At 63.5% G+C, this 57,671-nt stretch carries 44 protein-coding genes and 1 pseudogene (1 of these 45 running past the window's edge); 19 read left to right on the top strand and 26 right to left on the bottom strand.

Annotated features, from left to right (window positions below; all coding sequences use genetic code 11):
* On the top strand, positions 1–1,304 hold the 3' portion of the coding sequence (locus HMPREF3166_RS06890; protein WP_070488382.1) for a VWA domain-containing protein. It extends 637 nt beyond the left edge of the window; 1,304 of the gene's 1,941 nt are visible here — the last part of the coding sequence; the start codon falls outside the window, past its left edge; its stop codon occupies positions 1,302–1,304.
* Positions 1,305–1,478: 174 nt separating this feature from the next.
* On the opposite strand, the gene HMPREF3166_RS06885 is transcribed toward HMPREF3166_RS06890, so the two are convergent.
* The 3 genes from HMPREF3166_RS06885 to HMPREF3166_RS06875 all read right to left on the bottom strand — a co-directional run bounded on the left by HMPREF3166_RS06885 (position 1,479) and on the right by HMPREF3166_RS06875 (position 6,187).
* Entirely contained in the window at positions 1,479–3,806 is a 2,328-nt protein-coding gene (locus tag HMPREF3166_RS06885; protein WP_070488380.1) for a 3-hydroxyacyl-CoA dehydrogenase NAD-binding domain-containing protein, read from the bottom strand.
* Positions 3,807–3,913: 107 nt separating this feature from the next.
* Positions 3,914–5,143, bottom strand: a complete 1,230-nt coding sequence (locus tag HMPREF3166_RS06880; protein ID WP_070488378.1) for an acetyl-CoA C-acetyltransferase — start codon at positions 5,141–5,143, stop codon at positions 3,914–3,916.
* A gap of 219 nt (positions 5,144–5,362) precedes the next feature.
* Positions 5,363–6,187 (bottom strand): class I SAM-dependent methyltransferase, encoded by an 825-nt coding sequence (locus HMPREF3166_RS06875; protein ID WP_070488376.1) that lies wholly within the window; start codon positions 6,185–6,187, stop codon positions 5,363–5,365.
* Between the two features lie 103 nt (positions 6,188–6,290).
* Here HMPREF3166_RS06875 and HMPREF3166_RS06870 point away from each other — a divergent pair, with 103 nt between their 5' ends.
* A complete protein-coding gene (locus tag HMPREF3166_RS06870) occupies positions 6,291–7,451 on the top strand; it encodes a glycosyltransferase family 4 protein (RefSeq protein ID WP_049050207.1) in 1,161 nt (386 codons plus the stop codon).
* On the opposite strand, the gene HMPREF3166_RS06865 is transcribed toward HMPREF3166_RS06870, so the two are convergent.
* Together HMPREF3166_RS06865 and HMPREF3166_RS06860 are read right to left on the bottom strand one after the other, a co-directional pair.
* Positions 7,448–9,268, bottom strand: coding sequence for an MmpA family trehalose lipid delivery protein (locus tag HMPREF3166_RS06865; protein ID WP_239316216.1), 1,821 nt, complete (start codon positions 9,266–9,268; stop codon positions 7,448–7,450). The genes HMPREF3166_RS06870 and HMPREF3166_RS06865 overlap by 4 nt on opposite strands.
* A 40-nt stretch (positions 9,269–9,308) precedes the next feature.
* Positions 9,309–10,580, bottom strand: coding sequence for a PorA family protein (locus HMPREF3166_RS06860; RefSeq protein ID WP_070488373.1), 1,272 nt, complete (start codon positions 10,578–10,580; stop codon positions 9,309–9,311).
* 171 nt (positions 10,581–10,751) lie between these two features.
* On the opposite strand from HMPREF3166_RS06860, the gene HMPREF3166_RS10000 reads away from it, so the two are divergent.
* Entirely contained in the window at positions 10,752–12,011 is a 1,260-nt protein-coding gene (locus HMPREF3166_RS10000) for an acyltransferase family protein (protein WP_083293840.1), read from the top strand.
* Between the two features lie 1,373 nt (positions 12,012–13,384).
* On the opposite strand, the pseudogene HMPREF3166_RS10325 reads toward HMPREF3166_RS10000, so the two are convergent.
* The 3 genes and pseudogenes from HMPREF3166_RS10325 to HMPREF3166_RS06840 all read right to left on the bottom strand — a co-directional run.
* Positions 13,385–15,406: pseudogene (locus tag HMPREF3166_RS10325) on the bottom strand (DUF3367 domain-containing protein); the annotation flags it as partial.
* A 56-nt stretch (positions 15,407–15,462) separates the two neighbouring features.
* Complete coding sequence (locus tag HMPREF3166_RS06845; protein WP_005297166.1) at positions 15,463–15,669, bottom strand: DUF2613 domain-containing protein; 207 nt, start codon at positions 15,667–15,669, stop codon at positions 15,463–15,465.
* Positions 15,670–15,767: 98 nt separating this feature from the next.
* Positions 15,768–16,307, bottom strand: a complete 540-nt coding sequence (locus HMPREF3166_RS06840) for a universal stress protein (protein ID WP_049050193.1) — start codon at positions 16,305–16,307, stop codon at positions 15,768–15,770.
* A 70-nt stretch (positions 16,308–16,377) separates the two neighbouring features.
* Here HMPREF3166_RS06840 and HMPREF3166_RS06835 point away from each other — a divergent pair, with 70 nt between their 5' ends.
* Both HMPREF3166_RS06835 and HMPREF3166_RS06830 read left to right on the top strand, forming a co-directional pair.
* Complete coding sequence (locus HMPREF3166_RS06835; RefSeq protein ID WP_070488369.1) at positions 16,378–17,583, top strand: glycoside hydrolase family 3 N-terminal domain-containing protein; 1,206 nt, start codon at positions 16,378–16,380, stop codon at positions 17,581–17,583.
* Positions 17,584–17,624: 41 nt separating this feature from the next.
* Complete coding sequence (locus HMPREF3166_RS06830; protein ID WP_070488367.1) at positions 17,625–19,346, top strand: VanW family protein; 1,722 nt, start codon at positions 17,625–17,627, stop codon at positions 19,344–19,346.
* A gap of 370 nt (positions 19,347–19,716) precedes the next feature.
* Here HMPREF3166_RS06830 and HMPREF3166_RS06825 read toward each other — a convergent pair whose 3' ends face one another.
* Positions 19,717–20,034, bottom strand: a complete 318-nt coding sequence (locus HMPREF3166_RS06825) for a hypothetical protein (RefSeq protein WP_070488365.1) — start codon at positions 20,032–20,034, stop codon at positions 19,717–19,719.
* Positions 20,035–20,079: 45 nt separating this feature from the next.
* Positions 20,080–20,430, bottom strand: coding sequence for a hypothetical protein (locus HMPREF3166_RS06820; protein WP_070488363.1), 351 nt, complete (start codon positions 20,428–20,430; stop codon positions 20,080–20,082).
* 505 nt (positions 20,431–20,935) lie between these two features.
* On the opposite strand from HMPREF3166_RS06820, the gene HMPREF3166_RS06815 reads away from it, so the two are divergent.
* Entirely contained in the window at positions 20,936–22,297 is a 1,362-nt protein-coding gene (locus HMPREF3166_RS06815; protein WP_070488361.1) for a UDP-glucose dehydrogenase family protein, read from the top strand.
* Positions 22,298–22,347: 50 nt separating this feature from the next.
* Entirely contained in the window at positions 22,348–22,914 is a 567-nt protein-coding gene (gene dcd / locus HMPREF3166_RS06810; RefSeq protein ID WP_070488359.1) for a dCTP deaminase, read from the top strand.
* Between the two features lie 34 nt (positions 22,915–22,948).
* Here dcd and HMPREF3166_RS06805 read toward each other — a convergent pair whose 3' ends face one another.
* From HMPREF3166_RS06805 to HMPREF3166_RS06790, 4 genes are all read right to left on the bottom strand, one after another.
* The gene (locus HMPREF3166_RS06805; protein WP_193393354.1) at positions 22,949–24,193 is read right to left on the bottom strand and encodes a pyridoxal phosphate-dependent aminotransferase; all 1,245 of its coding nucleotides are present in this window, start codon (positions 24,191–24,193) and stop codon (positions 22,949–22,951) included.
* Between the two features lie 95 nt (positions 24,194–24,288).
* The gene (locus tag HMPREF3166_RS06800) at positions 24,289–25,122 is read right to left on the bottom strand and encodes a hypothetical protein (protein ID WP_070488357.1); all 834 of its coding nucleotides are present in this window, start codon (positions 25,120–25,122) and stop codon (positions 24,289–24,291) included.
* Positions 25,123–25,442: 320 nt separating this feature from the next.
* Complete coding sequence (locus HMPREF3166_RS06795; RefSeq protein ID WP_070488355.1) at positions 25,443–28,991, bottom strand: (Fe-S)-binding protein; 3,549 nt, start codon at positions 28,989–28,991, stop codon at positions 25,443–25,445.
* A gap of 163 nt (positions 28,992–29,154) precedes the next feature.
* Positions 29,155–30,108, bottom strand: coding sequence for an alpha/beta hydrolase fold domain-containing protein (locus tag HMPREF3166_RS06790; RefSeq protein ID WP_070488353.1), 954 nt, complete (start codon positions 30,106–30,108; stop codon positions 29,155–29,157).
* A 223-nt stretch (positions 30,109–30,331) separates the two neighbouring features.
* Here HMPREF3166_RS06790 and dnaK point away from each other — a divergent pair, with 223 nt between their 5' ends.
* From dnaK to HMPREF3166_RS06770, 4 genes are all read left to right on the top strand, one after another.
* Entirely contained in the window at positions 30,332–32,191 is a 1,860-nt protein-coding gene (dnaK, locus tag HMPREF3166_RS06785; RefSeq protein WP_035012251.1) for a molecular chaperone DnaK, read from the top strand.
* The gene (grpE, locus tag HMPREF3166_RS06780; protein WP_070488351.1) at positions 32,191–32,787 is read left to right on the top strand and encodes a nucleotide exchange factor GrpE; all 597 of its coding nucleotides are present in this window, start codon (positions 32,191–32,193) and stop codon (positions 32,785–32,787) included. Before dnaK ends, grpE begins: the two co-directional genes overlap by 1 nt.
* A 129-nt stretch (positions 32,788–32,916) precedes the next feature.
* Positions 32,917–33,354, top strand: a complete 438-nt coding sequence (locus HMPREF3166_RS06775) for a DUF2871 domain-containing protein (protein ID WP_371327265.1) — start codon at positions 32,917–32,919, stop codon at positions 33,352–33,354.
* A 322-nt stretch (positions 33,355–33,676) separates the two neighbouring features.
* Complete coding sequence (locus HMPREF3166_RS06770) at positions 33,677–34,954, top strand: HNH endonuclease signature motif containing protein (protein WP_083293838.1); 1,278 nt, start codon at positions 33,677–33,679, stop codon at positions 34,952–34,954.
* 24 nt (positions 34,955–34,978) lie between these two features.
* Here the strand turns inward: HMPREF3166_RS06770 and HMPREF3166_RS06765 are convergent, their stop codons facing one another.
* Complete coding sequence (locus tag HMPREF3166_RS06765) at positions 34,979–36,160, bottom strand: hypothetical protein (RefSeq protein ID WP_049050177.1); 1,182 nt, start codon at positions 36,158–36,160, stop codon at positions 34,979–34,981.
* A 220-nt stretch (positions 36,161–36,380) separates the two neighbouring features.
* Between HMPREF3166_RS06765 and dnaJ the strand changes: the two genes are divergently transcribed.
* Both dnaJ and HMPREF3166_RS06755 read left to right on the top strand, forming a co-directional pair.
* Entirely contained in the window at positions 36,381–37,580 is a 1,200-nt protein-coding gene (gene dnaJ / locus HMPREF3166_RS06760) for a molecular chaperone DnaJ (RefSeq protein ID WP_070488350.1), read from the top strand.
* Positions 37,580–37,996, top strand: coding sequence for a heat shock protein transcriptional repressor HspR (locus tag HMPREF3166_RS06755; RefSeq protein WP_070488348.1), 417 nt, complete (start codon positions 37,580–37,582; stop codon positions 37,994–37,996). The genes dnaJ and HMPREF3166_RS06755 overlap by 1 nt, the downstream gene beginning before the upstream one ends.
* A 25-nt stretch (positions 37,997–38,021) precedes the next feature.
* On the opposite strand, the gene HMPREF3166_RS06750 is transcribed toward HMPREF3166_RS06755, so the two are convergent.
* Both HMPREF3166_RS06750 and HMPREF3166_RS06745 read right to left on the bottom strand, forming a co-directional pair.
* Positions 38,022–39,518, bottom strand: a complete 1,497-nt coding sequence (locus HMPREF3166_RS06750) for an amino acid permease (RefSeq protein ID WP_035004901.1) — start codon at positions 39,516–39,518, stop codon at positions 38,022–38,024.
* Positions 39,519–39,666: 148 nt separating this feature from the next.
* Entirely contained in the window at positions 39,667–40,728 is a 1,062-nt protein-coding gene (locus tag HMPREF3166_RS06745; RefSeq protein ID WP_070488347.1) for an LLM class flavin-dependent oxidoreductase, read from the bottom strand.
* A 239-nt stretch (positions 40,729–40,967) separates the two neighbouring features.
* On the opposite strand from HMPREF3166_RS06745, the gene HMPREF3166_RS06740 reads away from it, so the two are divergent.
* Together HMPREF3166_RS06740 and HMPREF3166_RS06735 are read left to right on the top strand one after the other, a co-directional pair.
* Positions 40,968–42,386 carry a SulP family inorganic anion transporter gene (locus tag HMPREF3166_RS06740; RefSeq protein WP_371327267.1) on the top strand — a complete coding sequence of 473 codons (1,419 nt, stop codon included), beginning with the start codon at positions 40,968–40,970 and terminating at the stop codon, positions 42,384–42,386.
* Positions 42,387–42,409: 23 nt separating this feature from the next.
* Positions 42,410–42,937: a methylated-DNA--[protein]-cysteine S-methyltransferase gene (locus HMPREF3166_RS06735; RefSeq protein ID WP_246816957.1), complete on the top strand. Its 528-nt coding sequence runs from the start codon at positions 42,410–42,412 to the stop codon at positions 42,935–42,937.
* Here the strand turns inward: HMPREF3166_RS06735 and HMPREF3166_RS06730 are convergent.
* Both HMPREF3166_RS06730 and HMPREF3166_RS06725 read right to left on the bottom strand, forming a co-directional pair.
* Positions 42,934–44,250: an alpha/beta hydrolase gene (locus tag HMPREF3166_RS06730; RefSeq protein WP_070488341.1), complete on the bottom strand. Its 1,317-nt coding sequence runs from the start codon at positions 44,248–44,250 to the stop codon at positions 42,934–42,936. The two genes, HMPREF3166_RS06735 and HMPREF3166_RS06730, sit on opposite strands and share 4 nt — an antisense overlap.
* Positions 44,247–44,558, bottom strand: a complete 312-nt coding sequence (locus HMPREF3166_RS06725) for a hypothetical protein (protein ID WP_070488449.1) — start codon at positions 44,556–44,558, stop codon at positions 44,247–44,249. Before HMPREF3166_RS06725 ends, HMPREF3166_RS06730 begins: the two co-directional genes overlap by 4 nt.
* A 192-nt stretch (positions 44,559–44,750) precedes the next feature.
* Here HMPREF3166_RS06725 and HMPREF3166_RS06720 point away from each other — a divergent pair, with 192 nt between their 5' ends.
* Entirely contained in the window at positions 44,751–45,677 is a 927-nt protein-coding gene (locus HMPREF3166_RS06720) for a carbon-nitrogen hydrolase family protein (protein WP_035004896.1), read from the top strand.
* Between the two features lie 5 nt (positions 45,678–45,682).
* Here HMPREF3166_RS06720 and HMPREF3166_RS06715 read toward each other — a convergent pair whose 3' ends face one another.
* From HMPREF3166_RS06715 to HMPREF3166_RS06705, 3 genes are all read right to left on the bottom strand, one after another.
* Positions 45,683–46,858 carry an FAD-binding oxidoreductase gene (locus tag HMPREF3166_RS06715; protein ID WP_246816956.1) on the bottom strand — a complete coding sequence of 392 codons (1,176 nt, stop codon included), beginning with the start codon at positions 46,856–46,858 and terminating at the stop codon, positions 45,683–45,685.
* Between the two features lie 117 nt (positions 46,859–46,975).
* Entirely contained in the window at positions 46,976–48,079 is a 1,104-nt protein-coding gene (locus HMPREF3166_RS06710; protein ID WP_035004894.1) for a CaiB/BaiF CoA transferase family protein, read from the bottom strand.
* A 62-nt stretch (positions 48,080–48,141) separates the two neighbouring features.
* Positions 48,142–49,308: an acyl-CoA dehydrogenase family protein gene (locus tag HMPREF3166_RS06705; RefSeq protein WP_034986721.1), complete on the bottom strand. Its 1,167-nt coding sequence runs from the start codon at positions 49,306–49,308 to the stop codon at positions 48,142–48,144.
* 323 nt (positions 49,309–49,631) lie between these two features.
* On the opposite strand from HMPREF3166_RS06705, the gene HMPREF3166_RS06700 reads away from it, so the two are divergent.
* Together HMPREF3166_RS06700 and HMPREF3166_RS06695 are read left to right on the top strand one after the other, a co-directional pair.
* Positions 49,632–50,024, top strand: a complete 393-nt coding sequence (locus tag HMPREF3166_RS06700; RefSeq protein ID WP_210383930.1) for an NYN domain-containing protein — start codon at positions 49,632–49,634, stop codon at positions 50,022–50,024.
* 76 nt (positions 50,025–50,100) lie between these two features.
* The gene (locus HMPREF3166_RS06695) at positions 50,101–50,874 is read left to right on the top strand and encodes an IclR family transcriptional regulator (protein ID WP_070488337.1); all 774 of its coding nucleotides are present in this window, start codon (positions 50,101–50,103) and stop codon (positions 50,872–50,874) included.
* A 4-nt stretch (positions 50,875–50,878) separates the two neighbouring features.
* On the opposite strand, the gene HMPREF3166_RS06690 is transcribed toward HMPREF3166_RS06695, so the two are convergent.
* The 4 genes from HMPREF3166_RS06690 to dctP form a co-directional block, all read right to left on the bottom strand.
* Positions 50,879–51,529 carry a hypothetical protein gene (locus HMPREF3166_RS06690; RefSeq protein WP_070488335.1) on the bottom strand — a complete coding sequence of 217 codons (651 nt, stop codon included), beginning with the start codon at positions 51,527–51,529 and terminating at the stop codon, positions 50,879–50,881.
* 104 nt (positions 51,530–51,633) lie between these two features.
* On the bottom strand, positions 51,634–52,920 hold the full coding sequence (locus HMPREF3166_RS06685) for a TRAP transporter large permease (RefSeq protein WP_070488333.1): 1,287 nt from the start codon (positions 52,918–52,920) through the stop codon (positions 51,634–51,636).
* 3 nt (positions 52,921–52,923) lie between these two features.
* Positions 52,924–53,541, bottom strand: a complete 618-nt coding sequence (locus tag HMPREF3166_RS06680; RefSeq protein WP_070488331.1) for a TRAP transporter small permease — start codon at positions 53,539–53,541, stop codon at positions 52,924–52,926.
* Positions 53,538–54,686: a TRAP transporter substrate-binding protein gene (gene dctP, locus HMPREF3166_RS06675; protein ID WP_070488329.1), complete on the bottom strand. Its 1,149-nt coding sequence runs from the start codon at positions 54,684–54,686 to the stop codon at positions 53,538–53,540. The genes HMPREF3166_RS06680 and dctP overlap by 4 nt, the downstream gene beginning before the upstream one ends.
* A gap of 275 nt (positions 54,687–54,961) precedes the next feature.
* Between dctP and clpB the strand changes: the two genes are divergently transcribed.
* Positions 54,962–57,583 carry an ATP-dependent chaperone ClpB gene (gene clpB / locus HMPREF3166_RS06670; RefSeq protein WP_049050157.1) on the top strand — a complete coding sequence of 874 codons (2,622 nt, stop codon included), beginning with the start codon at positions 54,962–54,964 and terminating at the stop codon, positions 57,581–57,583.
* Positions 57,584–57,671 lie beyond the last annotated feature (88 nt).

Below are 57,671 nucleotides of genomic sequence, written 5' to 3'. Positions count from 1 at the left end.
CCAAGGACACCGTGAGTTTGGCTGATTCCATGAAGCGGCTGACTACCCGCACGGCCCAGACCACTGAGACTGAAGCGGAGGAGATCAGCGGAGGCGATGATTACTCATCGGCGGCTAAGGTGCCGGCCGATGTGGAGACTTTCTCTACGAAGCTGCGTGAAAAGTCTGATGGCGACCGGGCGGACGAGGACGGCGCCGAGTACTTCAGTACCCCCATCGCCGAAGGCGAGCGCCTGGCGCTCAGCGTGGCCACGATGCCTCCGCCCTCCCAGGGCGATGGGCTGGGGAAGTCCAACTTCGCGCTCAAGTTGGACGCAGAGGATCTAGATTGCTACCTGGACAACAGTGGAGACACTGGGATTATCGACTCCAACGGGCCGTACTTTGCCTCCTACACAACGAAGCGAGCGGGCGAAGACTGCCCGGCAGGCGACTTCAAGTTCAAGGTAGTTCGAAAGAGTGGCCCGTACGAGGGGCAGGAGATTCCCGCGGAGGTCACCATCAAGCGCTTCGCGAACGAAGACCTCAATGGTGTTCCGGAGCCTTTCGAGGAAGAGAGCTACTCCCGTGAGGATGCCCCGCAAGCGGCCGAAGACGTAGAGACGGTGAAGCCAGGGGCGTGGTTCCACGACGCCACGGAGCTCAAGGCAGACGGAAAGTCTACGGTGAAGGCCGACATCGTGCCGGGCGAAACTCACGTGTACAAGATCAAGGCTGAGTATGGGCAGAAGCTGCGGGGTGGGATGAAGCTGGTCGCGGCTCCTGACAAGGAGCTGGCGCGCATCTCTCAATTGCAGGTACGGACCCTAAACTCTGTGCGACAAGCAGCTTCTTTGCAGGAAAGTCAATCCGTCAACCCGCACACTGAGGGCCAGTCCGTTGCCTTCGGCCACGCCGCCAGGCTGAACTATCGCAACATGGTGGGCGATGGTGAGGAACAACCGAGCGATGTTGCGGCGCGGAAATCTTGGCTGGATGGGGACCAGTACATCGTGGTCTTCTTCAACAACAGCTGGGGTGGCGGCGAACACCGGGACGTTTCAGAGGTGAAGAACGAGGCCGCCACCTATGAGCTCACCACAGAGCTCACGGGGGAGAAGATCCCCGGTCCGAAGTTCTCGGAGGCTTCGCATCCGCAGGACGAGGACAGTGAAGACAACTCCAAGCAGGCCGACGAATCCGAGGAAAAGGACAGCGAGGAGTCCGACTCGAGCAGTAACCTGATCTGGTACAGCCTTGTTGTGGGAATGCTGCTTGCACTGGGCGGTGGCGGTGTTGCCCTCGCCTACAGCCGCAAGCGCTAGACGCTAAGCGCTTGGCGCTAGGTGCTAAGCGCGAGGCGCCCTACCCGCGCATGAACTAAGCCCCCAACTCCAGCGGAGGTAATCCGCGAAGGGAGTTGGGGGCTTTAAGCGTTCTCGCCCTGGAGGCTCGCCCGGAGGCTCGCCCGGAGGCCTAGCTCTGGGGCGATAGAAGAACTACTTCTTCAGGGACTCCAGCGGGGTGAAGCGCTCGCCGTACTTAGCGGCCAGCTCCTCGGCGCGGGCAACGAAGCCTGCAACGCCGCGGGTCGGGTAGTCGCCACCGTCGCGGTCCGCGACCTTGCCCTCAGGCAGGGTAGCGGCGGCCGGGCGGTCGTAGTTCTTGATGTACTGGCGGGTACCGCCGGTCCAGGCCGGGAAGCCGATGCCCATGATGGAGCCGATGTTGGCATCCGCATCGGAGGTCAGCACGCCCTCGTCGATGCACTTCTGGGTCTCCAGAGCCTCGGCGAACAGCGGACGCTCCACCAGGTCGATGAAGGCTGGTGCGTCAGCCGGAACGTTGGAGCCAGCAGCCACGCCGCTCGGGTCAGCGTCAGCCTTCTGGGCTGCGCCGGCGGCAGCGGAATCCAGGCCGGTGCCTGCAACGGTGGACTCGCCGTCAGCGACCTTCACCTTGCCGGCGCCCAGCTCGTCCCACAGGCCGCGCCACAGGCCGGTGCGGCGGCCTTCCTCGTTGTACTCGTAGAAGCCCTTGCCCTCGAGCTTGCCCGGGCGGTCGTAGACGTCCAGCATCTTGTCCACGATCTCGGTCACGCCACCGTCGTCGACGGTCAGGCCAGCGGCCTCCTGAGCTGCCTTGGTCTCGGAGCCGATCTTGCGGGCCAGCTTCAGGTTCAGCTCGTCCTGCAGCTGCAGCGGCGGTGCCGGGTAGCCAGCCTGGCGGCCAGCGGCCTCGATGACGGCCGGGTCGATGCCCTCAGCCAGCATGCGCATAGCCTCGTTCAGGAAGAAGCCGATGACGCGGGAGGTGTAGAAGCCGCGGGAGTCGTTCACGACGATCGGGGTCTTGCGGATCTGGCCGGTGAAGTCCAGGGCCGCAGCCAGGGTCTCGTCGGAGGTCTCCTCGCCCTTGATGATCTCCACCAGCGGCATCTTGTCTACCGGGGAGAAGAAGTGGATACCGATGAAGTCCTTCGGGCGCTTCACGCCGGTAGCCAGCTCGGTGATCGGCAGGGTGGAGGTGTTGGAGCCCAGCACGCAATCCTCCGGCACGGCTGCCTCGATCTCTGCCCAGACCTTGTGCTTCAGCTCGGTGTTCTCGAACACGGCCTCGATCACGATGTCACAGTCGGACAGGTCGGAGTAGTCAACGGAAGGCTTGATGCGGTCCAGTAGAGCCTTGGACTTCTCCTCGGTGGTCTTGCCGCGCTTCAGCGCCTTGGCCTCCAGGCCCTCGGAGTAGGACTTGCCCTTCTCGGCAGCCTCCATCTTGATGTCCTTCAGCACAACCTCCATGCCAGCCTTCGCTGCCACGTAGGCGATCGCTGCACCCATCATGCCGGCACCAACCATGCCCAGCTTCTTGAACTGCTTCTTCTCAACGTCCTTCGGGCGGGAGCCGCCACCGTTGCAGTACTGCAGGTCGAAGAAGAATGCCTGCATCATGTTCTTGGAGGTCGTGCCGGTGACCAGCTCCACGAAGTAGCGGGTCTCCACAGCCAGGGCCTCTTCGATGTTCTTCAGCTGTGCGCCCTCAACGGCGGCCTTCAGGATGGCCTTCGGAGCCGGCATCGGTGCGCCCTTGATCTGCTTGGTCACGTTAGCCGGGAAGGAGGGCAGGAACTGTGCCAGCTTCGGGCTGGTCGGGGTGCCGCCCGGGATCTTGAAGCCCTTCTGATCCCACGGCTGGGATGCTTCCGGGTTCTCCTTGATCCACTTCTTGGCAGCGTCGATCAGCTGGTCTTCCGGGACGACCTCGTCGATCAGGCCGGTCTTCAGTGCGTCTTCTGCGCGGAACTGGCGGCCGGTGGTCAGGACCTTCATCAGTGCGTCCTGGATGCCCAGCATGCGGACCACGCGGGTCACACCGCCGCCACCCGGCAGCAGACCCAGGGTGACCTCTGGCAGGCCAACCTTCAGGCCCTTGGCGTCAGAAGCAATGCGGTGGTGCGTGGCCAGAGCGATCTCCAGGCCACCGCCGAGCGCCGCACCGTTGATGGCAGCGACGACCGGCACGCCGAGGGTCTCGATTGCGCGCAGACCGGCCTTCATGCCGTTGATCTGCTTCGTGATTGCTTCTGCGTCTTCCGGGGTGGACTTGATCATCGACTTGATGTCGCCGCCGGCGAAGAAGGTCTTCTTCGCGGAGGTGATGACTACGCCCTTGGCCTCGCCGGATTCCACTGCGCCCTGCAGCTTCTCCACCAGCTCAGGCAGCTCGCCCTGGAAGGTGTCGTTCATGGTGTTGACCGGCTGGTTCGGGTCGTCCATGGTGATGGTTACGATGCCGTCGCCATCCTGGTCCCACTTGAACATGCTCATGTGTGATGCTCCTTGTTTTATTTATTGACGCCCTCACGCTTGCGTCCGCGGGAGGTTGTCAGAGGAAAATTGAGTGTTTCTTGTGTTTTGGTCTGCGGGAAGGTCGGTTAGACGCGCTCGATGATCGTGGCCACACCCATGCCGGCTGCGACACAGAGGGTGATCAGGGCGTAGCGGCCGCCGGTGCGGTGCAGCTCGTCGACGGCGGTACCGGTGATGATCGCGCCGGTTGCACCCAGCGGGTGGCCCATGGCGATGGCGCCACCGGAGACGTTCAGCTTCTCGTCCGGGATGTCCAGCTCGCGCTGTGCACGCAGGACGACGGAGGAGAACGCCTCGTTGATCTCCCAGATGTCGATGTCCTCGGGCTTCAGGCCAGCCTTGGCCAGGGCGGCGCGGGAGGCCGGAGCCGGGGCGGTCAGCATGATGGTCGGCTCCACACCGGAGGTGGCGACGGAGACAACGCGGGCGCGCGGGGTCAGGTCGAAGTCCTTGCCGGCCTGCTCGGAGCCGATGGCCAGCAGGGCTGCGCCGTCGACAATGCCGGAGGAGTTACCGGCGTGGTGCAGGTGGTTGATGCGCTCCAGCTGCGGGTACTTGGTCTGCGCGACAGCGTCGAAGCCACCCTGGTCGCCGATCATGGCGAAGGCGGGCTTCAGGCCGGACAGGCCCTCGACGGTGGTGCCAGGGCGGATGGTCTCGTCGCGGTCCAGCAGGGTGATGCCGTTCTGATCCTTCACCGGCACAACGGTGCGGTCGAAGCGGCCCTCTTCCCATGCCTTGGATGCGCGCTCGTGGGAGCGGGCAGCGAAAGCGTCGAGGTCCTCGCGGGTCAGGCCGTCCAGGCTGGCGATGATGTCAGCGGAGATGCCCTGCGGGATGAAGTCGTTGTAGAAGTTGGAGGCCGGGTCCATCGCCAGGGCGCCGCCGTCGGAGCCCATCGGGACGCGGGACATGGACTCCACGCCGCCGACGAAGACCAGGTCGTCCCAGCCGGAGCGGATCTTCTGTGCGCCCAGGTTCACGGCGGTCAGGCCGGAAGCGCAGTAGCGGTTCACCTGTAGGCCGGTGGCGGTGTACGGCAGGCCGGCGTTCAGGGCGGCGGTGCGGGCGATGTCCATGCCCTGGTCGCCGACGGGGGTGACACAGCCAGCGATGACGTCGCTGATGCGGTTGGGGTCGATGCCCGGGTTGCGCTCGATGATTGCCTCGATCAGGCCGGAGAGCAGGTCAACGGGCTTTGCGGTGTGCAGGGAACCGCCCGGCTTGCCCTTTCCACGGGGGGTGCGGACGGCGTCGTAAATGAATGCCTCAGGGGCGCCAGTGTTACTGGTCATGTCAGTCCTATTTCCTATCGTTCTCGACAGTGATCCGTTCGTGCAGTGATCGGCTAGGGCAGTGGTTCATGAATCCAGCGGCTCATGAATCCAGTGACCTAGCAGGTCGCAACACTAAACTTGTGTCTCACGCCACATTACCCGTTCTTCGGGGAAATAGTTGTAGTCTTATGTCTTTTTCTGCCCCTAGAAGGTGCCCCCGCTGAATTGGGGGTAGTCCTAGCGCTTCTGAAACACCAGCACCAGGTTGGAAACCGCGAACTCGCGGAGCCCCGGCACGCGCACCATCCACCAGGCCCACCAGGGGTGATAGCGCGGGAACGCGGCCACCAACTCGGCACTTTCGCCGTGCACCTTGCGCGCGTACTCCAGGCCTTCGGCTGCGGAGACGTTGAACAGGCTCTCGCCCCAGCGGTTCTTCGGCGGCTTGCCCATCTTCTTCTCATAGCGCCGGGCGGCGAATTCCCCGCCCACGTAGTGCTGCCACAGCCCGGTTTCGTGCCCGCCGAATGGCCCCAGCCACACCGTGTAGCTGTAGATCATCACTCCGCCTGGCTTTGTCACCCGCAGCATCTCGTCAGCCATCCGCCACGGATCCGGTACGTGCTCGGCGACATTGGAAGAGTAGGTGATGTCGAAGGCGTCACTAAGAAAAGGTAGGTCCAGCCCCGAACCCCGCACCGAGGTCTGCAGCTTGATGCCCGCGGCGGCCATCTCGCCGACGTCGGGTTCGCAGGTGTAGTAGTCCGCGCCGGCCTTGTCGAAGGCCACGCCGAAGTAACCCGGGCCGCCGCCGACGTCCAGGATCTTCGTGTTGCGTAGGGGCTCGCTCTGGTCTGGCCCCTGCCCAGCACCACGCACGCCCGCGTAAATGTCGCGTATCAGCCCGACGGTGTCCTCGGCCAGGTGGCCGTAGAAGATGTCGGGGCGGGTCTGCTCGTATTTGAAGTCGCTCAGCAGGCCGAAGGAGCGGCGCAGGGTAGCGCGGCGGCGGAAAACGCTCAGCGTCTGGCGCTGGCGGGCGGGGGGGGTGTTCGGGCTCATCGAGTGTCTATCTTTTCAGGTTGTACTGACTTTCTGCAGTCTTTCCGCAGATTCACCAAACCCTGCAAAGTCGCAGGCGGTGGCGACTAACATAGTGTCCATCATGAAAGTACTGCTTCTCTGCTGGCGCGACACAAACCACCCCGAAGGTGGCGGCAGCGAACGTTACTTGGAGCGCGTGGGGGAGTACCTGGCCAACCAGGGCCACCAGGTGGTGTTCCGCACTGCCCACTATCCCGGCTCCACACGATCGCAGCAGGTCGGCCGCAATTTCCGTTTCTCTCGTGGCGGCGGCAACCTGACGGTCTACCCGCGTGCGCTGGCCGCGATCCTGGCCGCCCGCCGGGGGCGTGGGTCCCTGGCGGATATTGGCCGCCCGGACGTTGTGGTGGATACGCAAAACGGCGTGCCCTTCTTCGCCTCCGTGGTCAGCGGCGCGCCCACGGTTGTTCTGACGCATCACTGCCACCGCGAACAGTGGTCCGTCGCCGGCCCGATCCTCTCCCGCATCGGCTGGCTGATCGAATCCACCATCTCGCCGTGGATCCACCGGCGCCGCCGCTGGGTCACCGTCTCCGCCCCCTCCGCCGAGGAGCTGGTGGAGCTTGGCGTGCCGCGCGGCAACATCGAGATCATTCGTAACGGCATTGATCCGGTCGCTCCTTCTTTGATTCCGGACGCCCCCAGCCCCAACTCCGACAACGCCAGCGAGGAGCAGACGATTCACCTAGTGGCGCTGTCCCGGCTGGTCCCCCACAAGCAGATCGAGCACGCGCTGGACGCGCTGGCCGCCGTGGCGCGCACCCACCCGAACGTGCGCCTGGATGTTATCGGCGACGGATGGTGGGCCGATCGCCTGCGGGATTACGCCCGCGAGCTGGGGATTGAGCCGCTGGTGGTGTTCCACGGCTTCGTGTCCGAGGAACTGAAGCACCGCATCCTCAACCGCGCCTCTGTGCACGTGATGCCCTCGCGCAAGGAGGGCTGGGGTCTGGCCGTGATAGAGGCGGGACAGCACGGGGTGCCGACGGTCGGCTATGAGTCCTCCGCCGGGCTGCGCGATTCCGTCATCGACGGGGAGACCGGGCTGCTGTGTTCTTCCCCCGGCGGGCTGATGAACGCGGTCGAATACCTGCTGGATAACCCGGAGAAGCGCCGGGAGATGGGCCGGGCCGCGAAGCGCCGGGCCGAGGAGTTCTCCTGGGACGCCACCGGCGCGGCATGGGAGAAGCTGCTGCGCCAGGAGGTCGCGCGCGGTCGCTAGTCAGCGCTGTTAGCGCCGTCGGCCTTGCCAGCCTTGTCAGCCTTGTCAGGCAGCGGCCGGCTGCGGCCGTTCATCTGCAGCTGGCGGGTGACACGCCACAGCCACACGCACATGCCCCACATCATGAGCATCCAGTAGAACGTCATGCCCACGAACAGCGGCGCGCGATCCTGGACCGGCGAGCGCGGCAGGGTGGGGCTCTGCACCCGGTAGAGGTCGTAGTTATCTGAGCTGAGTACGCGCCGGATGCCCTTGGAGTTCAGCACCTGCAGCGCCTTGGTCATCGCGGCGCCGTCGGTGATGGAATACCAGTCCACCAGCACCCAACTCACGCCATTGCGTTTGAGGGTGTTCTTGCCGTTCATCAGGTCCGACAGGATCCCCATGCTGGCCGGGTTGCCATCCACCACCTGGCCATCGACGATCAGGAACCCAGGATCCATCGGTGAACCCGGCAGCAACTTCAGCCCCGGATCCACGTGCGGCCGGTCGCCGCGGGTGCGGTAGTTGCCCGGCGGGAGCAGCACAATCTTGCCGTTCGGAGCGCCGGAGATGATGGTGAACATCTGGCTCCACGTCTCCGAGATCTGCACCCGCTTCAGCGGCGCCATATCCGCCGGGTACGCGGGGACAGTCAGCACGCACGCCACAGCCAGGCCGGCCGCCGCGGCACGCGGCGCCCACCGCGAACGGCTGGAACTGTCCGCCTTAGCCGGGGTCTCTCGGACGTCCCCAGCGCGGCGGCGCGGGTCCATCCGCTCCACCGCCACGGCTATCAGCAGCACAAATCCCGGAATCGCCAGACAGACGAACTTCGTGGTATCGCGGAACATGCCCGCGCCGGGCACGTGGCTAATTGCAAGGCCCATTAAGTCCACGCCCCAGCCGGTGGCCAGCAGAGGGGGCGTCACTAAGGCAAGGACAGTCAGCACCGCAACGCCGCGATAGACGCGCCACAGCTCCTTGAAGCCGAGCATCAGCACCACGCACAGGGCCGCGCTCACGAGCACTGAAAACAGGGTGCGCGACGGCGGGGTGGCTTCGGCATTCCAAATCCCCGAAAGCCCCATCGTGGAGGCAAGCGGGCCTAAGAAGGTCTCGCCGCGGGCAGAAAACAAAGCCGCGGACAGGGCATCGGAGCGGGTCTGCGAAGGGTTAGAAACCCAGATCGCCGGCAGCAACCACGGCAACGCGGCGATGATGCTGGCAACGAGGCTGCGCAGACGCTCCCCGTGCGAAGGTGCGAACACCAGCGCCGTGATCAGCGCCAGGATCAGACCTGTCGGCACAAAGCCACACAAACAGATCGCCACATACAACAGACCGTGGGAGCGCGCGGCGGCCAGAAAAGCGACCGCAGGCAGCAGCATCCCCGCGGTTGCGACGGTCCACTGGCCCTGCAGAAAACGCTCGATGACGAACGGATTCCACACCACAAACAAAGCCGCAACCAGCTGCGCGGAAAGCCGCCCGCCCGCCATATCCCGCACCATCGCGGCGGCGAAGTAGCAGCCCATCAGGCAGGAGACCAGCACGAGCACGCTGGCCAGGAGCGTAGCGGGGACGGTGGGGGAGAAGAGTGTCAGCACCGCATCCTGCGGCAGGGCGCGCGGGGCACCGTCGTTGATGCCCAGGTTGTTGGAATTCTCTGGCAGGGAATCGGGCACGAACATGTCCCGCAGCAGAAACGCCTTCGAGGAATCCGGGCGCAGACCCAGCCAGAACGGCCACAAAGTGACGACAGAGACAAGGAAAGACCACCCCAGCGCGATCCGGCGATCGCGCTTGGCGGTGGTCTTCGGGGGCTGCGGCTTCACAGCCAATAGTCTAGTGGTTCAGCGGAAATAATTGCGGGAATTATTTAGCTGCCAGGCGAGCGGAGCGGTGAGCGATCCAACCGACTACCAGCAGGATCAAGCCAACCACGCCCAGGATCCACGGCAGGATGGTGCCCATCAGCTTGATCTTCTGCAGACCGTCGGTGGCCTTCTTCATCTGGCCGTCGCGGGACTCGTCATCCCACGCGCCCGGGAAGTACACGGCGGTACGGGTCGGGTTGTTGATCTCCTCTTCCTTGTTCTCGAAGATCTCCTGCGCCTCTTCGTCGTCCTGCGCGTAGTACTGGAAGACTTCCTCGGAGCCGTTGACGATCACGCCGGTATCCGGCTGCACGCGCAGCACGCGGTGGACGGTGTAGTAGCGGGACAGCTCAACCTCGGGGCCGAGGTCCTCTTCCTTCTCGCCGTCTTCGCCCTCCTCGCCGTTCTCGTCTTCCTTCTTCTCCTCGGCCTTCTCGTCGCCCTTGTTCTTGATGTCGTCCGGGTCGATGCCCCAGACCTTCGCCGGGAACTTCAGACGCAGCGCGGCCAGGGTACCCTTGTCGCCCTTGGACAGCTCGCCGTCGGCCTCCAGGCGCTCGCGCAGAGCCGGGTACAGCTCGGTCGGGGGAACGGTCTGCTCGAAGCGGTAGACCTTCTCGCCGTCCTGCTCTTCCTCACCGACGTAGTCGATCGGCTGGGTCTTCAGGATCTGCATGTCGAAGTAGTCGTAGGACTTGCGGTCCGTGCCCATCGGGAACTGGTAGGTGATGCCGGTGCGGGTGAACGGTGCGACGGAGGCCTCGACCTCTTCGTCCTTACCCTCGTTGGCAGCTGCATCCAGGGCCGGTGCGTTCAGCTCGATCGAGGACGTCGGCTCCGGCACGGGCATCTGGGTCTTGCGATCCAGGGTGATGTGGTCGATCGACGCGCGGATCAGGTTCTTCGGCTCTTCCCGGTCCGTGCGGAACAGGGTCTGGCCGGACTCGAGGGTCACGACCTCTTTGTCCGAAGGCTCCTGGGCGGTGGTGAAGCGCTGGGACTGCATCTCCAAGTCCTTGTTGATGAAGCAGCTCACCTGCGGGTTGTCGCCCTTACACTCGGGCTTGTCCTTGTTGTTGCCCACCGGCTTGCCGGCAGCAAGCGCACCCGAGTCCAGCAGGTTGCCGGGGGTCTTCGGGGTGATGGTGGTGGATACGAGGTCCAGCGGCAGCACCTTGCCCTTCGGGACGACATAGGTGGGCAGTGCGATGGCAAAGACCAGCATGGCTACACCGAGCACGATCGCTACGGAGGAGAGGATTCTCTTCATAGGATGGGGTTTCCTGACTCTATCTGTCTATATCTATCCGGTGACTGTAGTTAGCCTGTAAAGCTTCCAATACTTTAGCCAATCAAAACTAGATACTTCGCAGATTTAAAATATTTCTCTAGAAAAGTCTTCGGGGGTGTTTTCGCATGCCGGTCGGTTAAGCTGATCCCGATGAGCTCGAAGATTCCCTCCGCCCGCCCCGCGCCCTTCCTACCTGCACTGGAAGGCCTCCGCGCGATTGCCTGCTCCGGCATCATCATTACGCACGTTGCGTTCCAAACCGGCGCGGATACGGGGAACCTGCTGAACCGCATGATGGCGCGCACGGACTTCTTCGTGCCCGTGTTCTTCGCCCTCTCCGGGTTTCTGCTGTGGCGCCGCCACCGCGCGGACTTTGCGGTATCGACCTCGCAGGACAATCTGCTGACCTTGGCGGGTTACTACGTGAAGCGCCTGGGGCGCATCTTCCCGGCCTACCTGGTCACCGTCGCGGTTGTGCTGCTGTTCTTCCCGGTTGCGGGCTCGCCGACGGTGTGGCAGATGATCTCGAACGTGATCATGGTGCAGATCTACGTCGACGGCGGGCTGATCGGCGGGCTGACCCACTTGTGGAGCTTGTGCGTAGAGATGGCTTTCTACCTGGTGCTGCCTGTGATTGCGGTGGCGTGGGGGCGTCGAGAAAGAAAATGGCGCATCGTGTGGATCGTCGTAGTGGCGGCGGCGAGCTTCGGCTGGGCCTTCATTCCCGCGTTCGCCGAGCCGCCGGCGCCGGGTGGATTGAACCCGCACATCATGCCACCTGCGTTTATCGCGTGGTTCGGGGTGGGGCTGCTCGGCGCGGAGCTGGAGTCTATCGTGCAGGATCGTGCCTACGCGCGCACGGGTAAGGATGGGGCCGAGGGTATAGACGCCCGGTACCAGCTGCCGGAGGTGCGATTCGTAGCGAAGTTTCGCTGGGTGTTCTGGTTGCTGGCCATCGGCGCGCTGGCGGTCGCGGCCTCGGACGGACCGGAGGGCCTGACGCACGCGGCGCCGGCGGAGTTTGCCCGCCGAACGCTTTACGGCCTGGTGTTCGCCGCCGCGCTGATCGTTCCTTACACGCTGGCGCCACGGTCGAAGTTCCTGGAGTCGGCGCCGATGCAGGCGCTGGGCCGCTGGTCGTATGCGATCTTCCTGTGGCACATGTCGCTGCTATCGCTGGTGTTTCCGCTGCTGGGCGTGCCGCTGTTCAGCGGGCACACCGCCCTGGTGCTGGTGGCAACCTTCGTGCTGAGCGTGCCGGTGGCCGCGCTGAGCTACTCGTTGGTGGAGGAGCCCGCGCGCCGGTCTATTAATTCCTGGTGGCGCTCGGTGCGGGATGCCAAGACAGAGACCACCACGGCCAGCAGCACGACTGCGAGCGCGCCGTTCACCACGAACCCGCCCGCGTAGTAGTTTCCGCTGCCCCAAGCGCCGCGGATGCATAGCAATAGCGCCAGGAACGCGGCCGCCCCGGTGATGGCCTTGCCCGCCAGGATGGCGCGGCGGAAGGCACGGCTCCGTTGGGTGCGCCCCGTGGCCTGAGTCTCGTTTGCTGCCACTGCTGCCGTCCGTTCCGGCAGCCCCGGCATCCGGCGGGTTCGCCGCACCACGAAGATGCACAGACCCACTAGCACCAGCGCCGCCACCAGGCCGATGGCCAGCCATGCGCGGTATAGTTTCGTGCCCTCGAAGTGGATTTTGACCAGCCCGGACTTGCCCTCCGGGACGATCCAGCCCTGCTGCCAGCCATTCACCGTGATGGGCGTGAGCTGCGTGGTTTCGCCGCCTTCTTCCAGCGTGGCGATGCGCCCGGGGTTCGCCTGCGAGGGGCTGAACAGCACGCGCTTCTTATTCGAGGCCTCCAAGCGGGCGGACTGTTCGCCGGGTGCCAGCTGCTCCCGCGGGCTGGCCTGCTCCACCGGCTGCGCCGCCGGGGTTTCCCGCACCGCCGCGCCGTACAGCGGCTCGGCGACGGACAGTGCCGCCCAGCGCGCCGTGGTGGAAAGCACGTGCTTGCCGGCGGGTAGGTTCAGAGTGTCACCACAGGTGTAGTCCTTGCCGTCGATGGTCACGGGCACCTGGTTCTCGCGGGTACATTCGGAGGTGTGCACCACAACCGGCAGCTCGCCCGCGCCGTTGCCGATTGCTTCCGGCACCTCGAAGGCGCGCAGCATGACGGACTCGCTGATTTCCTGGCCGAATACCCAGCGGTTCAGTGTCGCCCCTGTTTCCCCTGCGTTGCCCTGTGAGTCGTCGCTGCCGTCCACCGGGGGCACCGTCGGCACGCGCCGCGGCGTGACGTCCTTCTCTCCATTGGCCAGCACCTTCGCCTCGGATATGCCGAGGTCGCCGAAGGAGCCCACGATCGTCACGCGGATCGCATCGGCCCGCCCGGCGGGCACCTTCACCTTGTTGGTCTCGCCGGTCTTGAGGGTTGCCGACGTGCCCGACACAATCTTGCCCTGAAGGTACGTCGTCACCTGCACACGCGCAGGCCGGCCCTGAATGTCCAGGTGCAAGCCCAGCCTGTTGTATGCCTCGTCCATGCGGAACTCGATGTCCTGCCCCGCCACGTTGCCGACCGTCGGCCGCCACGCGGTCCTGTGTGAACCATCCACCGCGGAGGTTGCAGAAGAGTACGTTTCCGCCCCGCCGAAGCTCGTCGGGTCCGCGGCGGTGGAGGAGACCCGCACCTCGCCGCGGCCTTCCACGCGCGTCATCTGCTCCGGCGGAACCTCCTGCCCGTCCGCATCGCGCACGGGGTAGTCGCGCACCGGGTTCAGCACCTGCACCGGGTCGTCTTCGCTGCGGATCTCGCTGTCCGCGCCCACCACGTTGCCGTAGTTGTGGTCGCGCAGCGCGGGCGTGTCCGTCACCGTTTGCGCGGGTAGCTCTAGTTCCTTGCCTTGTGACGCCCCCACACGCGCCCGCGCCGCACCCTGCCTACCCAGGGCCGCGTCCGCCGCTGCCAGGCGGGGGAGGGATTCGGCGCTGGAATGGGAGACGTCGAGGCGTTCGGCGTCAATAATCCGCAGGTCACCCGCAGTGCCCCCAGTGCCCCCAGTGTCAGAAGCAACAGGATCGACCCGATAGATCCGCACCTGCTCGTCGTCGCCGAAGGCGGCGGCCTTGCTGAAGCCGCCGGAGCGCTCGAGGGTGCGTTCGATCCGCTTGGCGCCTGGGGTGTCTGCGGCGGTGGTCAGGTCGTAGCGCAGTGCCAGGTAGCCCACGCCCTGCTGCCATAGTGCGGCGGCGAGGGAGGGGATGGCGGTGCCGGCTTCCAGCTCCCGCTGCACGCCGTCGAGGCCGCGGATGGCCTCGGGTTGCACAAGTGGTACGGAGTCGCGCACGACCCACGGCATGTCCAACAGGGGCTGAGCGGGTTCGTCGCGGGTGTTTCCCCAGGTCTGGCGGGCAAAGCGCGCCTTGGGGAGGATCATGGTGCGGGCGGGGGCGTGGGTTTCTCCGGCTTCTTTGGCGACTTCCGAGTTCAGCCAGTCCGCTGCCTCGGTCCAGTAGTCGGGCACGCTCCGGTAGGCGTCCGCGGCGGCGATGCGCCCCGACCAGCCGGTGGCGGTGACTACGACGACGAGCAGGCAGATGGCGATGGCGCGGGGAACCTCCGCGTGCTTCTCCGGGTGGAGCCACCGCGCCCAGCGTTCGCGGCTAAGCCCCGGCCAGGGCAGGCGCGCCAGGCCGTGGGCAATGCCCACCACCAGCGCCAACCGCACCAGGGGGTCGAACTTATGCAGGTTGCGCAGCGGGGCGCCCGCGCCATCCAGGAAAATCCGGCCCCAGGAGGCCAGCGGGGAGATCGGGGCGGTGGCGAATACCATCGCGGCCACGCCCAGCAGCAGGATCGCCAGCCAGCGGCGGGCGAAAGGCAGCTGCGGGCGGGTGAGCCCCCACAGGCCCAGGAAGGCCACCAGCAGGGTGCCCGCGACGAAGACGGGCTCGCCGACCAGCTCGTATCCGCCTTGGCGTTCGGAGGAGAGGAAGGGAGTCCAGCTGGTGGTGCCGCGCAGGATCTCCGCGAGGTTCATCCAGTTGGTGGTCAGGGATGCGGACTCGATGTAGTCCGTGAACGGCGGGGAGTACTTGCCCAGCAGGAGCAGCGGGCCGATCCACCAGAACGTGGCCAGCAGGCCTGCGGGCACCCACCACAGCGCAAAGTACAGGCCCACGCGCGGGCGGCGGATGCACATGCCCAGCCAGAAGATCACGGCAGGCAGGATGGCCACGGCGGTGGCGACGGCGTTCACCGCGCCCAGGCACAGTACGGCTAGGGCGCTAAGTAGCGCGTATTTTGCCAGGTGGGAGCGTGTGCGGCGGTCTAGCTGGGCATCCCGCCCCAGCATCGCCGCACTTGCTACGGGCAGCAGCACCCACGGCACCAGCGCGCACACCCACGCCTCGGAGCTAATGGCACCGAGCGTGGTGAGGACCCGCGGGGAGAGCGCGAAGAGAATGCCCGCGACCACCCGCGAGCCGCGGCTGCCGATGCCGAGCCGCTGCAGCAGCAGGACCGTGCCGGCGAACGCGAGCGCTAGCAGCAGCCCCCACCACAGGCGCTGCGTGACCCAGCCGGGCAGGAAAGAAAACACGGCGAAGAACAGGCCGTGCGGGAACAGGTACCCGTAAGCCTGGTTCTGCAGCTGCCCGAGCGGAAAAGTATCCGTCCAGGGATACAGCGCTTGGCGGAGGAATCCCCAGGGGTTGGCCGTCAGGTCCAGCTTTGTGTCGGCCGAGGTCAGCCCGGGGGACTGTAGGAATGCGAAAAGAAACCACGCGAGGGTGCTATACACCCAAGCGCGGCGAGAAAGGGGGCGATGCGCCGTGTTTGGCACGTGATGGTGCGCCTTTATTCGGAAATACGGCCGCCGTACTGGACGGCGCCCAGGAATGCGTTGTCCTGGTTCACGGCGATCTGTTCGTCGGTGGGCAGTTCAGTGGTATCGGCCATTGCGCCAGCGCCGAAAGTTGCGGCGCCGCCCAGGACCAGGCCTGCAACTGCGGAGGCGACCAGTGCGCCCAGGCCGCGACGGTTAGAGGCGGTTTCGTTAGCCATGTTAATTCCTGTTCCTAGTGGGATTGTTGTGGTTTTAGCGTACTAGCTTCTTGTGGATAGTACCCAATGAAACGCCAACAGACCTTCGTTTGGGAAAACTAGTCCTCATCTTCGATCGGCGGGACGATCAATACGGGTCGACCAGCGTTCTTGATGATGCTGTCCGACACGCTGGACTGCAGGAAGGATTTCCAACCCGACAGGGCACGGGTACCCGTGACGATCAGATCCACGTCCAGCTCATCGGCAGCGTCAACGATGGCGCTCCAAATAGCTGTTCCGGACTCTACCAGAAAGGGTTCGGTAACAAAACCATGGGAGTTGGCCAGGTCCACGCCCTCGTTGCAGATGTTCACTGCCTCTGCGTACGCCGGATCGTCGTCCTCCGGCTGCTCGCCGGTTTCGTTGGACCAATCGTGCTGCATCATGCCGCTCATGCCCGCCGCGCGCGCAGCCTGGCGGTGGATCGGCTCCCACACGGTCAGGATGTAGGCGTTTTTCGCGGACAGGAAGCGCCCGGCGTGCTCCACGGCGCCGCGGGCTTCGGCGGAGCCGTCGTAGGCGATCAGGACGGTATCGCCGCTCGCGTCGAAAGCCTGCTGGTGTGCTTGCTGGGCTTGTTCTGCCTGCTCGGTCATGTGTATCGCTCCTCGGTGGGCACTGCACGATTGGTGCACTGCTCGTTGCGTTTGTTACTACGTTAATACTATGCCCCGTAGACACGTAGCCGCTGGCGCTTTAGGTTTCGTTCTTGTTGTTGCCTCTAGCGCTTGTTCCTTATCGACGCCCACTGACCAGCCAGCCGATACCTCCACCTCCGCGGCCACTTCCGCAGTGCCGAGCTCCGAAAGCTCCGGCACTGCCGAATCCAGCGCGCCCCCAGCGGAGAACCGGCAGGCGTGTGCCCGGGCGGAGGGTAAGACACCTAGGGAGATGGCTGGCCGGATGCTTGCTGTGGGCGTCACAACCTACGAATCAGCAGAACAAGCCGTCGACGAAGGTGTGCGCCACCTTTTCATTGGCTCGCAGACCGATCGATCCATCCTGAATGGGCAGGGCGACCCCGCGCGTAGTTTGGCGGCGCTTGAGGAGCGCGCGGGCGAACCGCTGACCGTGAGCGTGGACGAGGAAGGCGGGCTGGTGCAGCGCCTCTCCGAGATCGTCGGTGAGCTGCCGAGCGCGCAGCAGATGGCGGAGACGATGAGCCCCGAGCAGGTGCGCGACCTTATGGCCGAGCATGGCAAGAAAGTCCGCGACCTGGGAATCACCGTGGACTTCGCGCCGGTGGTGGACCTGGCCGGTGGGCAGGAGATTTCCGATAACGCGATCGGCTCGCGCTCCTTCAGTGCCGACCCGAAGGTGGCGGCTGACTACGCGCGCGCCTACTCGGAGGGCCTGCAGCAGGCAGGCGTGACCCCGGTGCTGAAGCACTTCCCGGGCCACGGGCATGCCACGGGTGACTCGCACATGGGTGCCGTGACCACCCCGCCGCTGGAGCAGATGCAGGGCAACGACCTGCTACCTTTCCGCGAGCTGGTTGATTTTGAGGGCATGGCCGTGATGGTCGGCCACGTGGAGGTGCCGGGGCTGGGTGAGCCTTTGCCGTCCTCGGTGAACCCTGCGGCCTACAAGCTGCTGCGGGAAGGCGGTTATGGGCCGAAGCATGACGCCCCAGGTTTCGACGGCGTGATTTACACCGACGACCTAACGGGCATGAAAGCCGTGACGGATCGTTACCCCGGCCCGGAGGCAGCCGTCGCGGCACTGGCGGCGGGAGCGGACGTGGCGCTTGCCGCAGCGGGGGCCGTGGAGATCCCCGATGTGGTGGAGGCCATCCGCATGGCGATCGACGAAGGGCGGATCCCTGAGGATCAGGTGCGCGATTCTGTGAATCGTACCTGTGTAACCGAGTAAAAGAATTCCCTGATCGGGGGATTCGCGATACACTAACCTGCGTGAATTCTCAGGATCAGACTAACCGGAGCCGTCGGCCCGTCAAGTCACGCAAGCGCCGCGGCATTCCGTGGTGGGCGTGGTTCTTCGTCGGCTTGATTGGCCTGGGGGGCCTCCTCTACGGCGTGGACTTGGCCATGAGTGAGGGCAAGGTGCCGCGCGGCGTGACCGTCGGCGGCGTGGACATTAGTGGTGTGGATAAGTCTCAGGCGGAGCAGCGCTTGCGTAATGACCTGGGCGAACGCACCCGTCAGCCGGTGACGGTCCTAGCGGGAAACATGAGCTCCACCATCGAGCCCGCTAAGTCCGGCATGCAGGTGGACTGGGGTGCCACGGTGGACCAGGCGGGCCAGCAGCCACTGAACCCGATCACGCGCATCCGTTCCTTCTTCGAGACCCGCGAGGTGGGCATTATCTCGAAGATTACGGACGAGAGTCTGAACCGATCCCTGAACCGCGTGGAGCGGGAGCTGACCCGCGACGCGGAAAACGCCAAGTTGTCCGTCGGCGCTGACGGTAAGGCGGATATTAAGGAGGACAAGCCGGGGCAGACCGTGGACCGGGAACTGCTGGATACCGAGGTGCGGGAAAACTGGCTGAACACCGACGGGCGCGTGAACGTGGAGGCCACGATCACCCCAGCGGATGCGGACAAGGATGCCGCCGAGCGGGCCGCCAAGCAGTACGTGAAGCCGGCGACGGCGAAGAACCTGGTGTTCCACGGCCGCGACAAGGTCGATGGTGTGATCACTCCGCAGAACTGGCACGAGATCCTGACCTTTAAGGTGGATGGCGGCGAGTTCCTGCCGGAGTGGAACACGGAGAAGGCGCAGGAGATTCTGAGCGAGCAGCTTTCCAGTACTGAGGTGGAGTACCGCGACGCCAGCTTCGAGTTCCACGGCGACGATATCACGGTGGTGCCTTCCAAGGATGGTGTGGAGATCAAGTGGAAGGAAACGCTGGGCGACCTGCAGGGCAAGGCGCTGGATAAGAAGAAGCGTGAGCACGAGGTCGTCTACGAGGATAAGAAGGCTGAGTACACCACCGAGCAGGCGAAGAAGGCGCACTTTGACGATGTGGTGGGCACCTTCACCACCGGTGGTTTCAGCGGCCCTTCGGGCACTAATATTCGCCGCGTGGCGGAGATGGTGAATGGTGCGATTGTGCTGCCGGGGGAGACGTTCTCTCTGAATGGTCACACCGGGCCGCGCGGTAGTGCTCAGGGCTTTGTGGAGTCCGGCATTATTATCGACGGCCACGCCGGCAAGGCGGTCGGCGGCGGTATTTCGCAGTTCGCAACCACTCTGTACAACGCCTCGTACTTCGCCGGCATGGAGGACGTGGCGCACACCCCGCACTCCTATTACATTTCCCGCTACCCGGCAGGCCGTGAGGCGACCGTGTACGAGGGTGCGATCGACCTGAAGTTTAAGAACCCCTTTGATACGCCCGTGCGCATCACCACGGACGTGAGCGGGGATTCCGTCACCGTGCGTTTGCACGGTGTGAAGCAGGTGGATGTGGAATCCATTCCGGGCGAGCGTACGAACCCGACGTCTCCGAAGAAGATGGAGTTGGACGGTGACGACTGCTCGCCGTCCTCTGGCGCGCCGGGCTTCACCATCACCGACACTCGCGTGGTGAAGGACCTGAAGGGCAAGGAGCTTTCCCGCGAGACCCAGCGCACGGTCTACGACCCGCAGCCGATCGTGAGCTGTAAGTAGGGGCTAAGCCGCCTGGCCCTAGCCCTAGGGTTGTGAGCCGAGGGAGCCGCCGGGCAGGAGATCCATTAGGGAGGGGCCTCAGCGGGGAGTGTGCATGATGGCATGCTCCCCGCTTTGCTTGCTCTATAGAGCGTTTGGGACGAACACTCTTATCCGCTTATTTCGCGCCGAGCTACTTTAGCTCAGTGAAGAATGCCGAAAGCTGTCCCCGGAGGTGGGTTTCGGTATTAAGCCTTAACGCTCTCTTCAACTCGGTGTAGGAAACACGTGATCAGCAAGCTTTGTTTGCGCATGCGAAAAGGAGCGGAAACGATTTCTCGTTCCCGCCCCTTTGGCTATCAAAGCCTGGAGCTTAAAGCTCTAACAGGTCTTAGTTGATGATGCCCTCGTGCTTCAGGTAGTTGCCAACGCCGATGATGACGCTAGCAATGGTGCCAGCGATACCAGCAGCCAGGCCGGCCCAGAGGAGGGTGCCCCAAGAATTGAGCGGGTTTTCCTTGGAAGGCTTGAAGAACTGGTTGCCGGTCAGCGGATCCAGCTTCTCCAGCTTGTGACCGATGTTGGAGCTCAGGGTGGGGCCATCCTTAGGAGCGTCGGAGCCAGCGGTCTCAGCACCTGCAACAGCGGTGCCGGTCAGAGCGACGGAAGAAGCGGTGGCCAGAGCCAGAGCAGCCTTGCGAATTTTCATGGAAGTTCCTTTTCCTATCTTGAGTGGACGTGTGTTGGCTTCTGCTTAGCGGTTGATGCCGTAGCGCAGGAAGTTGTAGATCGGAGCAACAATCAGGCCGAAGACGCTGATTGCGGCGGTGGTGATGAACAGGCTGTCGGCGATCTTAGCCCACATCGGGGTATCTGCCTTGATCTCCTCGTTGTTCTTCCAGTTCTCCTTGCCGAAGAGCTGGTCGCCCGTGGCCTGCTTGTCCAGCTCCAGCTTGTCCCACAGCTTGGAGGAACCGGAGACGCCGTCCTGCTCGGTTGCCGGCGGGGTCTGGCCGTCATTCTCAGCAGCAGCAACGGAAACGCCGGAGATGGCGACGGTGGTAGCGGTAGCAACAGCCAGAGCTGCGTTGCGGAACTTACGCATCTGAAATGCCTTTCTGTAAGTGTGAGTGGTTCGAAGTCAAGGACTTCACTTAAGTTTCTCTTGGCTCCTTGATCGCCGCTCACTCTTCCATAAGAGATTCCGGCTACGAAGCTGTTGAAACGCTGGCAAGTCCTAACAGATAGCTACCTTAACAGGGATTTCAGGGTTTCGGTAAGCGAGGACGAGACTTTCTCGGTGATATAGGTCACTTATGGTCGAACTCTTGGGAACATTTCCTGAATCACACGTCATTTCCCCAGGTATACGCATAAAAATATGCCGATATGAGCCTTCGATCCTCTTTCGCTTTGGGGGTGAATTGAGGGGGGATAGTGCGTCGCGCCTCCCGGAAATACTCAGAAACTGCGGTAAAGCGCGACTATTCGATACACAGTCCCGCCTCAGCTTCCGCTCACTCGCTCTTAAGTGCAGTTAACCAAACGCTGCGCACAAGATCACCTGGAGGTCACCTCCCGTTTACCTAGCAATTGTAGATTTGCCTGCTATGCGTATGACAGTGTTTGGAACGGGATACCTTGGCGCAACCCACGCCGCCTGCATGGCCGAGATGGGCCACGACGTGCTCGGAGTCGATGTCGACCCGGAGAAAATCCAAGCTCTCTCAGAAGGGCGCGTACCCTTCTTCGAGCCCGGCCTGCCGGAGATCCTCACCCGCAACATCGAAGCCGGCCGCCTGCGCTTCACCACCGACTACGCCGAAGCTGCCGAGTTCGCCGACGTCCACTTCATCGGCGTGGGCACCCCGCAGCGCAAGGGCTCCTATGCCGCGGACACCACCTATGTAAATGCCGTCATCGAAACGCTCGCCCCACTGGCCAGTGGCAACCACACCATCTTCGGCAAGTCCACCGTCCCGGTCGGCACTGCGCACGAGCTGCAGCAGAAGGCGGATGAGATCGTGGCGGCGTCCCCAAACAATGCCCAAATCACCATCGCGTGGAACCCAGAGTTCCTGCGCGAAGGCCACGCGGTGAAAGACACGCTGCACCCCGACCGCATCGTCCTCGGTCTCGGCGGCGATAGCTCCAACAGTGACGACCGCGCCGAGCAGCAGCGGGTAGAGGACCTCGCCCGCGAGATCTACGCCCCCGCGCTCGACGAAGGCACTCCGTTCCTGGTGATGGATCTTCCGACCGCAGAGCTGGTCAAGGTCTCCGCCAACGCCTTCCTGGCCACCAAGATTTCCTTCATCAACGCAGTTTCGGAGCTGTGCGAGATCGTCGGCGCGGACGTCACTGCTCTCGCCGACGCAATCGGCATGGACGACCGCATTGGCCGCAAGTTCCTCGGCGCAGGCCTGGGCTTCGGCGGCGGTTGCCTGCCGAAAGATATTCGCGCGTTCATGGCGCGCGCAGGTGAGCTCGGCGCGGACCAGGCATTGACGTTCCTCCGTGAGGTGGACGCCATCAACATGCGTCGCCGCGAGAAGACGGTAGAGTTGGCGCGGCAGACGCTGGGCGGCTCCCTGATTGGCCGGAACGTGACGGTCCTGGGTGCGGCTTTCAAGCCCAACAGCGACGATGTGCGCGATTCCCCGGCCTTGGCCGTAGCGGGTTCGCTGTCCCTGAGCGGCGCGAACGTCACCGTGTACGACCCGCAGGGTATGGAGAACGCCGCGAAGATCTTCCCCACGCTGACCTACGCTCCGAATGTAGAGGAAGCGCTCGAAGGCGCGGAGATCGTGATCGTGGCAACCGAGTGGAAGCAGTTCCAGGAACTCGACCCGGTAGCGGCCCGCAAGCTGGTGGCCGGGGACAACCCCACCGTGCTGGACGGCCGGAACTGCCTGCCGCGCAAGGAATGGGAAGCCGCGGGCTGGAACTTCCTGGCGCTGGGGCGGGGTTAGTACACGGCTAGCTGGCTGCGCACAGCGCCACACCCGCTAGGCTATAGAGCGTGTTACTTTCAGACCGAGACATCCGCGCCGCCATCAACTCCGGCGAGCTGACGATCGACCCCCACGACGATCAGATGGTCCAGCCATCCAGCATCGACGTGCGCCTCGACGGCCTGTTCCGCGTGTTCAATAACTCCAAGTACACGCACATCGACCCGAAGCAGCCGCAAGAGGAACTCACCACCCTGGTGGAAGTCCCCGACGACGAGGCCTTCATCCTGCACCCCGGCGAGTTCGTTCTGGGTGCGACCCTGGAATGCTTCAGTATCCCTGCTCACCTGGCCGGCCGTCTAGAAGGCAAGTCCTCCCTGGGCCGCCTGGGGCTGCTGACGCACTCCACGGCGGGGTTCATCGACCCGGGGTTCACCGGGCACATCACACTGGAGCTTTCCAATACCGCCAACCTGCCCATCGCTCTCTACCCGGGCATGAAGATCGGCCAGCTGGCACTATTCACCATGACCAGCCCGGCGGAAGCCCCCTACGGCAGCGGTGCCCTGGGCTCCAAGTACCAGGGGCAGCGCGGCCCGACCCCCTCCAAGGCCTACCTGAACTTCCAGAACTAGCTGGGGCGCGAGGGGGCGTCGCTAAGAAAAACAGCTACTGCCGGTAGCTAGCCAGGAAGTTACCCAAGCGCTCGATCGCGGCACGCAGATCCCGAGCCCACGGCAGCGTAACCACGCGGAAGTGGTCCGGGGTCGGCCAGTTAAAGCCCGTGCCCTGCACCAGGTGGATCTTCTCCGAGCGCAGCAGGTCGAACATGAACTTCTCGTCGTCGTGGATCTCGTGCACGTTCGGATCGAGGCGCGGGAAGGCATACAGCGCACCCATCGGCTTCACGCAGCTCACGCCCGGGATCTCGTTCAGCGCCTCATAGGCTGCGTTGCGCTGCTCCAGCAGGCGCCCACCCGGCAGCACCAGATCGTCGATGGACTGGCGGCCAGAAATAGCCACCTGGATCGCATGCTGTGCCGGCACATTCGGGCACAGGCGCGTGCCCGCCAGCACATTCACGCCCTCGATGAAGCCCTTTGCGTGCCCCTTCGGCCCCGTAATCACCATCCAGCCGGAACGGTAACCCGCCACGCGGTACGCCTTCGACAGGCCGTTGTAGGTGATGCACAGCAGGTCCGGGCACAGGGAAGCGATGTTGATGTGCTGGGCGCCGTCGTACAGGATCTTGTCGTAAATCTCGTCGGCCAGGATCAGCAACGAGTGTTCGCGCGCCACGTCCACGATCTGCTGCAGGATCTCGCGGGAGTACACCGCGCCCGTCGGGTTATTCGGGTTGATGACCACGATGGCCTTCGTGCGCTCCGTGACCTTCGCCTTGATGTCCTCGATGGAGGGCATCCAGTCGTTCTCCTCGTCGCACAGGTAGTGCACGGGGCGGCCGCCGGACAGGGAGGTGGAGGCGGTCCACAGCGGGTAGTCCGGGGAGGGGATCAGCACCTCGTCACCGTCGTTGAGCAGCGCCTGCATCGTCATGGTGATCAGCTCGGATACGCCGTTGCCCAGGTAGACATCCTCGACGTCGAACTGAGGGAAGCCGGGGATGACCTCGTAGCGGGAGACGATTGCGCGGCGGGCGCTGATGATGCCCTTCGACGTGGAGTAGCCCTGCGCCGTCGGCAGCGCGGCGATCATGTCGCGCATGATCACATCCGGCGCCTCGAAGCCGAACACCGCGGGGTTGCCCGTGTTGAGCTTCAGGATGCGGTGCCCGTCGGCCTCCATCCGCTCCGCCTCGGTGTTCACCGGGCCGCGAATTTCGTAGAGGACGTTTTGCAGCTTCGTCGATTGATCCAGCGTGCGCAGTTCGCTTGGGCGTTTGGGGGTACTCATTCTCCCCATTGTGCCATTGTGGCTGCTATTTTTATAGTTTTTTTTATTGACGCCCCCTCGCGGTTCGACCTGTCGAGGTGTGGCTGTCGGGTGGGTTAGTCGTCGTCCGGGGTGGCGCCTTCGTCGGGATCCGTGGCGCCATTGCCAGGGCCGTTGCCGGCGCCATTGCCGTTGCCGTTTCCGTTATTGCCGGTGCCAGGGGAGGGGTTGCCGCCGGCGTCCCCGCCGATGCCGCCGGGGCGAGGAGTGCCGCGGTTGGGCTGGTTAGGGCGGGGCTCGTTATCGCGTGGCGGGCGAGAGGGCTTCGCGCTGCTAGACGGCTCGGAGCTTTCGGATTCGGACTCGGTGGGGGTTTCCTGCTCCGTCTGCACGGGTGCCTGGGGTGCGTAGTAGTTCTGGTTGCCGCCTCCGTAGCCGGGGCCCGCGTCTGGGGTCGGCGGCGGTTCGTCGTCATCGTACTTTCCGGTGGTGGTGGGCTTCGGGTACGAGGGCTTCAGCTGCTCAGTGTTGCTGGAGCTTCCGGGGGCGCCGGTTTCTGTGGAGCGCATGGTGGCGAACGCACCGATGGCGACGATGATGGTGGCGATCAGGCCCAAGGTGAGTACCCAGGCCCAGAAGGGCATGATCCCGAAGAACTTCCGGAGGCCGGACTTGGGCTTTTCTTCTTCCTCTTGTTCGTCTTCTCCAGGGTTGGCCGAATTATCGGCTGAGGTATCGGGGTTTGCCTGGGTTTCCGAGTTGGTGGGGTTCTCCTGGGCTTCCGGGGTATTGGGGTTAGCGGCCGTGCCCGAGGTTTTGCCAGCAGCTGCGCCACCAGCGTTTAGGTCAGAGTCGCTGACAGCCTTCATCACGGAGGTTTCTTCAGCGTCGCTGACGGACTTCCCCGAGTTGAGGGGGTTGTTCTTGTCGTTCGAATCAGCGTCAGTCATGGAAACCTACCTCTATCTGTGGGCGTGAGGCTTGTGCGCGCGGGCTCTTTCTATGAGATTTCATTCTAGAATATTGCGCGCCACGGGTACATTCCCAGCCCCGGGATTGGCTGGCGGGCGAATGTCCCAAATCTTCCACTCTGTTTATATAACTATTTCTTTTGTGCAGGTCAGGACGTTTTGACGATGTCATCATTTCAGTGGAAAACGTCAAAAGTGGAAGATTTGGGACATCACGTTGGTGGCTAAAGCAAAAGCGGCGGCAGATCCAGCGTTCTGCTGGACCCGCCGCCGCTATTCAGCGTGCGAGCTAGTCGCTTTTACTGTGCGCCTGGTGCGCCAGGGGCACCCGGAGCGCCGGGGACGATGTTGGTCAGCTTGATCGGACCGCCATCGTTGGCCGGCTGTGCCGGTTGTGCTGGCTGCGCCGGAGCTTCTTCTGCCGTGGTCTCCTCGGCCTGTTCAGCTTCGGCCTGCTCGGTCTCAGTCTGCTCAACTTCAGCCTGTGGCTCCTCGGACGGAGCCTCAGTCTGCTGATTCTCTGCCGGAGCAGCCGGTGCAGCCGGAGCAGCAGCTGCAGCTGGGGCTGCAGGAGCCGGGGCACCCGGTGCGCCCGGAGTAGTGGCCGTCAGCTTGATCGGGCCACCATCTTGTGCGGGCTGAGCCGCCGGTGCAGACTGTTCAGTCTTCGGGGCTTCAGCTGCTGGTGCAGCTGGTGCAGCCGGAGCTGCCTGCGGAGCCTCAGCGGACTCGGCTGCAGTCTCGGCCGGAGCGGCGTCCTGAGCTTCTGCCTGGTCCGAGTCGTCGGAAGCAGCGGCTGCAGCAGCGCCAGCGCCAGCTGCGGCGGCACCTGCACCAGCGGCGGCTGCCGGAGCTGCGGCAGGAGCGCCCGGGGCACCCGGAGCGGTGGCGTTCAGCTTGATTGGGCCACCATCTTGAGCCGGCTGTGCAGCCGGTGCAGACTGCTCAGCCTTCGGAGCCTCTGCAGACTTGTTGGACTCAGCAGCCGGAGCAGCAGGCGCTGCCGGAGCGCCCGGAGCAGCAGGTGCACCAGGAGCAGCAGGTGCGCCCGGAGCTGCCGGGGCGCCAGCGGAAGGTGCCGACGGAGCAGCAGGTGCGGCCGGAGCAGCAGGAGCACCAGGAGCAGCAGGCGCGCCCGGGGCAGCAGGAGCACCCGGGGCTGCTGGTGCGCCAGCGGAAGGCGCCGACGGAGCGCCAGCGGAAGGAGCACTAGGTGCAGACGGTGCAGCAGGTGCGCCAGCGGAAGGTGCGGACGGTGCAGACGGTGCAGCAGGTGCGCCAGCGGAAGGTGCAGACGGGGCAGCCGGAGCACCCGGAGCAGACGGCGCAGCCGGGGCACTCGGAGCAGCTGGAGCACTCGGGGCAGCCGCAGCAGCACCCGCCGCGGCAGCGCCACCAGCAGCAGCGCCACCAGCGGCGGCAGCGGCTTCCTTCTTCTTCTTGGCCTCTTCAGCCTTGCGCTTCTTCTCCTCGGCAGCCTTCTTCTTGGCTTCCTCCTCGGCCTTGCGCTCGGCTTCCTCGCGGGCCAGTTTCTCCTCGTCTACCCAGCCACGCTCAGGCGCAACCAGGAACTCCGGAGACTTCGGTGCAGGCAGCTCGCCGTCCACCAGGACGGACTCGCGGAACATCTGGGCGATATCCAGAACCTGGGTGCGGTCCTGCTTGTTCTCGATGTCGGCCTGACGGTTGTTCACACCGTCGGTCATCATCGTCTTACAGAACGGGCAGCCGATGGCGATGGCGTCCGAGCCGGTGGCCAGAGCCTCGTCCGTACGGTTCAGGTTGATGCGCTCGCCCAGATCCTCTTCCATCCACATGCGGGCACCACCGGCACCACAGCAGAAGCCAGTATTGCGGTTGCGCTCCATCTCCACCAGGTTGGCGCCGGAAGCGCCGATCAGCTCACGCGGAGCCTCGAAGACCTTGTTGTGGCGGCCCAGGAAGCAAGGATCGTGGTAGGGGACCTGGCGGCCGTTTTGCGGTGCAGATACTGGCTCCAGGCGACCCTCGCGGATCAGCTTGTTCAGCAGCTGGGTGTGGTGGACTACCTGGTAGTTACCGCCCAGCTCCGGGTACTCATTGCGCAGGGTGTTGAAGCAGTGTGCACAGGTCACAACGATCTTGCGCTGCTTCGGCGGTACGCCCTCGAAGGCGTTGTCCAGGATCTCGATGTTCTGCTCTGCCAGCATCTGGAAGAGGAACTCGTTACCGGCGCGGCGGGCGGAGTCACCAGTACAGCCCTCGCCCTCGCCCAGCACGGCGTACTTCACGCCGGCGGTGTACAGCAGGTCGGCAACAGCGCGGGTGGTCTTCACCGCGTTGTCGTCGTACACGCCTGCACAGCCAACCCAGAACAGGTACTCGGTGTCGTCGAAGTTCTCGATGTCCTCACCGAATACCGGCACCTCGATGCCGTCTTCCTTGGCCTTCTCGATCCAGTCGGAGCGCTTATTGTTGTTCTGGCCCCACGGGTTGCCCTTGGTCTCCAGGTTCTTGAACAGGCCACCCAGCTCGGTCGGGAAGTCAGACTCAACCAGCACCTGGTAGCGGCGCATGTCGACGATGTGGTCGATGTGCTCGATGTCCACCGGGCACTGTTCCACACAGGCACCACAGTTGGTGCAGGACCACAGCACGTCGGGGTCGATAACACCCATCTCGCCCGCAGCAACCAGCTGCAGCAACGGCATGTCCGCGTGGGCGTCAACAGAAGGATCGTCCAGAACGGCAGTGTCGGCAGCCTCGCCGGAGAACATGCCACCTGCGTGGGCCTCGTCCTTACGTGCGGCCTTCAGGTACGGCGCGGACTCGATGGCGTGGTCGCGCAGGTTGGTGATCAGCAGCTTCGGGCTCAGCGGCTTCGCGGTGTTCCAAGCCGGGCACTGCTCCTGGCAGCGGCCACACTCGGTACACGAGGTGAAGTCCATCCAGCCCTTCCAGGTGAAGTCGTCGATCTTGCCAACGCCGATCGAGTCTTCCTCCGGGTCTGCGTTTTCCATGGTCAGCATGCGGCCACCGGAGGTCAGCGGCTTCGCTGCACCCAGTGCGTTACGGCCGTCGGCGTTGCGCTTCAGGAAGATGTTGAAGAACGCCATGAAGCGGTGCCAGGCAACGCCCCACTTGATGTTCATACCGACGATGAACAGCCAGATCATGCCGGACAGCAGCTTGATCAGTGCGAAGATGGAGACCAGCAGCGGGGATTCCGGCAGGATCTTGGCCAGTTGCATGGTGAAGAAGTCGGTGGCCGCGTGGCCGCCCTCGTAGCTGGCGAAGGTGGCGATCTTGGAGGCCTTCACGAAGATCATGCCCAGGCCCTCGATCAGCACAACGGCTTCCACGAAGTAAGCCGCGCTGGAGTTGGAGCCGTAGAAGCGGGCCTTCTTATCCTTGTCGCCGATCTTCTGGCGAATGATGATCAGCGTGATAATACCGATGACGGTGCCCAGGCCCAGCAGCTCGTCCACGAAGTGGTAAACGGCCCAGTTACCGATGATGGGCCAGCCGCCTTCGGGGTTGAAGATCTGAATGTAGGCCTCGAACCACACCATGGCTCCCAGCAGGAAGCCGACCATGACGAGCCAGTGGGCGATTGCCACGCCTGGCTTCTTGGCCATCTTGGTGTGACCGATGATCTCCTTGATCAGGTTCATCAGTCGGCCGGCGGGGTTATCTGTCCTCTTCAGTGCCGGTTGGCCCAGTCGGATCGTGGTAAAGATCTGCGCCGCGCCGCGGATGAAGAACACCCAGGCGGGGAGGGATAGCAGTGCGCCAATGATTCCCAGCGGGACGGTGATGCCCCAGGGGATATCGGATGACGTCGCCTGCCCTGCTGCCAGCAGGTACATGTGAAGCTCCTCGCAAGTCCAGTTATGTATGAAGTAATTACTTACTGGGGCAGATTATCAGGGAGTGGGGCTTTATTTGAACTTTTCTAATTCCGAGCGGATCTGGCGCGAACCTGGGGTAGATCTAGCGTTGACCTGCCGAAATAGGCAACATTCGTGTTGTTTAAATGCGGCTGGCGATCCCGATCTGCTCGCGTCGCGCCGCCTTGCCTGCGCGGGTGTTGCCGAGGTGGTACATGTGTTGCTCGCCACGCGCGACGTTGAGGTTAGTGGTGATTCCTTGTTTCTTTATTGTTGACGCCCACTCCTCCACGTCTGGCAGTGAAATATCGCGGTCGCCGCAGTAGAGCGTGATTTCGGAGCTTCCGAAAGCTCCTTGGAGCTGGTCGGCAGTGAGGTGCAGGGGGCTCACCCGCGGATCCTCCGTGGGGATCTCGCCCGCCCACAGTGCGCCCTGGCGGCGCAGCTGCACGGGGTTGAGGATTGCATCTTTCGGCTCGAAGTCGGGGATGCGCGGGTTGGCGAGGTCCATGTCTAGCCACGGGGCATTCAAGATGAGGCGTGCCGGCGGCTCTAGTTGCTGGGTGTGCTCGGGGGTAGCGGCGAGGGCGGACAACGCCAGCCCGCCGCCCGCTGAATCCCCAATAATGGTGATGTTTTTGGCACCATGTTCTGCCACCAGCTGCTCATAGCAGCGGCGGATCAACGGCAGCGCTTCCGCGTGGTTGTGCTCGGGCAGCAGGCCGTAGAGGGGGATGTCCACCCGCACGCCCGCGTCCGCCAACTGGGCGACGAAGTCCCAGTTACGCTGCTTGATCGGGTTCACGAACCCGCCGGGCAGCACGTACAGCACAGCCTTCGTGGCCGCCTGCGCGGGGGAGAGCTCCTTAATTGCTGCTGTGTGCGGGTCGTAATCTCCTGTGTCGCCCGCGCCTCCGAACTCCATGGGGGCCACCGAGTAGACCGTGAATTCGCCGGAATCGCCCTCCGTTCGTTCGGTGACGGCAAAGTGTTGCCGCAGGGAATGCGGCGGTTCGGCTGGGGCGGGAGGGGTAGAGAAGGTGGCGTCATTACCCGTTCCGGAAGAACGGCCAACCAGGCGTTTGAGGAAAGACATGGGCACAATTCTAGCTTTTTTAAAAAAAGTTGAGCCGAGTGGGAACAACTTTGAGCAGGTATGAGTTGTAAGGGGTGTGAGCAAGTTGAGTGAGACGAACTCAAGTCAGCTTGACTAGACGCGAAAAACGCGGATACTGGTTGGCAGAGACGGGCGAAGTTGAGTCCGCTCGACTAAGGCTCGATAGATTTTATTCGCCCCAGAAACAATAGGAGGAACTGATATGGGACGCGCAGTAGGAATTGACTTGGGCACCACCAACTCTGTGGTGTCTGTTCTGGAAGGCGGCGAGGCAAAGGTCATCGCCAACTCCGAGGGATCCCGTACCACCCCGTCCATCGTGGCTTTCGCCAAGAACGGCGAGGTGCTGGTCGGCCAGTCCGCCAAGAACCAGGCGGTAGCCAACGTGGATCGCACCATCCGCTCCGTTAAGCGCCACATGGGCACGGACTGGAAGGTCTCCATCGACGACAAGGAGTACACCGCTCCGGAGATCTCCGCCCGTACCCTGCAGAAGCTGAAGAGGGACGCGGAGAGCTACCTGGGTGAGGATGTAACCGACGCGGTCATCACCGTCCCCGCCTACTTCAACGACGCACAGCGCCAGGCAACCAAGGACGCTGGCCAGATCGCCGGCCTGAACGTCCTGCGTATCGTCAACGAGCCGACCGCAGCCGCCCTGGCCTATGGCCTGGAGAAGGGTGACAAGGAGCAGACCATCCTGGTATTCGACCTGGGTGGCGGTACCTTCGACGTCTCCCTGCTGGAGATCGGCGACGGTGTGGTTGAGGTTCGCGCAACCGCCGGCGACAACGAGCTGGGCGGCGACGACTGGGATCAGCGCATCGTCGACTGGCTGGCCGACAAGTTCAAGGCAAGCCACGGCGTGGACCTGACCAAGGACAAGATGGCCCTGCAGCGCCTGCGCGAGGCAGCGGAGAAGGCCAAGATCGAGCTGTCCAGCTCCCAGCAGGCCTCCATCAACCTGCCGTACATCACGGTGGACGAAGACAGGAACCCGCTGTTCCTGGATGAGACCCTGACCCGCACCGAGTTCCAGAAGATCACCCAGGATCTGCTGGACCGCACCAAGACCCCGTTCCAGGCAGTGCTGAAGGACGCGGAAATTAGCGTGGACGAGATCGACCACGTCGTGCTGGTCGGTGGCTCCACCCGCATGGTTGCCGTCTCCGAGCTGGTCACCGAGCTGACCAACGGCAAGGAGCCCAACAAGGGTGTAAACCCGGACGAGGTTGTGGCCGTGGGTGCTGCCCTGCAGGCCGGCGTGCTGCGCGGCGAAGTTAAGGACGTGCTGCTGCTGGACGTCACCCCGCTGTCCCTGGGTATCGAGACAAAGGGTGGCGTGATGACCAAGCTGATCGAGCGCAACACCACCATCCCGACCAAGCGTTCTGAGACCTTCACCACCGCTGAGGACAGCCAGCCCAGCGTGCAGATCCAGGTCTTCCAGGGCGAACGCGAGATGGCTGCGCACAACAAGCTGCTCGGCTCCTTCGAGCTGGCGGGCATCGCTCCGGCACCGCGCGGCGTTCCGCAGATCGAGGTCACCTTCGATATTGACGCCAACGGCATCGTCTCCGTCTCCGCAAAGGACAAGGCGACCGGCAAGGAGAACACGATCAAGATCCAGGAAGGCTCCGGCCTGTCCCAGGAGGAGATCGACCGCATGGTCAAGGATGCCGAGACCCACGCGGAGGAGGACAAGAAGCGCCGCGAGGAGCAGGAAGTCCGCAACTCCGCAGAGTCCATGGCATACCAGACCCGCAAGTTCGTCGAGGACAACAAGGAGAAGGTCAACGAGGACACCCAGAACAAGGTCGAGGAAGCAGCCAAGGCTGTTGACGAGGCCCTGAAGGGTGATGACATCGAGGCCATCAAGGATGCAGTGGAGAAGCTGAACGCCGAGTCTCAGGAGATGGGCAAGGCCATCTACGAGGCTGAGGCAGCCGCCGGTGCTGAGGGCGCTGGTGCGGACGCAGGCTCCGCCGCAAACGATGACCCGAACGTTGTGGACGCCGAGGTTGTCGACGAGGACACTTCCGCAGAGGATGATAAGAAGTAATGGCTGAAGATCTGAATCAGGATCCGGGCGCCCCGGAGAACACCGACCCGGAGGCAACCTCGGCCGAAAGCGCCGAAGCTGCCGCCGCGGAAGCCGCGGAGGCGCAAGGGGTCGACGAGGGTCTGGCTGATGCTGAGGCGGCTGCGGCTGATGCTGAGGGCGTCAATCCCGAAGACAGCAACAGTATCGAAGCCGAGCTGGCCGAACGCACCGAGGATCTGCAGCGCGTGACGGCGGAGTACACCAACTACCGCCGCCGCGTGGAGCGTGACCGCGCGAGCGTGATCACCGGCGCGAAGGCCGAGGTGGCTGCCGAGCTGTTGCCGATCCTGGACGACCTGGAGATGGCAGAACAGCACGGCGACCTGACCGGGCCGCTGAAGTCCATGTCGGACAAGCTGCAGTCTGTGATGGCGTCCATGAAGGTGGAGAAGTTCGGCGAGGAAGGCGACGAGTTCGACCCGAACTGCCACGAGGCCGTGCAAGACACGAGCAGTGGCGACGACAAGGTGCTCGCCACCGTCCTCCGTCGCGGCTACCGCCTGGGCGACCGCGTGCTGCGCAACGCGATGGTCATCATCGGCGATCCGCAGTAGCTAGATCCAGAGAGCTCCATGCTTTTGCTGTGGGGCTCTCTTTTTGTGTGGTGGGGTGTGGTGAGCCGGTTGGGGAAAAGGGGCAGAATGGGTGGTGAGAAGATCCGCACTGCTAGTTAAGGAGCGCAAATGAAGGCAATGAAGGCTTTGTACTGGGCTGCCGTTTTCTACCTCGCGTTGGGTTTGGCTGCTGGTGTGTTCTACCGCGAGTTCACACGGGTTAATGAATTCCCGGAAGGGGACTTTACGCAGCTGAGCGTGGTGCATACTCACCTGCTGGTGCTCGGGTTCATCATGTTTTTGGTTTTCCTGGCGCTGGAAAAGCTCTTCGGGCTTTCGCGCAATAAGAAGTCCTTCCAGGCGTTTTACTGGCTGTACAACGCCGGCATCCTGACCACCGTCGCAATGATGATCTGGCACGGCAGCCTAACCGTGCTGGGCAAGGAATCCAATGCGATGATCTCGGGTATTGCTGGCTTGGGACACATCTGCATCACCGTGGGGCTGGTGGTGTTTGTGGTGTTGCTCGGGGGTGCAATTAAGGAGTCGCAGACTGACGCTTCCTAAAGTGCTGGGGATGGGGGCTAGACCGCTCAGACCTGGTGGTTAGAGCAGGTGTTCGATTATTGAAGGTTTTCTAGGAGGGGTTGTCCGGGGCGTTTTCTATGCTGATCGCGTACGGAAAACCACGGGACACGAGCCACGGAATTCGAGCCACGACACAAGAGCCACGACGCACTGGGACCTCCATCATTGAAGGGGAATGATGTTTGACCAGCCCACACCACCCGACAGGCCACCACAAGACCCACCGCCAGACCCACCGCATAACCAATCACAAGGCCAACCACAGGGGCCGTTCTGGAAAGTTACCGACCCCACCGACCCGATGAGCGCAGCCATCTGCGACATCAACCGCAACCACGCGCGCCTCGCCTTGGCGTGCACGCCGCACGACGACGAATGCATCACTGACGTGACCACCCGCCTGGGCGCGCGCCTGGGTCTCCCGGAGTTCCGAGTGGTCCAGCTCGTCGACGTCGGAACCACCTTCCGCCGCTTCCCATCGCTGGTGGAGCTGGCGGAAACCGGGGCCTACTCTATCGAGCTGTGGCGGATCGTCGCTCATAGCCTTGTTGCTGTTAGTGACGCCCACATCTCCGCTGTAGAAGCCGATGTCTACACAGCACTTTCGCCCACTCGGCCTAACCAGGCGATGTTGGGGCAGAGTACGATCCGCCAACGCCTGAAGAAGATCGTCATGGATCACGAGCCTTTGGCCTGCCCGATCGATCCCGCCGAACTAACCTCGCCAGCGGGCGAAGGTACGGATGGCGCAGCCGGGGTAGACGGTACAGATGGCGCAGACGGCACGGGTTCGGACGTAGAGGGCGTCAGTACCGAAGACCTGGCCGTCCTCGGCGCCGCAACGCGGCTAGCTATCGACGACCGCTCGGCCGACTACACCGAGTTCTACCTGACTCTCCCAAAGCTGGAGGCGCTGGAGCTGATCCAGGCGCTCGACAGCGTGAGGAACAAGCAGAATTGTTCCAGGGTGCGGGCGCTTTTGAGCCTGGTGAGGGGGAGCGCGACCGCAGAGGTGAACCTCAACCTGTACCGCCAGGTGGATGCTCCGGAGGCGCAGATTTGGGCGGCCGGCAGCTGGCTCAACCCGCTGGCCACGAAGGAGTGGATGGAGCGGATAACCCACCTGCAGGCTCCGGGGAAGGCCGCTACCGCCGGCTATACCCCGACGCCCCTCATTCGCGCGAGCGTGGAGGGTCGGGATGGAACCTGCCGCTTCCCGGGCTGCGACACCCCAGCGCACAAATGCCAGCTAGACCACGTCAAACGCTTCGTGCATGGCGGCTCGGGCGGTGGACCGGGCAGCGCCCCGAACGGCGGACCAACCGACACCTCAAACCTCCACTGCCTCTGCACCAAACACCACAACGCGAAAACGACGGGAGCCTGGGACGTGACAATCAACCCCGACGGGGAGGAAACCTGGACTAGCTTCGGAGACGGCCACACGGTGATCACCACGCCAAACGGCCCGCTGGGAAGAATCACCTTCCGGCACCGAGCAGTGAAGCGAACGCGGAGGGTGGTGGAGCACAACCAGCGGAAGCAGAAGCGCAACCTGGAGGACGAGCCGCCGTTCTAGCGACGACGCACTAGCGCCGCCGTTCTAGCGCTTGCCCTGGTTGATCCTCTCCATGAGGTACGCCGGGGGCTGGATGTCGATCTCCGCCCTGCCGTCACCTTTCGCCTTGATGTCGGTGAACGTGGTGATCTCAGCCATGTGCGAAAACATCAGGCGTGGGCTCAGCGCGCCCGCCTGCCGCGAGAACTCCTGGGCGGTCACGGCCGCCATCATCTTGACGGAGCCCAGCATGTCGGTGCCTTCGCTCATCTCTCGAACCAGGGTGATGTGGCGATGCGGCGTGGAAAAAACAAGTCCTTCGCTGGGATCGATCTGCGGCAGGTAGCGCTCGAGGATCTCGTTCATGAGCAGGGGTACTGATCCCGCATAGTAAGAGCCGCTTTCGATCGCCCAGAAGCGCTCGTTGGGGCGGTCTTCGCTCGCTCGAACAGGCTGCACATCCAGGCCGGAATCGATCAGCTCCTGCCACAGGTTGCGGTAGCCAATCCGGAACAAGTCCTCAATCGGACCGCGATTGTTCAGCGAACCTGGGCTCAGCGCCAAAACGGAGTTTGGCGTATCCAGAACCAGGTTGATGCACAGGTCATCCGAATAGGGTCGAATTGGCGAATCCGGGTTGAACTCTAGCGCATCCGCCCGCGACTGCTCCGGCAGAAGATCGATCGCCATTAGGCGCGCCCGCAAACGGGAGTAGAACTCCGCATCCGGAAGTGAAAGCAAATCCCGCTCCGAGCTGGCAGCCGGCCCGAGCAGACTATTGACGAAATGCTCTACCAGCACAGGCATATCCCGACCGAAATCCTCGGCATTGGCGCACTGCTTAGTGATGTTCTCGAGCCCCAGTTGCGAGCCCTCGCCATAGTCCGGCGCGGGGAGTCGCCCGCCATAGGGGCCGGGCGTGGGGCCCGGGTAGCTCAGCGGCTTCTGAATGTGTTCGGGCTTGCTGTAGTACACGACCTCGGGCGTGGGGGTTGCGCCGTAGCCCAGTTCGTTGAGCGCTTGCACGATCTGCCGAATCAGCGCCGTGGATTGGTGCAGATCCAGGCGGGGCAGCGGCACCGGAGGGTCCTGCGGGCCGGGCTCTGCAAGCGGCGCGCTGGGGCTTGCTGGCGAATTGGGTGCGGGTGCGGTGCTGTGTGGGGTGTCGTGCGATGCGTCATGCGAGCCGAAGAGTCGGCTAAACCAGTTGCGCTTCTTAGGTGCCATGACCCCCACCCTAGCTAGTTTCGGGCTGGCAAGTCTCCAGCAATGCACGCTGCAAGGCCCGAAGTGATGTGGGGAGGGAATAAATACGTGGGGGCGTCGTTAAAGAAGATTAGATAACGAAAGTTCAGCGCGGTAGACTCAAGGTTGAGTATTGATACCCCGCGTGAACAGCGCAGTAACTAAGCGCAGTAAACACAGCGCAAGAAGGAAGGAGCGACACATGGCGCACAGTGAATGGGCCGAGAAGGATTATTACAAAGACCTCGGCGTGTCCTCCACCGCATCGGCAGAGGAGATCAAGAAAGCTTATCGCAAGATCGCCCGCGAGAATCACCCGGACGCGAACCCGGGAGACACAGCGGCGGAGGAGCGGTTCAAGAAGGCTTCCGAAGCGTACAGCGTGGTGGGGGACAAGGAAAAGCGCGCGGAGTACGACGAGCTGAAGCAGATGCTTGCTAGCGGAGCCTACTCGAGCTTTGGCGGTGCAGGTGGTACTGGCTTTGGCGGTGCCGGCGGCTTTAATGTCTCTGATCTTTTTGGAAATGACGCCACCAGTGGCGGATTCGGTGATGTCTTCGGCGGACTCTTCGGCGATGATCCGACCGCTGGCGCCTCCCGCAGCCGCTTCGGTGGCCGGGGTGGTCGGGCTGGACGCCGCACCCAGCGCAGCCGCGGGGCGGACGTGGAGACGGAGCTGACCCTCGAATTCCGCGAGGCCACCAAGGGTGTGACCGTGCCGATCCGCCTGACCAAGCCCGAACCGTGCGAAAGCTGTCACGGCTCCGGCGCTAAGGCGGGCACCTCGCCGCAGAACTGTGGCACCTGTAGCGGCAGCGGCATGGTCAGCGAGAACAGGGGAACCTTCGGGTTCTCCCGCCCGTGCGCGGACTGTTCCGGCACTGGCTCGGTGATTAAGGACAAGTGCCCGGATTGCTCCGGCACGGGGCGGACTACCCAGTCCCGCACGATTACCGTGCGCGTGCCTGCAGGCGTGGTCGACGGGCAAAAGGTGCGCCTGGCCGGGCAGGGCTCGGCGGGGCAGCGCGGTAAGCCGGCTGGCGACCTGTTCGTGACGGTGCACGTGAAGCCCGACAAGGTGTTCAGCCGCGACGGCGACGACCTGAAACTGACCGTGCCGGTGAGCTACCCCGAGCTGGTGCTCGGCGGAGCGGTGACGGTGCCGACCCTGGCCTCCAAGGTGCGGGTGCGCATCCCTGCCGGCACGCAGGATGGCACCACGCTGCGCGTGCGTGGCCACGGTGTGAACAAGCGCAACGGCGCTAGCGGAGATCTGCTGGTGACCGTGAAGGTGGCCGTGCCGAAGAACCTGGACGAGGGTGCGATGAGTGCCCTGCGCAAGTACTCGGAAGAGGAGAAGCGCTCCGGATTCGACCCCCGCGAAGGATGGGAGGGTAACTGATGAGTAAAGGCAAGAACGGCGGCGAGCGCGAGGTTTTCGTGATTTCCGTCGCCGCGCGGATCACCGGAATGCACGCCCAAACGCTGCGCACTTACGACCGGATGGGTTTGGTGACGCCCCAACGCACCAGCGGCGGCGGCCGCCGCTACTCGCGCGAGGACATTGAGCAGCTGCAGGAGATCCAGCGCCTCTCCCACGAGGAGGGCGTGAACCTGGCAGGCATCAAGACGATCATTGCCCAGCAGAACCGGCTGGACGAGCTGGAAGAGGAAAACGCGGCACTGCGCCGCCGCTTGGCGGAGATGCAAGCCCGTGTGGAACGGGGCGAGGGCGCGGGAGGGCGCTCGCGGGGTGAGATTGTGCACGTCCCGCGTTCTACCTCTGTGGTTCTGTGGGACCGGCAGAAGCGGCGGTAGCTCGCGCTAACTACAGCGGCGGTAGCTAGAGGCTGATCTGGCCGGTGACGATGAGGTACAGCGCCGCGATGGCGGAGGCCACGACGAGGGCGCTGATGACCCACTCGAAGGCGTTGAATACGCGCCCGCCGGCCTTGATGCGGGTGGCGACGTAGACCACCAGGCCGGGCACGATCAGTAGCGTGCCGAGCAGGACGAACTGCAGCTCGGCGGCGTACAACAGCCAGAGGGAGTAGCCGAAAGCCACGGCACTGATGAGCAGGTGCCCGCGGTTGGTCTTCTTGCTGACCTCCGGGCCGGAGATGTCGAACTTCGAGCCCGCGTCCGGGTGCTTGAATCCATGGCCACGGGTGGCCAGGAACAGCAGGTACAGGCTGGAGAATACGTAAGGCACCAGGTACAGGGATGTAGCCAGCTGCACCATCGTGGTGTAGGTGGATTCGTTCAGGTAGAAGACGATGATAAACGCCTGGATAACCACAGCGGAGAGGAACTGCGAGACGTACGGGGCGCCCATGTCGTTGGTGCGTCCCACGGCCTTCGGCAGCAGCCCGTCCTGGGCCATCAGGGTGATCGGCTCGGCACACAGCATCTGCCAGGAGACGTAGGCGCCCAGCACAGAGATGCACAGGCCGACGGAGATCAGGCCAGCGCCCCACGGGCCGACGACGTGCTCCAGGACGGTGCCCATGGAGTTATCACCCATTGCGGCGAGCTCCTCGCGGGAGACCACACCGAAGGACAGGAAGCTCACGGCGGTGAGCAGGAAGAACACGGAGACGAACCCCAGGAAGGTGGCCAGGGAGACGTCCTTGCGGTGGCGTGCGCGCTTCGAGTAGGTGGAGGCGCCCTCCACGCCGATGAAGGCCCACACGGTGAACAGCATCATGCCCTTGACTTGGTCGCCGAGGGAAAGCGCCTGGTCCTGGTTCTCGCCGAAGGTGGCGGCGCGGCCCCAGAAGTCGGAGGTAAAGACGTCCGTGTTGAAGCCGACGAAGGCCACCAGCACTAGGAACGCCAGGATTGGCAGGATCTTCGCCACTGTGGTGATGACGTTCATGATCGCCGCTTGGCGCACGCCGCGGGAAAGAACCAGGAAGATTCCCCAGGTAAGCGCCGATACGCAGATCGACTGCACCAGCGGGTGATCGCCGCCGAAAATGGGGAAGAAGAAGCCCAGCGAGCCGAAAAACAGCGTAGCGTAGCCCACCTGGGCGATGATGGTGCCCAGCCAGTAGCCCCACGCGGAGGCGAAGCCCACGAAGTCGCCCAGGCCGGCGCGCACGTAGGAATACACGCCGGAATCCAGGTGCGGTTTGCGCAGCGCCAGGGCCTGGAAGACGTAGGCGATGCACAGCATGCCCACGCCGGTGATGCCCCAGCCGATCAGCGCAGCACCCGGCGAGGCGACAGACGCGATGTTCTGCGGCAGCGCGAAGATGCCGGCGCCGACGGTGGAGCCGATGATCAGGCTGACGAGCGTGCCCATGCGGACGGTGCGTGGGTCGTCCTTGACCAGCACTTCAGCAGTGGAGGCCTGCGGGTGATAAACCTCGGCAGCCCCCTGAGTAGATGGGGTATCCCCATTATTAGAGATATTCACGGTTAGTACCGTACAACGTGCCCGTTGGTTAGGCCAACCTGTTGTGGTTTTGTGGTGCTAGCTCTCGCTAGTTGTGCTCGGCAGTGCTCGGCTCCCAACCCAGTGCAGGCGCGACGTGCGTGGCGAAGTTCTTCAGCAGGCGAACATTGGCCTCTACGCCCAGCTGATTCGGGATAGTGAGCATCAGCGTGTCGGCCTCGGCCACTGCGGCGTCATTAAGAAGATCCTCGACGAGCTTGTCGGGTTCACCAATATAGGTTCGGCCGAAGGTGGAGCGGTAGCCGTCGATCACGCCGAAGTGGTCGCGGCTCATGCCGTGGGTGCCGACGATCGCCCGGTCCTCGGCGCTGGTGATGGGGAAGATGCTGCGGGAGACGGAGGTGCGCGGGGTCCAGCCGTGCCCGCTGCTGGCGAAGGACTCCTTGAAGACTTGGAGCTGCTGTGCCTGCAGGTCGCCGAAGCTGTCGCCGTTGCTCTCGGTGAGGAGGGTGGAGCTCATGAGGTTGACGCCCACCTGCCCCGCCCACTTGGCCGTTTCGCGCGTGCCCGCGCCCCACCAGACGCGGCGGTCCAGGTTGGGGGAGTGCGGGAGTACGGGGATGGAGGCGCCGGGCTGGTACATGTGAGGGTATTGCTTCTCTGCCGAGGGGGCAGTAGCCATGCCTACCCCGCGGATGGCGGCTAGGTAGCGCAGGAAGTGCTCGCGGGCGATGTCGGCGCCACGGGGGTCGGTGGAGCCGGTGTGGCCGAAGGCCTCCCAGCCGCGTTCGACGGCCTCGGGGGCTCCGCGGGAAACGCCGAGGGCGATGCGGCCGTCGGCGATGAGGTCCAGTGCGGCGGACTCTTCGGCGAGGTGAAGGGGGTTTTCGTAGCGCATGTCGATCACGCCGGTGCCGACCTCGATGTTCTTGGTGCGGGCGGCGATTGCGGAAAGCAAGGGCATGGGGGCGGCCTGCTGGGGTGCGAAGTGGTGGACGCGGAAGTAGGCGCCGTTTACACCCAGGCGGTCGGCTTCTACTGCGAGCTCGATCGACTGGTGCAGCATGTCGCGGGCGCTGAGCATGTGCGGATGCGTGGGCTGGGGGTTGAGGGAATAGTGGCCGAAGCTGAGGAATCCGAAGGCTTTCATGGTTTTAGCGTACGTGAAGATAGTTGATGTATCAACTAGCTGGGTGAGGGCTGGGCTGGCGGGGCTGGGCTGGCGGGGCGGAAAGTAAAGCCGGTATAACAATGATTGTTCTGACGCGATTAAGAGGGGTGCCTGGTTTGTCGGCTGCAGTAATAAGGAGCAAAGAAGATCCGGAGCGTTATCGGCCGGACCCGTCGGTGAAAGTAGCGCTGACGACCCCGCGGATCTTGGTCCGGGAGATGCTCGCTGGGCTGGTGGTGGGGCTGGCGCTGATCCCGGAGGCGATCTCTTTTGCCGTTATCGCGGGCGTGGATCCGAAGGTAGGGCTTTTCTCGGCTTTCATCATGGCGGTAACAATTGCCTTTGTCGGCGGTCGCCCGGCGATGATCTCCGCAGCGACGGGTGCGGTGGCGCTGGTGGTCGCACCGATTGCCCGGAACTACGGCATGGACTACCTGATCGCCACCGTGTTGTTGGCGGGCGTGTTCCAGATCGTGCTGGCGGTTCTGGGGGTGGCGAAGCTGATGCGTTTCATCCCGCGGAGCGTGATGGTCGGGTTCGTAAACTCCCTGGCCATCTTGATCTTCTCCGCGCAGATCCCGGAGCTCATTAATGTGCCTTGGCTGGTCTACCCGCTGGTGGCGCTGGGGATCTTGCTGCTGGTGTTCTTCCCGAAGTTAACTACGGCCATTCCGGCGCCGCTGGTTTCCATCGTGGTCGTCACGGTGCTGGTGGTGGTCTGTTCCATTTCCGTGCCGACGGTGGGCGACAAGGGTGAGCTGCCACGCAACCTGCCGGAGCTGTTCATCCCCCAGGTGCCGTGGACGTTGGAGACGCTGCAGATCATCGCGCCCGTAGCTTTCGCGATGGCGCTGGTGGGGCTGATGGAGTCTCTGATGACGGCGAAGCTGGTGGACGAGATCACCGATACCCACTCCAACAAGACCCGCGAGAGTTTCGGCCAGGGTATTGCAAACATTGCTTCCGGCTTTTTCGGCGGAATGGGCGGTTGCGCGATGATCGGCCAGACAATGATCAACGTGAAGGCGTCGGGCGCGAGGACTCGCATTTCTACCTTCATGGCCGGCGTTTTCTTGCTCTTCCTGCTGCTGGTGCTGGGGGACATCGTGGCGATCATTCCGATGGCGGCGCTGGTTGCGGTGATGGTGATGGTTTCTGTGGGCACTTTCGACTGGCACTCGATTAAGCCGTCGACGTTGAAGCGGATGCCGAAGAGCGAAACCTTCGTGATGGTGCTCATCGTTGTGGTGGTTGTGGCCACCCATAACCTGGCGATCGGCGTGGTGGTAGGCGTGATGATGGCCAGTGTGATGTTCGTGCGCCGTGTGGCCCACCTGATTGATGTGCGTCGCGAGGTTGATGACGCCGCAGCTTTGGTTCGCTACACGGTCGAGGGGCAGTTGCTGTTTGCATCTAGCAACGACCTCACCACGCAGTTTGAGTACGCGCAGGACCCAGATCGGGTTGTTATTGATTTCTCGAAGTCCAACATTTGGGACGCTTCTTCGGTGGCTGCGCTGGACACCATTGAGAACAAGTACCGGCAGCGTGGGAAGACGGTGGAGTTTGTGGGGATGAACGAGTTCTCCTCGGCCTTCCATACGCGCCTGACGGGCGAGCTGGGCGGCGAAGGCTAGTGGCAGGGCAGGTAGGCGGGGCAGTGCTCAAGTTTGATGCGCTGAAGTTTGATGCACTGAAGTCTGAGGTCTTCCCCGGAAACGAGCTGTTGGCACTGGCCACGGAGCGGGGATTGGTGGCCATAGAGTTTGCACACTTGCGGCAGGGCAGTGGCGCGGCTGAGTGGCAGGGGCGAGAATTGCCACCTGCCGAGGGCGCGGCCGCCCAGCATTTGGAGGAGGCTGCGAGGCAACTGGGGGAGTACCTCGCGGGGGAGCGGCGGGAGTTCACCGTGCCCGTGGACTTCAGTGGAGTGACCACTCCCTTCCGGCGCCGGGCAACGCAGGCTCTGGCGCAGATTCCGTATGGGGAGACCATTACATACGCCCAGCTGGCGGCTCTGGCGGGCAATCCGCGTGCCGTGCGTGCCGCGGCCTCGGCGTGTGCGCGCAACCCGCTGCCGATCCTTTACCCCTGCCACCGGGTGATCCGCAGCGACGGGAGCCTCGGCGAGTACCGGGGTGGCGTGGAAACCAAGCGGGCGCTGCTGGAGATGGAGTGCGCACCCTAATTTTGCACATTCACCTCCGGGGACCACATGTAGGAACTGTGGGCGTCGGTCTCCCCACGGCTCATGAGGTAGAGGTCCAAGATTCGGCCCCAGCCGTAGCTGCTCCAGCTGTTGGAGTTAGGGGCAAAGTCTGGCGACGCCGGATCCTTGCCGTGCACCCCAAAGCCCGGGGTGGTGGCCAGTCGGATCATGTCGCCGGGCACGTGCTCGTTGATGACCTGGCCGTGGCTACTGCGCCCATCCGACGGCCCATCCGGCGGTGCAATTAGCTTCAGATCCTCGGCATGCTGTGCGTGTACGCCGGGACTGCCCCAGAAGCGCACCTCGTCGGCGATGAGCCCCTCGCTGCCTTTCGCTGCGGCCTCCCCGACCACGACCGAACCGTAGCTATAGCCCACCACCTGCAGCTTTGCGTCAGGGTTTCGCTCACGCAGCTGGCGCTGATGCTCCCGCAGCGCGGTGGCACCCTCCTTCGCCGGCGCCCGGGAGATCGCGCCGGGCAGATCCCCCGGAGCCGAGTAGCCATGCCACGCCACCACCGCCACGTTCCTGCCGTGCACCGCCGCATCCGCAGCCGTTGCCCGCGCCCACGCCTCGGTGCGCGTTAGTGCGTCCGCATTGCTCGAACCCACGCCGCTGACCAGCGTGATTACCTCGTCGGCGTTCTCGACATCACCCACCGTCACCACCGGCCCGTGCGGCGTATCGACCCTCTGTACCGGAGGCAGGTTCTGTGGGCCCTTTATTGATGACGCCCCCTCGACCTCACCGACCCCAACATCACTTCGGGGTGGCGCGACCGTGCCACTGATCGCGGAGATTGCGGTGCCGGAAACCCGATCCAGCACACTCGCCAGCTGGAGAGCCCCGCGCAGAATATTGGTCAGCACCAGCGCCAGGTTCTGCGCGGCCTCGCCAATGCCGGGGATGAGAGCTAAGTGGCGGGCGGAGACCTCCCCGTCCTGGTGCACCGACATTAATGCCCCGCGGGCCAACCCCACGGTCGTGCGCACCACCGACCGGGTGGGCCCCAGCACGTCGGCGTGGGTGCCCGCCAGCTGCCCGATGGTGCTGCTGCTGAAACCGGCGGTATCCAGCTGGTTTGCGGCGGAATCGGTGGCATGACCGGCGGCGTCCGCGGCTTGCCCGGACCAGTCAGCGCCCCACTTGGCCTGCTCCCGGGCGTCCGCCGCGTGGCGGGATGTCTTCTCGCCATTGCGGGTGAAGAGATCGGCGGCGGAGTGCAGAGCCTCTACGTTTGCGCCTTTTAGGGTGTCTACGGTGACTGTGCTGCCGGCGACTGTACTGATCATCGGCTGGCCCCCGCGAAGGCATCTGAGCCGTCGGTGTCGGCGGTGGTTACGTTGTCGGCGTACACGCCGATGGTGCGGCCCATGTTCGACAGCTGGCGGCCGAAACCCGTGAATGCTGCGTGGAGCCTGTCGGCGGCCGTATCGATGGCCCGCGTGGTGGCGCCGCCCGGAATGTCCGGTGCCGATGCATTGGCGACCGAATAGCCAGCCGAGGCGCACTGCACTCCGTCCTCGTTAATCACCTCGCAGCGCCCGTGGACTGCTGTTGTATCCAGCGCCATTGTGTCCAGATAGTCCAAAAATCCCATCGTCGAATAGTTCACGTGCTTACCCCCCTGGAGATCGCGACCTGCTTTCTGGGAGTGAGTGTAGGGAGGCTAGGGGCGTCAAAAAAGAAAAACTTTTCGGGGCTGTGGATAACTCAGCTTTATCCACAGGGCGGCCATCGCGGCGCTGCCAAAAGGGGGCGCGATGTCGGCAATGTCGCTAGGGTGGACTGTATGCGTATCGCTGTCATCCAGATGAAGGCCGAACCGGACGTGGAAGCCAACCTGGCTCGCATCCTGAAGTACATCGCGTCCGGCGCGGCAAATGGTGCCGACCTGGTCGTTTTCCCCGAGGCGGCCATGTTCCCCTTCGATAGCGGGCGGCTGGATACCGTCGCCCAACCGCTGGATGGGCCGTTTGCCCAGGCGATTATCGACACGGCCAAGAAGCACGGCACCACCGCCGTCGTCGGCATGTTCACCCCGGCCGACACGGTCTACCGCACCCCGAGTGGGCAGCTGGTAGAGGAACAACCCAGCGACTCCCCGGAGGCCAACCAGTTCCGCCGCGTGAACAACACCCTGCTGGTCGCCGGGCCGGACTACGTGACGCACTACGACAAGATCCACACCTACGATGCCTTCGGCTACCGCGAATCCGATACCGTCAAGCCGGGTAAGCGCCGGGTAGTCATCGACGTCGGCGGCGTGGGCGTGGGCCTGGCCACCTGCTACGACATTCGCTTCCCCGGCCACTTCGTGGCGATGGCAGCCGCGGGCGCGAAGGTGATGGTTGTGCCCTCCAGCTGGGCTGATGGCCCGGGCAAGCTGGAGCAGTGGCGCGAACTCACCGCGGCCCGCGCGCTGGATTCCGCCAGCTACCTGATCGCTGCGGGCATGGCACGCCCGGGCTCTCCGGAGCGCTACGGCACTGCGGATGGCCCCACCGGCATCGGCCACTCCGTGGCGATCGGCCCGAACGGCGCCCGGCTGGCGGAGACCGGCTACGCCGCCCAGGTGCTGACCATCGACATCGATCCGAACTACGTGGACAAGGTTCGCAAGAACCTGCCCGTACTGGAAGGCCACCACACCGACCGTGAGCTCGGCGTGGGGGTCGATCTGGTCGGTGACGTGGAGGAAGCTCAGCAGCTGAAGTAGCTGAATTAGTTAGGCACGTCGAAACGCAGCTGCTCGCGGTCCGCACCAGCGCGGAGGAAAGCCTCCACGGTGTGGCGCTTCATCTCCGGTCCACCCGTGATAAGCACCTCGGCATCGCGCCACGAACCGCGCTCGGCGGCCACATCCCCCACCAGGCCGCGCGCCGTGTAGGCCTCGAAGTCCTCCGGGGCGGGCGCATCTTCCTGCACCACCAGGTACAAATCCAGCCAATCGAAGGCATCCTCGAAGCCCACCAGGCCCTTCCACTCGTAGAGCTCGTCCGGGTTCTGCGCGCCGAAGAACAGTTGCACCATCGGCGGGCGCTCCTCCGACTGGATCAGGTCCAGAAGGATCGCCCGCACCGGCGCCAGACCCGTGGACCCGGCCACCATCACCACCGGCTTCTCGCCGGAAATCTGCAGGTCGCCATATGGATTGGCCACCACCCACTGCTCGCCGGGCTGGGAGCCCTCCACGATCGCGCGGGAAAACGGCCCGACGGCGCGGACGTGGAACTCCACCAGACCGTCCTCGTTGAAAGGAATCGCCGGGGAAAGCGCCCGCCACAGCTGCGGAGTGTGCGGGGTGCGGACCTCCACATGCTGGCCGGACCAATACGGCAATGGCGGATCCATCTGCGCGCGGATCACCGCGATGGCGTCACAAGGATGAAGCACCTCGAGCACCTGCGCGGCCGAGGTCGCAGGCACGTCGGCCTCCTCGTCCTCGAGCGCACCGTAGGCAAGCAGGCTACATCCGAGGTTGATTGTGTCGCTGAGCTTTTTTGTGACGCCAATATGCTCCCCAACAGCCTCCACCAACGCGGACTCTAGCGCCTCATAGTGCTTGGAACCCACGCCGAACTTGCGGAAATCCCTGCCGGTAGCGACCAGGAACTCGGCCTGGTCGGAGGCGAACTCGCCGCCGTGGGTGATGCCTCGCAGGACGAAGCGGATGGTGCGGTCCAGATAGGCCTCGTCCAGCTCCATCGTCTGGGAGAAATCCGGGGTGGGGTTGGTGTACTCGGCGCCCGCGACGTGCGGAAAGTGCACGGGCATGGGCTTGAGATCCATCGCGTGCAACTTCGCGCGAGTGAGCTGGACCAGGTCGTGGCGGTGTTCTTCGACGAGTGCGAGTAACTCTGCGAAGGTGTAGTCGTCGGACGAAGAGTGGCGTGCCACGGACTCGAAGTCTCCTTGTTCTACAGGGGGTTCTACAGGGGCGGGCTGAGGCAACCGGGTGAGGGGCCGGTCGGTTGTTCCTCATTGTCGCACCCGAACCTGTGAATTGGAACTCCCCTATTGGAAAGCAGGATTGCCGAGCTGTTGCGGGGCAGTGTGGTACTCGATTGGGGTATCGGAGAAGTTGATCGGGTTGCGGACGCTGCGCATGCCCTCGACCTCGACGATGGGATCCAGGCCTAAGGATTCTGCGAACTCGAAGGCCTGCTTGATGTTGTTCACCGGGCCGGCGGGAACCCCGGCAGCGCGTAGCTTCTGGAACCACTCCTGGGCACTGGCCTTAGACAACGCACCTTCGATGATCTCCGCCAACTCGGCACGGTGAGCGACACGGTCGCTGTTGGTGGCGAAGCGGGCGTCATCAATAAACTCCTCGAGCCCCAGCACCCGACAGGTCCGGTGGTACAGCGAGTCGTTGCCCGCGGCGATGGCGAGGTCGCCCTCCTGGGTCTTAAAGACCTGGTAGGGGGCGATGGAAGGGTGAGTGTTGCCCATCGCCTTGCCGATGACGCCCGCACCGACGAACGCGCTGGCCTGGTTGGCCAGGGAGGACAGCAGGGTGTGCAGCAGGTTGATCTCGATGTGCTGGCCTTTGCCGGAGGAGGTACGGGAATGCAGGGCGGCGAGGATGCCCATGCCCATGTGCAGGCCGGTGAGGACATCCACCAGCGCCACGCCGACCTTGACGGGGTGGCCCTCCTCGCCGTTGATGGACATGAGGCCGCCGACGGCCTGCACCATTAGGTCGTAGCCGCCGATGTCTGCGCCCTTGCCGGAGCCGAAGCCGGAGAGGGAGGCGTAGATCAGCCCCTCGTTGTGCTGGCGGAGCGTTTCGTAGTCCAGACCCATGCGCTGCATCGTGCCGGGGCGGAAGTTCTCCACCAGGATGTCGGCTTCCTCCGCGATGCGGCGGGCCTGCTCGCGGCCCTCGTCGGTGGAGAGGTCGATCTCCACCGACTTCTTGTTGCGGTTTACGCCGGCGAAGTAGGTGGACATGCCCTGCGCGTTGACGGGCGGTGCCCACGAGCGAGTGTCGTCGCCGACGCCCGGACGCTCGATCTTGATGACCTGCGCGCCCATGTCCGCCAGCATCATGGTCGCGTAGGGGCCGGCGAGGACGCGGGAGAAATCGGCCACGACGATGCCTTCGAGGGGACCCATAGGTTCCTTTCTGGTTGGGGAAGGTTGGGTTGGGGTGGGGGCTGGGTTTGGGAGCGCAGGGCTTAGCGGAATGCGCCCTTGCCGGTGAGGGCCTGGCCGATGATCAGCTGGTGCATCTCGGCGGTGCCTTCGTAGGTCAGCACGGACTCCAGGTTGTTGGCGTGGCGCAGCGGCGAGTACTCCAGAGTGATGCCGGAAGCGCCCAGCAGGGTGCGGCACTCGCGGGCGATCTCCAGGGCGACGCGGGTGGAGTTCAGCTTGCCGACGGAGACCTGGTGCGGGGCGAGCTCGCCCTTATCCTTCAGGCGGCCGAGCTGCAGGGCCAGCAGGACGGACTTGTTGAGCTCGACGGACATGTTGGCCAGCTTCGCCTGGGTGAGCTGGTAGCTGGACAGAGACTTGCCGAATACCTCGCGGGTCTCGGTGTACTCGATGGCGGTTTCCAGGCTGTCGCGGGCTGCGCCCAGGGCGCCCCAGATGATGCCGTAGCGGGCTTCGTTCAGGCAGGTCAGCGGGCCGCGGAGGGTGTCGATCTTCGGCAAGCGCTGGGAATCCGGCACGCGGCAGTTATCCAGCACGATCTCGCCGGTGATGGAGGCGCGCAGCGAGAGCTTCTTGTGGATCTCCGGGGCGGTGAAGCCCTCCATGCCCTTTTCCAGGATGAAGCCGGCGAAGCCATCCTCGGTGCGGGCCCAGACGACGGCCACGTCGGCGACAGGGGAGTTGGTGATCCACATCTTGGTGCCGTTGAGGACCCACTCGTCGCCGTCGCGGGTTGCGCGCGTCTTCATGGACGCCGGGTCGGAACCGGCATCGGGCTCCGTTAGGCCGAAGCAGCCCAGGTACTCGCCGGCGGCCATCTTCGGCAGGTACTTTTCCTTCTGCTCCTCGGAGCCCCAGTGGTGAATGGCGAACATGGCCAGGGAACCCTGGACGGAAACGAAGGAGCGCAGGCCGGAATCCACGGCCTCGATCTCCATGCAGGCCAGGCCGTAGGCGACGGCGGAGGCGCCGGGGCACTCGTAGCCTTCCAGGTGCATGCCCAGTGCGCCGAGCTGCCCGAACTGCGGGCCGAGCTCCTTGGCGGGCAGGGTGCCGTTGTCGAACCACTCTTGCACGTTGGGCTTGAGGGATTTGTTGGCGAAGTCCGCCATGGCTTCTTGCAACATGCGCTCTTCATCGGAGAGCAGGCTGTTGAAGGAGGTGAGGTCAAGCGGAGAGGAAGTCATGCCAGTCGTTTCCTTACGTATATAGGTAGTGATATACTGATTTGCGTACCATTGAGTGTAGGGGAAGTTGTTTCGTTCCGAAAGGCTTTTGCGAAAATTCTTTCATGCCCCGCATGGGAAGGCGCGCGCGTTAGGGGTTGCGTATGTCGTGGGGCTGACTAGAATCAGAGCCATCAGCCTTAGCCGTTGACCCTCCATTGATCAGGAGAGCGCCGATGACTAAGGCTTTCATGCTCCTGGGGGATTAGTGAAGGGGAGGAATTGTCAAAAAACGCAAAGTTGCTCTCCGGCGAGGTGAAGAATTAGAGACGCAAAACGGCTACATGTTGAAGTCCGCGCCTTTGAAGAAGTTATGCCGTGGCACGATCAGCGTCGATGATCTACGGCTTGAGGATTTCTATCTGGATATCATCCAAAAAGGCGTGGATATGAGGATCGGTCTCGATATAGCCACCATGGCAGAACGGGGCATTGTCACACAGATAATAATGATTTCAGGAGACAGTGATTTTGTGCCTGCGGCGAAGCATGCCCGGCGTGCTGGCATTGATTTTATTATCGATCCACTATGGGCACGTATTTCGGATAGCTTAAATGAACACGTTGACGGCGTTCGAGAATGTGTAAGGCGTCCGCCCCTAAACGAGGAAGATCCACTGCACGCCGAATTTTGTAAGAAGCGGCAACCACAGGATTCTGATGGCTTGGAGTTGTGACGTTCAGTAGCGAAACTAATTTTTTCGGCTATCGTTCTGGTTAGCTTTGCCGCCCCAAGCCGAAAGGAACCCCCCAATGCCCGACGCGCCCCACCCCGAGTCCGCGCCGCGGTTCCCCTTTCCCATCGACCAGCAGCCCGGTAGGTCCCACCACCGCACTGTCGACCGTATCGCGGACATCCTGGAGTTCGTGGCGCGCAACCCGCAGCCGCGCGGGCTCACGGATATTTCCAAGGCCATTGGCGCGCCAGTAAGTTCCACCCAATCCCTGGTGAATGGCCTGGTCGCGGCCGGATACCTGGAAGAACGGGACAAGGCCTTCCGACTGGGGCTGGCCCCGTACCTGCTAAGCACCCTCGCCGGTAGCCGCCCCGTGGATCAGGTCACCCACGAGATGCTGGAAGACGTGGTGGAAGAGACAGGCTATATCGCCGTGTTGGCGTCATTGGTAGGCGACAATGTCTACTACCTCGACTATGCGCTGTCGGACCCCGAGTTCGAGTATCTGGCGCAGAACCGTTTGCAGCGCCCGCCGCTCGAGACATCGGCGGGATGGGCGATCCTCTCCGGTCTGGGGCACGAGCAAGTCTGGGGGATTCTGGCTGCGTCCGAGAGCTCGCAGGAGACCATCAATAAGTTCCAGCGTTGGTACCCAGACATGCGCGCGACCGGCGAATGCGTGGCCCCCGGCGTGGCCTTGAACGGCGCGGATGGTGTGGCCGTGCGCGTCGAGAGCCAGGGAGTGGCGGTGGCCTCGGTGTCCGTCATTGCCTCGACCGAGCAGATCGCGCGCGACGCGGATCGGATTATTGAGGTTTTAAGACGCCACAGCGCCCGCTGGAACCGTTAGCAGCTTAAGCTGAGTTCGTCGTTGAAGAAGTGGCGGTGATTCGCCAGTCCTCTCCCTGGGGGAGGGCGTGCAAGATGGTTTCAAAGGCGCTGGAGATTAGTGCGGGGCGAAAGCTTTCCGCGTAGTACGCCTCCTTGGAAACCTCTTTTCCACCGGAGAATGCGGTGATCTTCCCTCGTTGCTTCATGTGGTGACGAGAGATGGTCTGTTCGAGCGATTTGACGGAGCTGGCCCAAGGTTCGTCCTGTTCATATGCGTTGACGCTTCGCTCGCAAGCGGAGATAGCTTCGATATCGGAAACTGAAGGTAGGCCGAAGTCGGAAATCGCGCTCATACTGATGGAGTGGAGAGCTGAGAGCGCGGAACTTGGCAATGCGGAGTCCCACACGGCAAATAACGGGCGAAGAGGGAAGCGATCCTCTTTCGATCGCACGGTTAAGTGTGCGCGAATAGTCTGCAGATCTTCAATAGTGTCGTGGGTAGCATCATTAATTTCCCAAAGGCTAAGAGGGATTACCTTTCCGTCGGAATCGCCGGTGTAGGAAAAACCCAGGGATAATTCGGCCCAGCGAAACCGGTCGAAAAAGAGGTCGGGATCCACATTCTCTTCGGTGAATGTGGATGCTTGCAGGATAATGTAGCGATCCTTGTGCATGGACTAAACGCTAATGGATGCTCTGCAGGTTGAACAGGTTTTGAGCATTAGGCGGTCCCCAGCGCTTTAGAAAGGAACCCCATACCCGATGGGCACGGGCCAGCTTAAGCGGCTAACTCCGGCATCCACAGCACCAGCTGGGGCCACAGTAGGAAGGCCAGGGCGATGACCAGCATGATCACGACATAGGGGAATGCTCCCTTGAACACAATCATCGGGTTGATGCGCACGGCCTTGGAGACGACGAACACGTTCAGGCCCATGGGCGGGGTGACCATTCCGGTCTCCGCCAGCAGGACGATGAAGATGCCGAACCAGACGGGATCGTAACCCAGTGCTTCGACGATAGGCAGGGTCACCGGCACGGTCAGGGCGATGATGGCGATCTGGTCCATGAAGAACCCCAGGATCAGGTACACCGCGCCGATCAGAGCCATGATTACTAGCGGGTGCAGGGAGGACTCGCCGATGGCGCTGACCAGCTTCGGAGTGACGCGCGTTTCGGTGAGGAAGTGCCCCAGCACGTGCGCGGACATGATGATGGCGAAGATCATGCCGGTGGTCTTCACTGTCTCCAGCACAGTTTCGCCGAACTTCCTGGTGTCCCAGCGGCCCTTCGCGATCACCAGGATCAGCGCGGCCAGCACGCCCAGGGCGGCGGCCTCCGTGGGCGTGGCGATGCCGGTGAAGATGGATCCGACCACCGCCAGGAAGATCAGCAGCAGCGGGGAAGACTTCAGCAGCTGCATGCCCTTTTCCTTGAAAGGAACCGACTCGCCCTGCGGGGCGCGGGAGCGATCCTTCAGGAAGCCGATGTACATCACCAGCACCAGGCCCATAGCGACAACCAGGCCGGGGAAGAAGCCCGCGACCAGCACGTCGCCCACGGGAGCCTCCGCGGTGATTGCGTAGAAGACCAGGATGATCGACGGCGGGATCATTGCCGCCAGCGTGCCGACCACTGCAACCAGGCCAGTGGCGGTGCCTTTGTGGTAGCCCTCCTCGATCATGCGGGTGGAGGACGTCTGCGCCAGCGTGGCCGCGGCGGCGGTGGACGATCCCGAGACAGCCGCGAACGCGGTGCCTGCGCCGACGGAGGCGATGGCAGTGCCTCCGGGGATGCGGCCGACGAGCGCCTTAGCGGCGTCAAAAACAGAATCCAAAAGACCCGACATCAGCATCAGCTGCGCCATCAGGATAAACAGCGGCACGGCGGATAGAGAGTTGGAACGCACGGCCGCGAACGGCGAGGTTTCCATGGTGGCGATGGCCAGCTCGACTCCGCCGAGGGCGATCAGGCCGATCGTGGCCGTGCCGAAGATGGCGAAGCTGACGGGGACGCGCAGGATAATCAGCGCGACCAGCAGCACAACGATAGTAAGCGCAAGCATGGTTTAAACCTCTTCCTCGCCGGGGTCGTAGTCGGTGTAGGGGCGATCCCACGGGGTGATCACTTCGCGCACAAAATCCAGAGCGGCGACGAACGCGCACAGGGCGGCGGCGATGGGCACGATCACGCGGTAGGTCCAGTCGGGAGTGGCCAGGTCAGCCATACCGGGCAGAGTGGCGTGGCCCAGGGAGAACGCCATGTAGGTTTCGTTCCACCCGCCGATGAAGACGAAGATCATGGAGATCACCACGGCCAGGTGGATCAGCAGCAGAATGGTCTTCTGCACTTTGGGCGCGAACTTGCTGAACAGCGACTCCACGGCGATGTGCGTGCCGGTGCGGTATGTGGTGACTAGCCCGAAAAACGCGGTGATTGGCAGTAGGTAGCGTTCGGTGACGGAGATGTTCCAGCCCAGGGGAGCGCCGAAGAACTCGCGCGCTACGATCTCCGCCAACGTGACCAGCGCCAGCCCGAGGATGGCTGCGCCCGCGATCCAGGCGCACACTGCGGAGACCGCGTTTTGGACCTTGTCGAAGCCCGGGTGGTCCTCGGTGCGATAGCCGTATGTGCTGCGTTCGGCGGTGCCGTGGTGGCCGACGCGAATGAAGTTGCTGCTGGTCATGATTGCTCCTTCTTTGCTTCCGCTCGGGCCTTCGGGTCGGTGACGCCCGCACCCGCGCGATCCGCATGGCGCTTCAGCGCGTCCTCGAAGTCGTCGACGACCCGCTGGGCGGGGTGCCCCTTGGATTCGGCAACCTCGATCCACTTGTCCAGGACGGGCTGGGAGATGTCCTCCCACTCCTTCGCCGTTTCGCCGTCGGTGACGTCGTAGAAGCGCACGCCGGCATCCTTCATCTTCTGCACCGACTTTTCGCGTGCTGCGTTGAGCTCTTCGCAGACGGACTGCTGGGACTTGTCCGCCGCGTCGGTCAGCGCCTTCTTCTGCTGGTCGTTCAGCCGGTTCCAGGTATCCAGGTTGATGCCGTAGAAGAAGGTGAAGTTGCCCTGCTGGGCGCCGTAGGTGCTGGCGTGGACCACGTCCTCCAGCCCGTAGGGGGTGATGGAGATCGGGCTGGCGAGCGTGCCTTCGACGGTGCCGCGAGCCATTGCCTCGTACATGTCGCCGATGGGCATGCTCACGCCTGCGGCGCCGATCTCGTCGATCACGCGGTCAAGGGCGCCGCCGGTGGAGCGGAGCACTGCGCCCTGGAAGTTGTTCGGGTGCGACGGGTCTTGGCCGGCCGTCATGGCCTCGTAGCCGGGGATGGAACCGGTCCAGAGCGGCATGAACTTCATGGGCTCGAGCTCTTCTTCATAGAGGACGCCCCCTGGTTTCACCAGGTCGCGAAGTGCGTAGGCGGTCACGCATGCATCGGAGCTGAACCCCGGAAGGTCGCCCACGCTGCTGAGCGGGAAGCTGGAGCTGACGTAGGAGGGGGAGATGACCGCCATGTCGACCACGCCGCTGCGTACGACGGAGGGGATGTCGGCCTGCTTGCCCATCTGCCCGGAGGCGTAATACTCGACGTCCACGGAAGGGTCTTTTTCCAACTGGTCGAGGAAGGGTTGAGTGCCACCTGTGCCGACGGGGTGGGTGAGCGAATAGCTATCCGCCATCTTTAGCTCCGCAGTGCTGCCGGGGGCGTAAGGTTCAGCGGAGGAGCTGGAGCAGGCGGTGAGCGCGCCGGGCAGGGCGGCCGTCATGGCAACTGTCGCGATGGCGGAGGCGACCCGGCGGGTGGGGCGGTTTTTGTGGAGTCGGAGCATGGTCCCTATCACCTTCTCGTTACGGATGCGTTTTACGGATATAGGTAATCTGTTCCCGATTTGGATAAGTTTCATCTAACCTTTAAAGCATTCAAAAGGCGATAGTTTTCGTCGAGAAAAGTAGATCGGGGGTGAACTTGTGGGGTAAATCACACTCATATACGTAAATTGAGCGGAATAGACTCAAGGTTGTGGTGGTTGAGTCAGGTGTACTCAAGTAAAGTCGGGAGCGTGCAACCGCGACCGGCATGAAGCCGTAGGAGGTAGATGTAGAAATGACGAGCTTCAACCCCACCACAATGACCCAGTCTGCAATGCAGGCTGCACTCCAGGATGCCTCCGCCAAGGGCAACCCGGACATTCGACCGGCGCACCTGCTCGTTGCGCTGCTGGAGCAGGAAGATTCCATTGCTCTGCCAGTGCTGCAGGCCGCAGGCGTGGAGCCGCAGACAATCGCGGCTAAGGCCAAGAACCTGGTCGCCGGATACCCGCAGGCCACCGGTAGCGAGATGGCAAACCCGCAGTTCAACCGCGACGCGCTGAACGCGCTGACCGCCGCCCAGGAGCTGGCAGAACAGCTGGGCGATACCTACGTTTCCACCGAGGTTCTGCTGGCCGGTATTGCCAAGGGCAACTCCGACGCGGCCAAGGTGATGCACGAGGCAGGCGCCACCTTCGAGGCCATCCGTGGAGCTTTCGAATCCGTTCGCGGCAACCGAAAGGTCACCACCGAGGAGCCGGAAGGCCAGTTCCAGGCACTGGAGAAGTACTCCACTGACCTGACTGCACGCGCCCGCGAAGGCAAGATTGACCCAGTGATCGGACGTGATCAGGAGATCCGGCGAGTCGTCCAGGTGCTCTCCCGTCGCACGAAGAACAACCCTGTGCTCATTGGCGAGCCTGGCGTCGGAAAAACCGCAATCGTCGAAGGCCTGGCCCGCCGCATCGTCGCTGGCGATGTGCCCGAGTCCCTGCGCGGCAAGAAGCTAATCAGCCTGGACCTGGGCTCCATGGTCGCCGGCGCGAAATACCGCGGCGAATTCGAGGAACGGCTGAAGGCTGTGCTGGACGAGATTAAGGAGGCCGAGGGCGAAGTTGTTACCTTCATCGACGAGCTGCACACCATCGTCGGTGCCGGTGCGGGCGGGGACTCCGCCATGGACGCCGGCAACATGATCAAGCCGCTACTGGCCCGCGGTGAACTGCGACTGGTCGGCGCGACCACCCTAGACGAGTACCGCAAGTACATCGAAAAGGATGCCGCGCTGGAGCGCCGCTTCCAGCAGGTTTATGTCGGCGAGCCGACGGCGGAGGACACCATCGGTATTCTGCGTGGCCTGAAGGAGCGCTACGAGGTGCACCACGGCGTGCGCATCCAGGACTCCGCGCTGGTGGCGGCCGCGACCCTGTCGGATCGTTACATCACCAGCCGCTTCCTGCCGGATAAGGCCATCGACCTGGTGGACGAGGCTGCTTCCCGTCTGCGCATGGAGATCGACTCGCGCCCCGAGGAGATCGACAACGTGGAGCGTGTCGTCCGCCGCCTCGAGATTGAGGAGATGGCGCTGGAGAAGGAGACCGACGCTGCCTCGAAGGACCGTCTCGAGCGCCTGCGCAGCGAGCTGGCCGACGAGAAGGAGAAGCTGGCCGGCCTGACCGCCCGCTGGGAGAACGAGAAGGGCAGCATTGACAGCCTGCGCGAGCTGAAGGAAGAGCTGGATAACCTGCGCCGCGAGTCTGAGATCGCCGAGCGCGAGGGCGACTTCGCCAAGGTCGCCGAGTTGCGCTACGGACATATCCCGGACGTGGAGAAGAAGCTGGCCGAGGCCGAGGAGACCGTAGCTGAGCAGCAAGAAGGCATGATGCTGACAGAGGAGGTCACGCCGGACACTATCGCCGACGTGGTTTCCGCCTGGACCGGCGTGCCCGCGGGCAAGATGCTGCAGGGTGAGACCGAGAAGCTGCTGAACATGGAGCTAGTACTGGGTGGCCGTGTGGTTGGCCAGAACAGTGCGGTCGATGCCGTGTCCGATGCGGTGCGCCGTGCGCGCGCCGGCGTGGCGGACCCGAACCGCCCGACTGGTTCCTTCCTGTTCCTAGGCCCGACTGGCGTGGGTAAGACGGAGCTGGCGAAGGCCCTGGCCGACTTCCTCTTCGACGACGAGACCGCGATGGTGCGCATCGACATGTCGGAGTACGGCGAGAAGCACTCCGTCGCCCGCCTGGTCGGTGCCCCTCCGGGATACGTCGGCTATGACGCCGGTGGTCAGCTGACCGAGGCCGTGCGGCGCCGCCCCTACACGGTGGTGCTGTTCGACGAGGTGGAAAAGGCTCACCCGGACGTGTTCGACGTGCTGCTGCAGGTGCTGGACGAGGGTCGCCTGACCGATGGCCAGGGCCGGACCGTGGACTTCCGCAACACGATCCTGATCCTGACCTCTAACCTCGGCGCCGGCGGCACGGACGAGGAGGTCATGGAGGCCGTGAAGCGTGCCTTCAAGCCGGAGTTCATCAACCGACTGGACGACGTGCTGATCTTCGACCCGCTGTCTGCCGAACAGCTGAAGTCCATCGTGTCTATCCAGGTGGGCGATCTGGCAGAGCGCCTTGCGGCCCGTCGTTTGATCCTGGATGTTACTGATGACGCCCAGTCGTGGCTGGCCGAGCACGGCTACGATCCTGCCTACGGCGCCCGGCCGCTACGCCGCCTGATCCAGAAGGCGATCGGCGACCAGCTGGCCAAGAAGCTGCTGGCCGGCGAGGTGCGCGATGGTGACACGGTGCGCGTGGACATTGACCGCAGCGGTGGTGCTGGCGCTGGCGCTGACAGTGCTGGCGTGGCTGATGCTCCGGGGCTGGTCATTACGTCGCTCGGCGCCGTTGAAGACGAGGGTTAATGCCTGTGCGGGCTGGCTAGTCTGTAACCCCTAACCTGCGCAAACGCCCCACCTGTTCTGAACTAGCCCCCGAAAGTTGGACTGGTTT

The sequence above is a fragment of the Corynebacterium sp. HMSC08A12 genome, assembly GCF_001807485.1.
GTDB lineage: Bacteria > Actinomycetota > Actinomycetes > Mycobacteriales > Mycobacteriaceae > Corynebacterium > Corynebacterium evansiae.
This window is presented reverse-complemented; position numbering and strand designations above follow the sequence as displayed.

Excerpts from the sequence above, each read along its gene's own strand:
- HMPREF3166_RS06885 (WP_070488380.1), bottom strand. The coding sequence starts at position 3,806 with ATGAGCATGTTCAAGTGGGACCAGGATGGCGACGGCATCGTAACCATC.
- HMPREF3166_RS06880 (WP_070488378.1), bottom strand. The coding sequence starts at position 5,143 with ATGACCAGTAACACTGGCGCCCCTGAGGCATTCATTTACGACGCCGTC.
- HMPREF3166_RS06875 (WP_070488376.1), bottom strand. The coding sequence starts at position 6,187 with ATGAGCCCGAACACCCCCCCCGCCCGCCAGCGCCAGACGCTGAGCGTT.
- HMPREF3166_RS06870 (WP_049050207.1), top strand. The coding sequence starts at position 6,291 with ATGAAAGTACTGCTTCTCTGCTGGCGCGACACAAACCACCCCGAAGGT.
- HMPREF3166_RS06860 (WP_070488373.1), bottom strand. The coding sequence starts at position 10,580 with ATGAAGAGAATCCTCTCCTCCGTAGCGATCGTGCTCGGTGTAGCCATG.
- HMPREF3166_RS10000 (WP_083293840.1), top strand. The coding sequence starts at position 10,752 with ATGAGCTCGAAGATTCCCTCCGCCCGCCCCGCGCCCTTCCTACCTGCA.
- HMPREF3166_RS06845 (WP_005297166.1), bottom strand. The coding sequence starts at position 15,669 with ATGGCTAACGAAACCGCCTCTAACCGTCGCGGCCTGGGCGCACTGGTC.
- HMPREF3166_RS06840 (WP_049050193.1), bottom strand. The coding sequence starts at position 16,307 with ATGACCGAGCAGGCAGAACAAGCCCAGCAAGCACACCAGCAGGCTTTC.
- HMPREF3166_RS06835 (WP_070488369.1), top strand. The coding sequence starts at position 16,378 with ATGCCCCGTAGACACGTAGCCGCTGGCGCTTTAGGTTTCGTTCTTGTT.
- HMPREF3166_RS06825 (WP_070488365.1), bottom strand. The coding sequence starts at position 20,034 with ATGAAAATTCGCAAGGCTGCTCTGGCTCTGGCCACCGCTTCTTCCGTC.
- HMPREF3166_RS06820 (WP_070488363.1), bottom strand. The coding sequence starts at position 20,430 with ATGCGTAAGTTCCGCAACGCAGCTCTGGCTGTTGCTACCGCTACCACC.
- HMPREF3166_RS06815 (WP_070488361.1), top strand. The coding sequence starts at position 20,936 with ATGCGTATGACAGTGTTTGGAACGGGATACCTTGGCGCAACCCACGCC.
- HMPREF3166_RS06805 (WP_193393354.1), bottom strand. The coding sequence starts at position 24,193 with ATGAGTACCCCCAAACGCCCAAGCGAACTGCGCACGCTGGATCAATCG.
- HMPREF3166_RS06800 (WP_070488357.1), bottom strand. The coding sequence starts at position 25,122 with ATGACTGACGCTGATTCGAACGACAAGAACAACCCCCTCAACTCGGGG.
- HMPREF3166_RS06795 (WP_070488355.1), bottom strand. The coding sequence starts at position 28,991 with ATGTACCTGCTGGCAGCAGGGCAGGCGACGTCATCCGATATCCCCTGG.
- HMPREF3166_RS06790 (WP_070488353.1), bottom strand. The coding sequence starts at position 30,108 with ATGTCTTTCCTCAAACGCCTGGTTGGCCGTTCTTCCGGAACGGGTAAT.
- dnaK (WP_035012251.1), top strand. The coding sequence starts at position 30,332 with ATGGGACGCGCAGTAGGAATTGACTTGGGCACCACCAACTCTGTGGTG.
- grpE (WP_070488351.1), top strand. The coding sequence starts at position 32,191 with ATGGCTGAAGATCTGAATCAGGATCCGGGCGCCCCGGAGAACACCGAC.
- HMPREF3166_RS06775 (WP_371327265.1), top strand. The coding sequence starts at position 32,917 with ATGAAGGCAATGAAGGCTTTGTACTGGGCTGCCGTTTTCTACCTCGCG.
- HMPREF3166_RS06770 (WP_083293838.1), top strand. The coding sequence starts at position 33,677 with ATGAGCGCAGCCATCTGCGACATCAACCGCAACCACGCGCGCCTCGCC.
- HMPREF3166_RS06765 (WP_049050177.1), bottom strand. The coding sequence starts at position 36,160 with ATGGCACCTAAGAAGCGCAACTGGTTTAGCCGACTCTTCGGCTCGCAT.
- dnaJ (WP_070488350.1), top strand. The coding sequence starts at position 36,381 with ATGGCGCACAGTGAATGGGCCGAGAAGGATTATTACAAAGACCTCGGC.
- HMPREF3166_RS06755 (WP_070488348.1), top strand. The coding sequence starts at position 37,580 with ATGAGTAAAGGCAAGAACGGCGGCGAGCGCGAGGTTTTCGTGATTTCC.
- HMPREF3166_RS06745 (WP_070488347.1), bottom strand. The coding sequence starts at position 40,728 with ATGAAAGCCTTCGGATTCCTCAGCTTCGGCCACTATTCCCTCAACCCC.
- HMPREF3166_RS06740 (WP_371327267.1), top strand. The coding sequence starts at position 40,968 with ATGCTCGCTGGGCTGGTGGTGGGGCTGGCGCTGATCCCGGAGGCGATC.
- HMPREF3166_RS06730 (WP_070488341.1), bottom strand. The coding sequence starts at position 44,250 with ATGATCAGTACAGTCGCCGGCAGCACAGTCACCGTAGACACCCTAAAA.
- HMPREF3166_RS06725 (WP_070488449.1), bottom strand. The coding sequence starts at position 44,558 with ATGGGATTTTTGGACTATCTGGACACAATGGCGCTGGATACAACAGCA.
- HMPREF3166_RS06720 (WP_035004896.1), top strand. The coding sequence starts at position 44,751 with ATGCGTATCGCTGTCATCCAGATGAAGGCCGAACCGGACGTGGAAGCC.
- HMPREF3166_RS06710 (WP_035004894.1), bottom strand. The coding sequence starts at position 48,079 with ATGGGTCCCCTCGAAGGCATCGTCGTGGCCGATTTCTCCCGCGTCCTC.
- HMPREF3166_RS06705 (WP_034986721.1), bottom strand. The coding sequence starts at position 49,308 with ATGACTTCCTCTCCGCTTGACCTCACCTCCTTCAACAGCCTGCTCTCC.
- HMPREF3166_RS06700 (WP_210383930.1), top strand. The coding sequence starts at position 49,632 with ATGTTGAAGTCCGCGCCTTTGAAGAAGTTATGCCGTGGCACGATCAGC.
- HMPREF3166_RS06695 (WP_070488337.1), top strand. The coding sequence starts at position 50,101 with ATGCCCGACGCGCCCCACCCCGAGTCCGCGCCGCGGTTCCCCTTTCCC.
- HMPREF3166_RS06690 (WP_070488335.1), bottom strand. The coding sequence starts at position 51,529 with ATGCACAAGGATCGCTACATTATCCTGCAAGCATCCACATTCACCGAA.
- HMPREF3166_RS06685 (WP_070488333.1), bottom strand. The coding sequence starts at position 52,920 with ATGCTTGCGCTTACTATCGTTGTGCTGCTGGTCGCGCTGATTATCCTG.
- HMPREF3166_RS06680 (WP_070488331.1), bottom strand. The coding sequence starts at position 53,541 with ATGACCAGCAGCAACTTCATTCGCGTCGGCCACCACGGCACCGCCGAA.
- dctP (WP_070488329.1), bottom strand. The coding sequence starts at position 54,686 with ATGCTCCGACTCCACAAAAACCGCCCCACCCGCCGGGTCGCCTCCGCC.
- clpB (WP_049050157.1), top strand. The coding sequence starts at position 54,962 with ATGACGAGCTTCAACCCCACCACAATGACCCAGTCTGCAATGCAGGCT.